Raw genomic sequence first — 57,671 nt, forward strand, 5'->3', positions numbered from 1 at the left:
AAAGAAAATCAAAGAAGAGCCACCGGATCAGCGCCACGCCCTTCGACAAAAGGAAGCCAAGCCGATTGTGGCCAAATTAAAAGAGTGGCTGGATAAAAGCCTGCAAACCGTGGCGCCGAAAACCAAGTTGGGTGTAGCACTGGTGTACCTAAATAACCAGTGGGATCGATTAATCGGCTATCTGGAGGATGGGCGCTACCCGATCGATAATAATGCAGCAGAGCGCGCAATCCGTCCATTCACGATTGGGCGTAAGAATTGGATGTTCAGCAAAAGTCAGGCGGGAGCGAAAGCCAGTGCCAATTTGTACAGTTTAATCGAAACAGCCAAGGCCAATGGGCTCAACCCTTACGAATATTTGCAGAACATTTTTAAAGAACTGCCCAATGTCAATGATGTTGAACAGGTGGAGGCTTTGTTGCCTTGGAATATCAAGGTGTAATTGGTTTGGCGTTTACAACTGTCCCACCAAAAGTAATATAAGCATAACGATCACCTGCACCGTCACCTTGATTTTTTATTTTCCTTAAGGCTGCGACTATTGGAGGAATACGAGGAGACTGTTCTTCCTGTACAGGCCCAGGAGCTACGACATCACCTGGAGACCCAATGTCATCAAGATTTATGATATTAGTTCCAGCAGATAAACCACTTTCTTCTACCACACCTCCTAATCTAAGCCAATTCAAACATGGGTTTCCTTTCCCATTTTTTTTCTTATTCCCCTCATCAATTTCTTTAGACCATGTACTCTGATCTTGTGCTATTAACTTCAGCGCAGCAGTCATCAGCCTGGAATGACCCTCTTCGTGCCCTCTTCTTCGGCGCCCAATAACATTCCACAATTCTCTGTTACTTGCTTTATAGTGAATCCAATGTCCCGACAAAGCCATACAAATGCCAAACTTACTCCACCAACAATAATTTTTCCAAACATACAGACTACCCTGCGAAAAATACCATTTAACTTGACCATTATGTTTCTCTGCAATTCTTGAAACCTTCATTTTCACACTCCATGCATAATAAAAAATTCATTATTCAAAAAAATCCAAAAACTCCAAAAGCATTCCCATAGATAATTACGTGTTGATATCGAGCATACTCACCTTTACACCCCTACCAAGCACCTAATTTCATTCACGCTGCTTCACATTTAAAAAATTTGGTAGAAAATTTTCTCTCAGTTGAACATAGTACAGCAGACACAACTATTTACATTGGACGCCCAACAAACTGAGCATCCAATACTATGACAACTACTACAATGCCGTTCCTTTTTCCAAACAGAACCCGACCTTCACATTCTTAGTATTTTTATTGGTTTTATCTGCGTGTGTAAGATCCGCTTCAACTTTAGCAAAGCTCAACGATATGCTTTCTGATGGAGCGCTACCATTGGCCGCGTCAATGGACCATGATGAAATCATACAACTATCTAACTTAAACTCTGCGTATTTTTCTACACCTTTTGCACCCGTTTGAACAATATGAATTTCTACAGGCACACCTACATCTCCCCCCAATGAATCTTTATAAAGCCCAGCCGACGCTGCGTCTATTCTCTTTGAGATCGACATTTCACTTAACATAGGGAGAGAGGCTTCACGGTTTGCCATTGCGCCTACATCCATCGATACAGCACGCCCATGTCCTTTGCTCATTCCATCCAGCTCAATCCAATTTTCATAACCCTTTGCGGTCACACTACCTTTCACTGCCAACTTGTTGTAGTTCATGTAAATAGCCATATTCGTTATTCCTTGTGCAAAATATAATTAATTGTCAATTTCTAGATTTCAGCCATTCTTAGTCTCGCTGGCCAATTTGAAATGCTCATCAAGCGTCTCTGTTTAAGTTATACTGACTACACAAACGAAAGGTTGCACTTTTTTACAAATTTTTCAAAAAATATTAAAAAATCTTTGATTAACCGGACAAAAATATGACAATGTCATCACGCCGATAAAGTTGGGGATGGTTATGAAAAAACAAATCCAAAAATCGTGCATATATTTGGAGGGATAAAGTATCAGTTTGGTTACCGAAAAATAAAGCACAAAGATTTAGCTAAAAATACAGAGGCGATATTTACAAAATATGCCTTAGTTAGTTTAGTAGTGGCTAAACGTAATTTAATTGCAGGATTTGTCCGAAATGACAAACCGCCATTAATATAGTAGTGGCAAAAAACTCAATTTTTTGGATATTTTATATTCAATAATTTTTAGAATATTGTTAAATATAATCGTAGGTTTATCAGAGCTTCTCAAAGACCTACGCTTTCCTTTTCTTAAAGAAAACAAGATCCAAACTTTTGACAGCGTCATTTAGAACTCCATCACCCGCATTAAACTTAAAAATTTCTCTCATAAACCCTTTAAGATTATCGAATGAGGTAAATTTAAACTCTCCATAATTCGGATCAAAAAACAGCCAATCATTAGTTAAGTGGTTGAAACAAAAAGCAACCTCATGCCCATTTCTTATATAATTATACCCAAGCATAATATAACCAACTTCTTGATGAACTTGATCCAAAATCTCAATTACTTTATCCACAGAAGGATTATTTTTTGTATCTGTATCGACTTTAAATTGAGAAAAATTATCATCTTTTATTAGCTTTCCTTGACTTTCCATCCATTTAATCATTCTGTTATCTTGATCTTCAAACCAGTTATTAAATTTTTGGCGCACTGCACGCAAATACCAATAATTTGAAAATATTTTTCTACCACCTTCCAAATCTTTTCCTTCAGTCCATCCCCCCAAAAGCTTTTTCGACAAATGAGATCCGCAACTCAACTCATGGATATACATCGCTGACAAGGCCATACATAATCCTTTTTTAGCCATAAAATGTGTCATACCTAATTGCTGACTGAATCCCCACCTATAACAACAGCCCCCATAATTCGACGCTTTTGTCTTAATACAATCTCTTATTAACTTTATACTTACCTTTCCAAAACTGCTCACATTACCCCCAGAAACTTATCAACTCAAAGAACTATTTAAATAAATTTAAACAACTTTCATACTCCCCATGACCCAATTCAAATATTCTGTATACTCCAGCTCTTTCTCCATTAACATCCAATGCAATAGCATTTGCCACACCTCCAATTCCATATTCAGCAAAAGCAATTCACATCTGAAATTATAAAAAGAATGAAAATTTCTTTTAGTTAAACGCCATGCAATAGGACAATCATTTACATTGGACGCCCAACAAACTGAGCATCCAATACTATGACAACTACTACAATGCCGTTCCTTTTTCTAAACAGAACCCGACCTTCACATTCTTAGTATTTTTATTGGTTTTATCTGCGTGTGTAAGATCCGCTTCAACTTTAGCAAAGCTCAACGATATACTTTCTGATGGAGCGCTACCATTGGCCGCGTCAATGGACCATGATGAAATCATACAACTATCTAACTTAAACTCTGCGTATTTTTCTACACCTTTTGCACCCGTTTGAACAATATGAATTTCTACAGGCACACCTACATCTCCCCCCAATGAATCTTTATAAAGCCCAGCCGACGCTGCGTCTATTTTCTTTGAGATCGACATTTCACTTAACATAGGCAGAGAGGCTTCACGGTTTGCCATTGCGCCTACATCCATTGATACAGCACGCCCATGCCCTTTGCTCATTCCATCCAGCTCAATCCAATTCTCATAACCCTTTGCGGTCACACTACCTTTCACTGCTAATTTGTTGTAGTTCATGTAAATAGCCATATTCGTTATTCCTTGTGCAAAATATAATTAATTGTCAATTTCTAGATTTCAGCCATTCTTAGTCTCGCTGGCCAATTTGAAATGCTCATCAAGCGTTTCTGTCTAAGTTATACTGATTACACAAACGAAAGGTTGCACTTTTTTTTACAAATCTTTCAAAAAATCTTAAATCAAAAAAACATCCTACTTTTATTAAAAAAGTGGAATTATTTTTTGAAGTTCTCAGTATATATTCTTAGCTTCTCTCCATGTCGGCTAATAAATACCCATACAACAAGAATCGCACGGTGAGACGCTTTGAGAAAACTGGGCGTCTGTAGTTCATGCACACATTACGCACTCTCGTAGACATATTTTACTGAACGCCATAGATGTACCTGTGAAACACCGGAATTTTTACTACCTAAAGGACACTTAAATGAACAGTCAAAACAATCGTGGTAGAACCTCATGGGTGATGCCGTCTGGCTTTGCAAAAAATTTAGGCCTTCTCGCCCTCAGCTCAGCAATACTAATTGGCTGCGGTGGTGGTGGCGGAGGAGGAGGTGGCAATAACGATGCACCACCACCCCCGCCACCCGCCGCGCCAGACCCAGAACCACCCGTGGTAACACAAGAATTACCCAGCCGCTCCAGCACCATTGCAATCACCTCGGATGACCAACGCTTAGTGGTTGTGAACCGCGAAAAAAACAGCGTGACGTTAATTCAAGTCAAAGATGAAAACGGGGAAGACACCGCATTAACGCTCGGTGAAGTCGCCGTTGGGCAAGACCCGCGCTTTGTCACCATCAGCCCAGATAATTCCACTGCTTTTGTGACCAATGCGGTTGATGGCACTGTGTCAATCATTGACATTAGTGGCGCAGTACCCCGTGTTTCGGGTGATCCAATTGCCGTCGGTACTGAGCCTCGTGGAATTGCTGTCACGCCTAATGGACGATATGTACTGGTCGCGAATCACACTGCCGGTACGGTTTCGATGATTTCCGTAGCGAGTTCGGAAGTGGTCAATACTATTACCGTGGGCGGAAACCCGATGGCTTTAGCCATTTCTAACGATGGCGACGAAGACGATCGTGATGAAAGTGTTTTTGTTACGCGCTTTTTCTCGGAGGTTATCGACCCTGAAAATCGTCCTGATGGTTTTAATGATGCCAAACAAGGGGTAGTGCCTTTCTTTACTGTAGAAAGTGGCTTATCCGATTCACCCGTAGTCAACCAACATACATTAGCACCACTCGATAACGCCGGTTTTGCCGCCGACCGTCGTCATTTTTGTCAAGAAACTCGAAATGCGTTACAAGACAATGGCACCGTTTTTTTTAACAGTGGTATCGATGGCGCTGGTGATGGTGCCGCGTTACTAAAAAGCGATGTTTTTTGCCCGGACAATACCAGCAGTGACATCAGTGATGATGGGCCTATTGCCAAAACACCTCAAGGTGCCTACACCAATAATTTATTTGCCGCGATGATTCGTGATAATACCTTGTATATCCCGAATGTCGGCGCCTCCCCTGAGCCCCCTGTTAAATTTAATGTTAACGTTCAAGCCCTGGTGAGTTCAGTAGATTTAACCACCGGTGAAGATTCCACTCTTAATTTAAACGACCAAATTAAAGCAGAAACGCAACCTGAAGAAGAAACAGCTTCTTTAGATCGTGTTTTTGGTAATGATGTCGTCGCGATTGATGCGAATTCTGCAGGTGATCAATTTTTAATTGTGAGCCGTGGTGGTAATTATGTGATGCGTGCCGGGCTAGACGAAAACGGTAACCTTGATATTAATGCCGACAGCGGTGTAATCCGTTTTAAAACCGGTAATATTCCAAGCGGTGTTGTCATGAGTAGTGATGGAACTCGCGCCTACACCAATAATGAAGTGGGTTTGTCCGTTACCGCAATCGACCTAGAAAATAACCAGGTTTTAGTAGAAGACATGCCCGCCAGTGCCCTGCCTGCAGAGGGTTCACAAGCGCACCGTAATTTATTGGGTAAACTTGTGTTTTATACCGCACTGGGTACACCCGATACCTTCGATACCACAGGTGATAACGCGTTTGACCTTAACATTCGTGACATCGACCCATTAGAATTCCGCAATAAGGCGTCTGATAATGGCTGGAGTAGTTGTGCTTCCTGCCACGAGGACGGCCACAGTGATAACGTTACCTGGATTTTCCCAACCGGGCCACGCCAAACGCTGCCACTGGAAGGAACTTTTGCGAAAAGTAACTCGGAAGACCAGCGTATTCTAAACTGGAACGGCGTACGCGGTAGCGTAACGGACTTTAATAACAACTCCAGAAATGTACAGGGCGGTACAGGTTTTGCCGGTGAAGTGAATGGCGAAAATAAAACTGCGCAAGTGTTTAACCATGGCCCTACCGAAGGTATTAGTGACGCATTAGATGCGATGACCGAATGGGTTGCTAATTCTGTACGTGCGCCAATTATGCCAGACATTGAAGACGCAGCCGTGCTTGCCCAAGGCCGTGAAACCTTTGAGAGCCATTGCGCCAGTTGTCATGGTGGCGAGAAGTGGACAAAAAGTACGGTAACCGCTTACCAAAACAACCCGACCTTCAACGGCAACCCATTGACTGCCAACTTTTTTGCCGCAGGCAGAGAACCAGCGCTTGACCCGAACCTCACCGTCGCGGGGCCACAAATTCGCTCTGTTAACATCGACAATGTGGTAACCAACTTCTTGGATGTTGTCGGCACTCGCGATAATGACAACGTCTTAGAAATTCGTGGCGCAGGCGGGCTAGGTGGTGGATTTATCACTATCAAAGGTGATCCGAATGAAGGCATCGAAGTGGCCAGACAATCGACTCAAGGCTTTAACTCATTGGGTGGTATTGGCTTCAACACGCCCTCACTGCTTGGGGCGGGCTTGAACTCTCCTTACCTGCATGATGGTAGTGCCGTAACCCTCGCGGATGTCTTTGCCGTGCACACGCTACCTGCACAAGAAGGCGCCACTATTGAAACCGCATTGAATGATGCAGAAATGCTCAATAACTTGGCTGAGTTTGTCTTCTCGATTGATGAACAGACACCGGTTATCGACATTCCGGCAAGCACTCAAAGCGTACCAAACTAATAAGACGGGAAACTCGTTAAAACAGCGCTCTAACAATGTGAAAATTTAAATGAACATTTTTTGGCGCTCTTTCAGTATTCAATATTACAGCGATGCAAATTTGTCAGCCCTAATTTGCCTTGCTGTATGGTAAGTACTGTTAGGTACCTGAACTCCAGGAGAGGTACCATTCCCTTTTGAGGGCGCTTATGCGCCCTTTTTTATTGCTAAATGTATCTCAACTTGAAACACATCCATTCTAAAAACACAGTCTAAACGAACTTATCCTACAGCCATTTCTTCAGAGTGATGCTGACGACGCGACCAAAAAGCATACTCTTGGAAACGTCGCTCTTCCGAATACAAACGCTCACGCATCACCAAATAGTCATGCCAAGTTTTTTCACACGCTGTGGCATATTGACGAATCGTTTCACTGTCTTCTTGATGAGAAGCAGAATGCACAGCCACCGTCGCGGCGAGCGGTGCTAAAGACAACGGCGCAACAATGCCTTGGGAAAGAAGCGGGTCATAACACCCAGCTGAATCACCCACCGCCAACCAACCACTGCCCACCACCTGACTTAAATATTGGCTTTGTGCGCACACTTTGCGTAAACGCATCTTTTCGTCTTCAGTATTGACCATCGCACCGTCCAGCCAATGAATATCTCCGAGTCTCGAACAGGTATGCGTCATGGTTCGAAGTGATTTCTTCCAAGCATCTGGGTCAGACAATAACAATTCTTTTGCGATATCAGCATCTGTCATGGCCGCCACCATATAGCCACCATTCATTAATGGTACACTGTACCACCACCCATAATGAGTCGCTTCAAACAAAGCGCTGAGCGAAGAGAGTGCTCCAGAGCAACCCGATGCATTGAGCCCATGGTTTACCATACTTTGGCGATCTTGCTCCACGAAGCCGTAAACCGACACCAAGTTATCCACAGAAGTGCGTGCAATACCTAATTGCGAAGTTACCACAGAGCGACGGCCAGAAGCGTCCACCAAAAACGCCGCTTGCCAATGGTAGCGGGATTCAGACAGCGGCGTGCTCACCTCGATTCGCCATTGACCGGAGTGCCTCTCAACACAATTTACAGAGGCCGGTTGAACGATCTCTATACCTCTATTTTCTACCTCTTGTTTGAGCCACATCGCAAATTGCTGGCGACTGATGTTCCACCCCTGATTGAATGGAGAAAGGCTGAAATCATAGTGATCTAATGCCTCTTTTCCCCACGACGCTGCCGTACCACAATTGGGCAAAAATTCGTTGTGGCGAAAACTATCCCATAAGCCCAACGCTTTTAAAGGCTCAACCACCTGCGGCGAGAGATTTTCACCAATAGAAGCAGGGGTTTGATCGTCTGATTTTTCAATCACCACCACACGCAGCGTTGGTGCCTGTTGGTTGATGGCAATGGCCGTTGCGCACCCAGCAACCCCTCCGCCAACAATCAGAACATCACATTCTTGATGGGCCGAGACGGATGACAAAGAAGACTGAGATGAATTCACACTGCTCATGACATTAGGCTCCTAAAGTTAAGGACTTACCGGATTAACAACACACAACGGCTAACCACGGCATTACACGAGGGTTACATTGACCACCTCAGCGACCCACAACCACCATCACACTCAAAGCGGACGATAAAGAACACAGTAATCAAGGTTTACATCAAAGTGAAAGCGTTTACAAACTACAATCAATCCATTAAAACGTAATAAAGATGACAACAATATTTCAATGAAAATAGACTTTTGGAATAAGGCGACAAAACAAGGCCAATCTCGCACTGATTTTTTCGTTACTCTATATACTCTAGAGTTTTTTTCACTGAATCAGTTTCCTTAAAATACTGCAAAATTGTCGTTCATTTACGTTACTGTAGAGGTAAAGAATACATAAAATCAAACAGCTATGGACTTATGCCCCAAAAGAATCCGCTTACTTACCCCTACTCTTTGCCACTGCCTTTTCAAAAACATCCATAACGTGATAATAATCAGAGTTAAAAACTTCGCCAAAAGCCTCATTGACATCATTTATGTTAAACTTTTGCGACAAAATACAATTACCTTAATAAACGGAGAGAAATCCATGAAATTCTTGGCGAAGATAACCTTTACACTTTTACTGTTATCAGGCTGTACAGCAGAAATTGGCAGCCCAGAATGGTGTGAGTCGATGGATGAAAAACCAAAAGGCGACTGGACAGTGAACGAAGCCAAAGACTATGCAAAGCACTGTATTTTTTAAAAAAAACCTTTCCGGCTGACTTTTAAAATCAATTTTAAAAGGCAACGTTAAGTAAGAATTTAATGATTAAATAATTACTCATCCCGTATTCGCTTTAAGTCTCTTACACTTTTCTCCAACTTCAACGGGCTAGGAAAGTGTTCAATGGTAGATTTAAAGGCAAGAAATACCGTTTTAGGCCCGAAAAGCGAACCCGGTGCGCCATCAGCCACAATATGTAACTGACCTGTTTCACCGGGGTTTAACTGAGCGTGGGAAGGCGTGATTTTAACGACGTCATAACTTTTATTATCATTATCGAACATTCTCACCTGAGCGGTTTCAATATCCCCTAGATTCATTGGGGAAATAGCAAGACTCGAAGCGGTAATGGAAACCTTCCAATGGGTTAACGAAGACAAACGGTTATTTTTCAAACCAGGGAGCTTCTTCATAAATTCTTGGACATAGACCTCATCCAGAAAAACGGTTGCATGATTGGCAGACATCGTTTTTTGATCATGTTTTGTATTAATAATTTGAATCGCCTCACCCGCTTGTAAGTCTTTTAACGTGGTAATCGGCTTCCACGTTCCATCCGGTCGAAGCAAGATTTTTTTATCCTCCTCCATCGTAACCACAAACGGTTTAGCAATATATTCCCAAGTGCCGTCACCGTGTAATAGCACTGAACGGTCAACGCTAACCTCTACCACACGAGACTCCCCATAAACTCTTTTTTGAGAGGTGCTGTCTTGAGAAACACTGTCTTGAGAAACACTGTCTTGAGAAACACTATCTTGAGAAAAACTATCTAGAGAGACCCCACTGAATACAGCCACCACAATAACCAGAATACAAAATTGTGCCAAACGACTCTTCTTGTAGAGTGCGTTTCTCATTCCAACCCCCTCTTTTTTGATTCCTTTACGCCACAATACTCACTCGTACACACTAAGAAAGCATTGTGAATACAAGGCTACCTACGAAAGTACCTAATGCATAACCAAATACACCCACTAACACACCAGGGGTAACCTGATCATGCCAACCTTTGGCCGCAGCCAATGCAGGTGCTGTGGTTGCCCCTAATATCGCCGCATTAGAAGCCGTAATCAGCTCCGGTAACGTTAACCGGAATAATCGACCGACACTCAACACCACCAATAAATGCACTGAGAGCAAAACCACCACCAATATAATTAACAACGGAGCTACTTTTACCATGGCAACCACATCAGCCCCAGCCGCAATAGCAGCAAAAAAGACGAAGGATAAACCAACCCCCATTTCAAAGCTGCCTGCCAAATAACGCATATGATTACTGCCCAATGTCGCAATGATCAATGCCAAAACACTGATTAAAATATAACGCCAATGGGTTAAATCAAACATCTGAACAAGCACATCAGAAACAACCACAATCGACAAAGACAGTGCAATTGAAATACAAAGGCTCATTGCCGAAACCGGATGCTCTGATGCTGTCTTTACCGGCTTAGGCACCGATAAATCAATATTGTCTCTTTGAAAAGCAAAGCGCCGCACCAACCATTGCCAACCTGGTAAAGTTGCTAATAAGCCTAAAAATATCGCACTGCATAAATTATCTGTGGCAGTAGCAGCCGAGAAAAACGATGCATCTTTAATCAAACCCGTCATCTCACCCAACGCTGCATAATTTACAGACCCCCCAATATAGGAAGACGTAAACAATCCAGCAATAGCCGCCTCTCTCTGATCTACGTTAATCGGTGCGGTCGTAGCCAAACTACTGAAATCAAATAAGATAATGGCAATCAATACCCCGAGCACAGTACCTATACTTGCAATAAGAAAGGCAAATGTTGTACGAGTAGTCTCAAATAAAATTCGTTTTAAGTCAGCCTTAAAAAGAAATAAAGGGATCAGCATCGGTACGATATATTTGAAAACAAAGTCATATGCCACCGCCTGATGGGGAATGATATTGAGGTTGGCTGTGGCAATGGTCAATAAGATTACGATCACCGCACCGGTCAGCTGCCTCCCGACTTTGGTTTTCTCTAAACTGAAACCAGCAGCAGAAATTAAAAACAAAACCGCCATAATGGCCAAATGGTTATCTGGTGTAATAAGTGACAAAATATTACCTTCTCATTCTTATGATGATTCATACCATCTGCCATATCAGTACACCCACTTGTGCTCACAAACACATACTTAGAAGAGTCATACGTACCAAAACAGGCTCGAGGCACCAAAGCGGTCCATAGTAACGCATTCCAAGTGATTCGTACTATTTCAAATGCCCTACCTGCTTCCACCACAAAAAAGAGCATTTTTTATACAGATGGTGCACTACCGCACGAGTTCATATTCACACTCATAAAAGCCCGTATTCTTAGATAAAAAAATCACATCACATTGGCACTTACTAAATCTTTAGAAAAAACAAGAAAATCTTTAAAACAACCAAAAGACGCCCATAAATTACTTTAAATAGAAGAAAAAATATTTTGCGCCAATCATCCAAATTAAAAATACAATTAACAGAGTTAACCACGTCGACTTATAACCGCAGAACCAACAATTACGTTGAAGGGCCTTTTGAAACTCTAGTATTAGTTAATGGCGATATCACTGCATTAAATTATTTATATTAAAGTGCCGGCAGTAGAAGTGCGTTCATGTGTATAAGCAATATTTAACGATCTAGTGCATCGTCCTAAATACACATAAATTCTTAAATACGCATAAATCCATTGATAAGATAAATCTATTGGTAAGTATACTTCACCCAATACCTTCTCCGGTATTGGGTGCTTTTATTTACAGATTAACAATCTTATTTGGGAAAGTTAAGCAAGTCGCATACGTGAGCGCCCATAGGCTTTGTGAAGCTCTTCTACCAGTAGAAACATACAGGCCACTCCAAACAATGCAAACCACTGCTGCAATGAAATAGGCTCCAAAGACAATACTTCTCTTAATCCGGGGGTATACATGGCCAAGATATGCAAGCCTTGCGCAATCGGTACCGCACAGGCAAGAAAGACATTGCTTTTAAGTGGTATTTTAAATAAAGATCTATGCTCAGATCGGCTACTTAAGGCGTGCAAGTTACCAAAAAATACCATTAAAAATAATGTTAAATTACGGGCAGAATCAATACCATAACCACTGTAATTCAAAAAGCTGAATACGCTGAATGCCAATATCCCCATTGCCCCTCCCGCAATAAGAATATGCTCAATAATATGACGCTCAAAAATAGGCTCACTTGGGCGCCTAGGGCGTTTATCCAATTCACCTCCCTCCCCAGGTTCAAATGCTAAAGCAACATCCTGCAAACCATTTGCCACCAAGTTTAGCCACAATAATTGTAAAGCCGTCAATGGCATTGGCAACCCTGCTGTAACCGTGAGAAAGAATAATAATAACGCTGAAAAACCTGTCGCAATTAATAATCCAATGACTTTTCGGATATTATTGTAAACAATTCGGCCCTGCTCTATGCCCTTCACAATAGAAGCAAAATTGTCATCGGTAATAATAAGTTGGGCAGTTTCTTTGGCAACATCGGTACCACGCTTACCCATCGCCACACCAACATGGCTTTGTCGCATGGCAGGTGCGTCATTCACACCATCACCGGTCACAGCAACAAAATGCCCTTGACGCATCAGAGTTTCTACAATTTGTTGTTTTTGTTGCGGTTCAATTCGTGCAAAAACACGACAAGGTCGAATCAACTCTGCAGCCAAATTATCAGCTTGTTGATTGGCAAGATGAATATCCGAACCCGTTACAACCGGATCTTCTTGTTGGCATAAACCTAATTCAAGAGCAATAGCCTTTGCGGTAACAGGATGATCACCTGTGACCATCGCCACTTCAATTCCTCCGGATCGACACTGAGATACCGCTGCTTTTGCTTCAGGCCGAACAGGATCAATCATGGCCACCATGCCCATAAATTCCATATCAACCAATTGATCATCTAACCCATCGGCATCACTTTGGCAATCAGGCTCATGTGTCAATTCACTCTTAATAACCGTGTCTTTGGCATTCGTTATTTTTCTTGCAACAGCCAGAATTCGATATCCATTCCGAGCAGAGGCTTCATATTGGGCTTCCAATAGTGCTCTATCTAACGGTACACATTCACCGAGTACATTCATGGTAGTACACATTGAAAGAATTTTTTCAGGACTACCTTTCACATGAAAACAATCACGTCCATCATCTTCGAAGCAATTCAAACTACCACTAAAGGCCCTTTCTGATTCATAAGGAATCAACCTTTTCTGCCGGTGAATATTACGCACTGTCTCAATCGACATACCGGCTTTGACCGCCAATACCAAAAAGGCCACATCCACAATATCACCCGATGCAGACCAATTGGAGCTGTGATAATCCAACTCACTTTCATTTGCCAGTATGGCACTGACACAGAGTTGCTCCAACCCGGTTTGTAGCGCTGCTGACGATTCATTCCACTGAATCTCTCCCGGAGCAATCCCCTCTCCTCCTATCTCAATCGGTATACCTTCCGTTTTTCCGGGCAGTAAAACTTTTTTCACCGTCAGTTCATTCACCGTCAACGTACCGGTTTTATCAGAACAAATAAATGTACACGACCCCAACGCTTCTACTGCGATCAGCTTTCGGATAATCACATTATTTTTTGCCATTCTGCGCATACCAATGGAAAGCGCAACCGTTAATGCCGCCGGCAATCCTTCTGGAATGGTTGAAACAGCCAAGCCAATGGCCATCATTGCCATGCCTTCTAAATCGTATCCGCCTCGTATCAACATCATGCCAACCAGCAGCAAAATGCCCATAAAAATAGCTGCAGCCGTTTGATAAGTAAAACGACGGATTCGAATCATTAATGGTGGCTCGCTGTCTTCTTCATGACTGACTTGATGAGAAATTTTTCCGAGCTCTGTTGCCAATGCTGTTGCGATCACTCGTCCTCTTCCACGACCACGAGTCACAATGGTGCCCGCAAAACATACTCCATTACGTTCTGCCAATGGCGTATTAGTGTCTTTATTTCCCTCCGCCAGTTTTGTAATTGCAACAGATTCACCGGTCAACATAGACTCATCAACCGAAAAATTGGCAACGGAAAACAACGCTATATCGGCAGGCACTTTATCGCCGGATTCCAATAAAACGATATCCCCCGGCACCAACGTTTCAACATCCACCCACAGGTCTTGACCATTACGCCTAACACGAGCCTTGCCTTTCACTAAATTTCGCAAGGCGGCAGCAGATTGCTGCGCAGAATATTCTTGAACTGTTCCAATAATTGCATTAATCGCCAATACAATAAGTATAAAGATACCGTTGGGAATTTGATTCAGCAGAAAAGACAGTAAGGACGCAATTAATAATATGTAAATAAACGGACTCAGAAACTGCCGTAAAAACAGTTGGAATAAACCAGGCAAAGGCGGAACAGGAAGCGTATTAGGTCCATAACGACGCATGAGAATATCAACATCTTGCTGGCTTAAACCTTGTTTGGGGTCGACCTTATTGATCAACGAATCACAACAAAATTCAGTGGTTGTTTCATCTTCGGCAACGATGTTATTTTCTAGATCATCTGATGACTCTGCCACCGCTCTTTTATCGATAAACTTTTTTGAAATTGCTGGAGATACATCAGCCGCATCATTAGACATAATATCGCCTCACACGATTATTCAACTTATCAATCACATTATAGAAATCATTAAAACCGCATGATTCTTTACTGTTTTTCTAATCCATAATTTCATATCCACCATCAATATAATGAACACTTCCTGTAATATTCTTAGCCGCATCGCTTACTAAAAATTGGGCAAACGCACCAACATCATTTAAATCTAGAGGTCTTTTCAGTGGGGATTTTTTTAAGTGCTCAGATAACAATTCGTCAAAATGCTCAATACCAGATGCTGCCCGTGTTAGTAGTGGTCCGGGTGACAAAGCATTCACTCTAATTTTCGACGCCCCCAACTCAGCCGCCAAATAACGAACACTGCACTCTAATGCTGCTTTGACTGGGCCCATCAAACTATAATGATCAACCACTTTTTCTGCACCATAATAACTTACGGTAATAATTGAGCCGCCTTGTGTCATGAGCGGCTCTGCCCGTTTTACGAGTCGAAATAAAGAATGGCAGGAAATATCCATCGCAGATAAAAAACCTTGGCGTGAACAGTCTACCACTCTGCCATGTAAATCCTGAGATGGTGCAAATGCAATTGAATGCAAGATGAAGTCGATGCGCCCCCACTCAACCTGTAAGGTGTCAAAGAGGGCATTCATTTGTTCATCATCATCTACATTTAAGGGTAAAAGAAAACGGGCATTAACAGCATCAGCTAGTGGCCGGACATGTACTTCTGCTTTATCATTCAAATACGTGATTGCTAACTCAGCGCCTGCCTGAGCAAAATATCGAGCACAACCCCATGCGATGGATTGCTCATTCGCAATACCCACCACGAGACCACGCTTTCCATTTAAATTAAACGCCGGGAGATTGTTCATTCACACCTCGAAAGAAATCATTTATTTCATGTGTTAAACCCTAAAAGTCAGACATGTAATCACGATTCTCAATGATAGTACTCAAAAAGCGTCCGCTTTCAAAAAAGAGAAACAATGATAGGCTAGCATCCATTCTTCATTCGTCGAAATTTTATAAATACCAATGGTACTTTTGGGGTGGTGTAATACTTGTGAATGCGTATTGTTGGCTGAAACATCTATAATAGCATTCAACCAATGAAAATATTGAAGAACGTTTTTCCGTATTTCGGCACTATTTTCCCCAACACCGCCAGTAAAGATAATTGCGTCAATTCCACTCATTATCATGATAAGACTGCCGGCATGTTTAGCCACAGAGTACGAAAATAAATCCAAAGCTCGTTGAGCAGACGGAGATTCTGAAGACACCAAGTCACGAATATCGGCGCTTTCGCCTGAAACTCCCAATAAGCCACTGTTTTTATACAATAATGAAGATACTGCATCCGCTGTCATGCCTTTTTGTTGCAGTAAATGCAACACCACACCAGGATCAATTGAGCCACAGCGTGTTCCCATCATTAAACCATCTAACGCGGTAAATCCCATGGATGAAGCAATACTTTTCCCTTTGTATAAGGCACACAAACTTGCTCCACTGCCGAGATGGGCAACCAACACTTTTTGCCGATGCTCTTTTGGGATAACCTTCGGTATAAGCCTCGATATATATTCATAAGACAGGCCATGAAAACCATAACGATGAATACCATCATTAAACAAAGGAGCAGGTAATGGAAACCATTTTTCTAACTCCGGCTGAGTTGAATGAAAACTGGTATCAAAACAAGCAACTTGAAGCGTGTTGGGGAAAGTTTTAAATAACATATTTATCGCGCACAACTCGGGCTTAATATGCATTGGCGCCAAGGGTATTAGCGATTGTAACGCTTCGATGACCTGCTTATTAATCTTGACTGGCTTTGTATACATTGAGCCACCATGCACCACACGGTGTACAATACCCATTATTACCACATCACAAAACTCAACCGATAATCTATCCAACAGGGTAATTAATGCATGATTAATTTTTTCCGTATCATCCGTTAAATGCGCTTCAAACAACATACGCCCTGTCGTTATTTCAATAAGAGGGTTTTCAAGAGTGTTAACGCATAAGCGATACAGCGAATACTTCACGCTTGATGAACCAACATTAATAGTGAGTATGGCTTCTATATTCACAGTAATGAAATTAGACCTGTTTTAGTGCTGCTAGAAATTCAGTAACAAGCAACACTCGCTGAACGGTATTGTTTAATGAGATAACGAAGAATGAAAGTGAGCATAAAGAGAGGCAACAGCACAAGACGCGAGGCGAGTTTGCCCAATTCCCGCAGCGCGGCTGGTTAAAATAATGGGCACTCGCGCTCCCAGCACCACTCCAGCCCCCTCAATATTAAAAAGAAAGCGCATTTGCTTATACAACATATTACCCGCTTCTATGTCTGGTACGACAATAATATCAGCATCACCTGCCACAGGAGACACAATTCCTTTTGCTTTCGCAGCTTCTTTAGAAATAGCATTATCGAATGCCAACGGTCCATCCAGTATCGCGCCTTTAATTTGACCTCTGTCCGCCATTTTACACAATGCGGTTGCATCCAACGTAGAAGGTATTGCTTCATTAACGGTTTCTACCGCAGAAACCAAAGCCACTTTCGGCTCATAATTCATTAACGAATAAAATAGCTCTATCGCATTTTGAACGATGTCTTTTTTTTGCGTTAAACTGGGTTGAATATTAATGGCAGCATCAGTAATAAAAAGAGGTTTTTCATAGCTAGGCACATCCATCAGAAAGGTATGGCTCACTTGTCGATCCGTTCGAATACCTCGTTCTTTATTCAGTACGGCATGCATCAATTCATCCGTATGAATATGCCCTTTCATTAACGCCTGCACATCCCCGTGTTTCGCCATGGAAACGGCAACATCGGCTGCCTCATGACTGTGCTCCGTTCCAACAATCACATAATCGTCTAACGATACATGAAGTACTTCTGCGGCATGCCGGATTTTATGCTCTGGACCAATCAATATTGGCTCGATAATACCTTGTTCTGCTGCATCCAGCGCACCGCCGAGTGAGGCTTCATCCACAGGGTGAACAATGGCAGTCTTCAGTGGTGTTTCAGCTTGAGCTCTTTTAATTAATCCAGAAAAAAAATCATTTTCAGTTGGCTTTAATTCCACTCTGGGAAGTAATACACGGGGCCTATGTACTTTTTCTGTCGGTGCAATTACACATGCTTCACCAGTGACAACTTCTAGTCCTTGTTGATTCGTACACACACAAGCCAGTTTAACACGATGATTATCAGCACCTAATTTTTCAATAACCGTCACTCGAACCGATATTTTATCACCCAATTTCACCGGACGTAGAAACTGCAACGATTGGTCTACGTATATGGTGCCTGGACCGGGTAACCGAGTGCCCAACGCGGTAGAAATAAGAGCACCACTCCACATGCCATGCCCGATAATGGCATGAAATGAGTCACTTTTTGCATACTCTTGATCCACATGTGCGGGGTTTACATCACCGGACATAACAGCAAACAATTGGACATCTTGTAACGTCAATTCGTGTTCAACACTGGCTGAATCACCGACTTCAATCTCGTCATAGGTCTTATTCGAAATATAGGTTTTATTCGAAATCCAGTTTTCGTTTGAAATTTCGTCTGACATAACCCCTCGCAATAAGCCTTAAACGGAATAATCTCTTAAACGGATGAACTTTTAACTGATGAACTTTAAACTTAATCAACCACTGGCTGATGAATAAATATTACTGTTCGCAGATGAAACGCAACATCAAGATAGACAAGCTAATGCTCTGAAACTAATGATGAAGATGGTAATTTAAAACTGTTACTAAACGCTGGAAACAGGTGCTTTATCTAAAACATCTAGTACTAAAACACCCAGCAGGTCTTAACACCCAGTAAGTCTTGATGATTATCATTATTACTGAATCATAGATCAATGAATTGATGTACCTCAATTGGGGGAGGTTCTGGCGCGTATTACTTTTTAATTAAAAATGCCTTACTGATCCATGACAGACAAACATAGACAAAGCCTACGCTAATTATAGAAAGGCAGCACATGAAAAGTCTTACCTAATGGATAATAAGCCGCTTATTTTAAGTAACTGCCCCTAAACGACTCAAGCCTGGCTGAAACACAGAAAGGAAAATAACAGAAAGCAAAATAGTAGGAGGTATTTGGTATCCAACATCTGGCTAGATCATTCGGGATAAGACTCGCTTACCACTGACCTCATGATGAACCACAGCAAGTAAATGTACCAAAATCAAAATCGCCAAAGATCGACAACTGTACTTATGTAATCCCGAAAATGCATCAGTGTAATGCCCCGGTAATGCATTCAGTGGAAGCTGATAAAGGTGAAATAAGGTAATCGGCTCGTCCATCATTAAAACGCCCGATAACAGCACCACTGCGGTCACAAGATATAAGACAACATGCGCAATATGCGCCACAAACCGCTCATGGGCAGATAATTGATAATTTTCTGATGGGCTATGTGACAAGCGATAAACAATCCGTAAGATAAAGACCGGAATTAATACTGTCGTAATCGAAACGTTAAAAGCCGCAATCGCGTGAACTATTTGCTCACTTTGAATAAAGGAAAGAGAAAGACCCGAAACGGTTGCCCAAAGAATGACAATCGCCGAAACCCAATGAAACAGTTTTGCCATAAAAGAATAACCATGAACCCGTAAGGCAGGCGCACGATGAATCGATCGCGACTTTGCGTCGTAAGAATAGGTATGCATGGAACTCTCTTTACATCTAGTGGCGTTTTTTTGAACGGCTATTTCAACAAACTATTTCAACAAACTATTGCAACAACCCGAAACAAACAACAGTAAAACACGAACGTCTTAGGCATATAGTCTTAAGTCATTCTGTGTAGATCTCGATTATTTGCTATTAGGCTCTATTTGTCACACGATCCAAAGGGTTAAGTTCAGATAACCTGTGGAAATGAGCGGCACTCTGTAAAATACGCAGGTATTGCGTCACAAACCACACCATGCCATAAACTACCGACGTGCCACAACCTTACACCAAACTTAGAATGTCCCGTTGATCTTATTGGAGTCCTTGTGGATAACATTAAGGATTTTTGTTTTCTACCGAACAACATCAATAATACAAAACGGCTACACCATTCGTTTTAACACACACCGCCCCTGCCTACGATGCCATATCACTGCCAAAACATGCACAATAATCAGCCCAGCCAATGCCCGACAGGCATGAGAATGAAAAACTTCGTACTGTTCTGCAAGATGAGAGTCAGTAATCACATTGGGTATTTGAAACACGTAAAAAACCTCAATGGGCGACTGCATCATCAATACCCCTGTCACCAGCACAATTGATGATAAAACATACAGACCTATATGACCTAGGTGGGCCATTTTCTTTTCACTTTTTGAAACGCCAGGGTGTTCAGCAGGGTATTCACCACATAATTGCAATTTAATTCTGTATACAATACGTGCAAAAAATACCGGAATCAGTACCGTTGTAATGGAAACATTAAATGCACCAATAGCATGTTTAATGGATTCATCACTGATGAGAGAAAGAGAGAACCCCGAAATAGAGGCCCATATAATCACAACCGCCGAGATCCAATGAAATATTTTTGCCGGTAAAGGATAAGACTGAGGTGAAACGGACTGAGATGAATCAGATGGTAACTGCTTTTCATCACTCTCAATAAAGATAATATCGTTGCTGGAAGAACCACCGAGCTCATAGCGCCCGGCATTAGCATCGGTAGTGGAATGAGGCGGAATGAGGGTATCTGTAAAATCGATAAACATATAAAGCTCCTTTTTATACTGAAAATATCCTTAAAAAGCACAGAAAATACGCACAGAAACGGCACCATAAATACTAAAACCAAACTGACTGTATATTTTCTATTGGCTTACTGGTGAGTATAAAAAGTCGTTTTTTATAGAGCAATTATAAAATATATATAAATCCTTAGATCTTATTGTAATGAACAAATTTTGGTGACAGATCGCCATCTTCCCGCACCATACAATACTGCCAGTCTCCATAGTGCCGAACCACGCATCAGCTTCTACCACTTATCAGCTTCTACCACCTGTCAGCTTCTACACCCTATACAACATAGTTGTCCAGTTTTCGGTTGCAGGTAATTCTTCTGCACGATAGCGTTGAAGGCAGTCGCGTTAAATACCATTCTTATGCGTATACGCACATATACTTCGCTTTCGAGAAAGGATTAACAATGCAAATAACTGATCCAAAACAATGCGATAAATACTATCAAGCGTTAGTAAACCGAGATGCCAGTTATCAAGGCAGCTTCTATGTTGGTGTCAAAACCACCTCTATTTTTTGTATCTCCACTTGTCGAGCACGCAAACCGAAACGTGAAAATGTCATTTTTTTTACAAGAATCAAAGATGCGATGGCAGCCGGGTTTCGCGCCTGTAAAGTGTGCCAGCCCACTCTTAATGGCCAAATTACGCCAGAACCCATTCGTACTGCGTTAGAAATGGTGAAGGCCAACCCTAAAACAAAAATTAAAGATCAAGACCTCAGAGAAGCAGGCATTACACCCGAAACGGTTCGGCGATGGTTTAATAAACATTACGGTATGACCTACCAATGCTTTCAGCGCATGTATAGAATCAACCATGCTTTAGAAGAATTAAATAACGGAGAATCCGCCACCCATAGCGCACTGGGAGCAGGTTACGATTCTCTCAGTGGATTTGGATATACTTTTAAAAAAATGATGGGCAACTCACCAACGCAATCTCATACCCATGTGCTGCACATGGACAGGCTCGAAACCCCTTTAGGGCCAATGTTTGCCTGCGCCAGCAAAGAGGGTCTGTGTTTACTGGAATTTGTCGAGAGGAAAATGCTGGAAACGGAATTGACCGATTTACAACGGCGTCTAAAGGCCCGCATTATTACCGGACACAACCCTTATATTGACCATATTAAAAAAGAATTAACAGAATACTTTGCAGGTAGCCGCACTCACTTTACCGTTCCCCTTCATACTCCCGGAACGGAGTTTCAACAAACCGTTTGGCAAGCACTGCAGGCCATTCCTTATGGACATACAGCCAGTTATCAACAACAAGCGATTTCCATCGGGAAGCCCAAAGCCGTAAGAGCCGTTGCTTCAGCCAATGGCATGAATCGTATCGCAATTGTGATTCCCTGCCACCGAGTCATTGGAAAAGATGGTAGCCTCACAGGATACGCCGGCGGTTTAGAACGTAAACGCTGGCTGCTCGATCATGAAGCTAACTATGACAAAAGGTGAACTATGCTGGATGCGTTAAAAAAGGTATTTAATACCTCGGCCATAACCCTAAAAGGCATTGCGACACGAGAGGAACATCTTGGCCCAATGCAAACCCACGAAGCTATTCACATCCGTGTTGAAACAGGCGTTGGCAATGATTTACGCGGCAAACCGGGTAAACGACAAGTCACCGTATTAAGCGAAGAAAGCTGGCAAGCGGCCTGTGATACGATTGAGCAAACGCCCAGCACTTTACCTTGGACAACCCGCCGTGCCAATTTACTGGTCAGCGGTATTACCTTTGGCCCAGAAGACGTAGGCAGCCGCCTTATTCTAGGTAAAGCTGTTTTAGAAATCACCCGCGAAACCGACCCTTGTCACTTTATGGAAAAAGCGCAACCGGGGTTAAAACATGCTCTCAAACCCGAATGGCGAGGCGGTGTCTGTTGTCGAGTACTTCAAGGTGGAGAAGTGAGCTTGGGCGATTCAATCAAAATTGAACGCTAGTCCGTCCTGATCGTCGAGTAATTCCAATAAAGCAATAAAAACCAAAATCGGCACTACTTTTAAGCAGTGCCGATTCTCAGTGGCTTATTTTTATCAAAGCCTTTATAGGTCGCTGGCCACTTTCGCTTTACGAATCAACTGTACAAACTCAGTACGATAACCATATTCATCAGGGCCTTTGTTGGCTTGCGCTAGGGCTAACGCATCATCATAGGTCCAACTCCCGGTGTATTGCCCACCTCGAAGTAATTCAGAGAACCCGGCAACAGCGGTGGCAAAATTATTTTCTCTCACAGTGTCACCCGAAGATTCAGTATTTTTACTTGGAATAGGCGCACTGATTAATTGAGAAGTGTCGGAGTCAGGCAGCTTATAGCGAATTTTTAAAAAGGCATACTCATTGGCATTGCCGCTTTCAGCCACGGCAGAGGCCGAATTATTCCCATAACGATTTTCATCAATTAAGGCGGAATTTGAGCCTTTCGGGGTAATCTCATAAATGGCCGTTACCGAATGACCAGCGCCAAGGTCCCCCGCATCAACTTTGTCATTATTAAAATCTTCACGATTCAGCTGGCGAGTTTCGTATCCAATCAGGCGATATTCTTCCACTGTCGACGGATTAAATTCGACTTGTAATTTTACATCTTTCGCAATAGGAAATAACGTGGAAGTGGATTGGTGCACTAACACTTTTTGCGCTTCACTGAGTGTATCAATATAAGCCGCCACACCATTGCCATTTTGCGCTAACGATTGCATCAGATTATCGTGATAGTTGCCTTGGCCAAAGCCTAAGACAGAAAGAAAAATACCCGCTTTACGCTTGCGCTCAACAAAACCTTTCAACTCTTCATGATTGGTGATGCCAATATTAAAATCACCGTCTGTAGCGAGAATAATTCGGTTGACCGCTTCCGCTTTATACTGGCTCTCTGCCAACTGATAAGCAAGCTGAATGCCCTCAGCCCCAGCGGTTGACCCACCCGCCTTTAATTGATTCATGGCATTAATAATTTTCTGCTTTTCCTTGACGAGCGTCGGCTCCAATACCGCACCAGCAGCTCCGGCATACACCGCAATGGCGACGGTATCGTCGGGGTGCAATTGGCTCAACAACAATTCCATGGACTGCTTTACCAAGGGCAATTTATCCGGCGCATTCATCGAGCCTGACACATCCAGTAAAAAAACTAAGTTCGTACGCGGCTTTGTTTGCGGAGCCAAATCATACCCTTTAATACCAATATGAATTAATTTGTTACCCGTACGCCAAGGGGAATCACTGACAGAAATGGTGGGCAAAAAAGGCTTATCTGCACGAGAAGGAACAGGGTATTGATAATCAAAATAATTCATCAACTCTTCTGTACGGACAGCATTTTTTTGCGGCAACACGCCCCGATTTAATTGTCGACGAATAAAACTGTAGGCAGCGGTATCCACATCAGCAGAAAATGTCGACACCGGTTCTTCCGATACTTTTTTAACGGGGCTCGTAACGATAGATTCAAATTCATCCTCACCCACCACTCCTGGAGAGGGCGCGGGTAAATCAATCGGCTTGGGCAATGGCCTAATGTTTGACACGGCATCAGACGCTACTGCCAACTTAGCGCGCGCATTCATTTTAGTTGCCGCCACGCTGCCACCATTGGGCGCAAACGACTGTACTGAAGGAGACAAAGCGCTCTCAACTTTGCTCACTGATGGACTGGTAGCAGATGGGCTGGTGCTGATATTTAGTTTACTGGGCGCACTGATCTCAGAAGCCCCATCCTGAAGCTCAGATATAGGTTTAGCTGTTGGCTCTTGACCTGTTGCCTCAGAGACAATCACTACTTCCTCAAGCTGTGGTGCGGGTTCATCAACAACCACTAAATCTTTCTCGATGTTTTCTTCTGTGCTCGCTATCTCCTTATCCACTTCACTAGGAGAAGTAGTGGTTTGCCCGGCGCCTTCTTGACCATTCGTGCCTTCTTGACCATTCGTGCCTTCTTGACCATTAAGGGAAGGCGGACTCACCCGAGACGGTAGTGTTTCCGACGACGGATCTTTTTCAGGCAAAATAACAAAAACAAACAACGAGGCGGCACACGCAACCACCACACCTTTCCACACGGCCGGCATTTTCATAAACGCTCCTTCTGAATCTGAGTGAATGTGTTTCTTTTCACTAAGACGGGAGACCGATTCAGATCCTTGGGCATGAATAGCCTTTTTTTCATCAGAAAGAGAAGAAGATTCTTTTACCCTGCCCTCATCCTGTGAGGAGCCCTGTTCAGAAGACGATTGAAGATGCTGGCCATGCTTGCGAGCAAACGCCTGTTGTGCGGCTTCCAAGGCACGTTGTTTTGCCTCCAAACTTGGTTCCGGGGTTTTACGATAAGCCGCTGCTATTTTTTCATCACTCATACCGACAATACCCCCATCGCTTTTACCCGTTTACGAACTTCATGAATACGCCATGATACGGTCGTCTCTTTTACCTCTAAAATTTGAGCGGCTTCAAAATGGGTAAAACCTTCACCAAAGACCAGCAATACGGTCTCTTTAAAGCCAGACCCCATGGAATCCATTAACGTTAAGAGTTGCATCAGTGTAACAACCGCCTCCCCATGACTTTCACCTCCAATTAATGAAGGTTCTTCAGCATGACCCTCACCTAAGTGGCAGTCTGACGAGTTGAGTCGATGCTTATCATGTTTGCGTTGCCAATCGATCGCACAATTGACCACAACTCGATACAGCCACGTCGTAAACGCAGAATCAAATCGAAATTGCTCAAGAGAGTCAGCAAGCTTAATACACACCTGTTGTGTAATATCTTCTGCTGTTGCCACCTCTCCACAAAAACGGAAAGCACAGGCATAAATACGATCATAATGCGCCACCAGTAAATCATTGAAGGCGGTTGCATCACCTTCTTGAGCGGCCCTGATCAAGGAGTCAACCACTGTATTATCCATATCATTTGATCTTTTTAGGTTTGACGAACCTACAGGTAAAATCCTTGGATAAGAGAGGAAATTAGGCGTTGAAAACCTCGCTTCACTCTCTTTATGTGTACCACACCAGGCAATAAACAACTTCGCAAGTAACATACCAGCATTAGTTTATCAGCGTTAAAACGCCTAGTTAATCATAACGAAGTTTATGAAAGGAGAAAAACAGCGGTTTTAAAAGAGAACCTATGAGCCCATATAGCAGACTTCATCTTCGGAGGTACTCAACAAAACAAAATAAGTATTTCACACTTGGGTGATAAAGGAATGGGATGTCCGACTCATTTGCTGGGCAAGTGTATCAATATGCTGAGAGAGTGATCGAGTCTCTTCTGCCGCAGATACAACGGATGCATTCACATTTTTAATTTGCTGAAGATCGTCTGTGAGTTTTTGAGATACGGTATTTTGATGACTGATGTTTTCAGCAATCTTGCCGCTCATGGTCGAGATTTCCTCAATTCCTTCGACTACGCCTGTCAGTAAATGCTGACTTTCTGTGGCACTTTGAATAACTTCATCACTCATTTGCTTACCGGCTAACATTTTATTTTCAACCAGCTCAGAAGAATGGCGAAGTGTCTCAATTACCGACTCAATTTCTGCCGTCGTGGTTTGTGTCCGTTGAGCCAATGAACGTACCTCATCAGCAACCACAGCAAAACCTCGCCCTTGCTCACCCGCTCGGGCCGCCTCAATAGCCGCATTTAATGCCAACAAATTGGTTTGCTCCGCGATGCTGTAAATGACATTCATCGTGTTTTCTACCGAGCGCGTTCCCTCTACTAACTTCATCACCACGTTTTGAATATCATCAATAGAACGCCCAAAGTTATCCAATGCCTGCACGGTGGATTTCATTTTTGAATCACTGACTTCCACTTTATGCTTTGCCTCACCAGCAGAGACGGCCATGTCCGATGTAAACTGGTTAATTTCGGACAAATCATTGTTATATTGAGCAATAACATTAGCGGAGTATTCAATATACTCACCTTGTTTTGTTAATTGATCTGACGCTTCGTGAGCATTTTTATTACTGCTTTCAACCACCTCAGTTAAATCTTTACTGGCACTTTGTGTAGTCGCAATAGACTCAGATAACATATCAAACAAGGAATTTAGAGATTTTACAAACTCACGATCATCAACGTTTTTTGCCTTAACTCCCAAACGTAATGATAGATCTTTATTTGTCGCAATTTCATATACGGTTGCTCGCAAGTGACAAGCCACAATATATTGTTCGTGCAAGCGGTAACATACAAAAACCAAAATGGCGGATTCCATTACCACAAACAGAGCGTGAACAAAGAAAGTTTCCCAGTCACAGGTAACCCCATAGGCGATAAACGAAATTCCCGCCACAGAGGCACCGCTTAACTGCAGCGGCACACTCACCAAATGATGGAGCGCAATAACTCCAGCACTGACCACAACAGGCCGCCAATCGCGCCATAAGACCATAGCCGCCAGAGAAGCAAAAATATGAAAGTGCATTTCCAGTCGTCCCATTTGCTGGAAAATAAACACCATGGACATCACCATAAAGGAAGCTGAAATGGCACATCGGCTGGCCAGAGATCCTGGCGCACCAAAATACACTAAAGCGCTGCCAATGACGGCTAATGTTGCCGGCACTGAACCCACCAAATGGGTTCCATATCCCCAAGGCACAATAAAATAAACAAACGGTAAATGCATTGCCAATACTGCGAGCATAATTTTATCGGTCGCAATGGTATCTCGCAGCTGAATCTCTTTCGTCTTTTCTGCTAGCACTGTTGACTTTGTCATTTTTCTTTCACTCTTTTACCACTTTTTATATAGGTTATGCACACTTCAATTTTTACGTACCTATTTACATACGCTCTTTACGTACGATTTTTTCCTAATAAAGATACATCTCGTACAACCGCCTCCACGCTCCCAGAAGGGTATACCAAAATATCTTGTCGAGCGGGATGAAACAGATAAATAGCCCCTGTGTGAGAAATATCGAGAGCGTCTACATTTGGACTTAGACCAGTCAGAGGTTGCCGAAAGGCATTCAACAATACCGGCAATTTTTCCACATGCACACCAAGGTAATGCTCACCAAGTGGACTTACAAAATCATGTAAACGTTCTGGTGTATCAAATTCAGGGTCTAAAGTAATAAAAACAAACTGCATCATTTTGTCATTATCGGCCAAACTCTGAATTTTTTGATAGCGCTGAACGGTTAAAGGACAAATATTACGACAACGTGTAAAAATAAAAGACACCACCGTAGGCTGTTGCCGAAGATCTTGCCAAGAAATGGGCTCTCGCTTATCAGAGATCATAGTCACTACAGGCAAAGGCCGCGAGAGAGAGAACCCCCAAAGTGATTCATCACTTATTAATGAGGCACTTACATAGGAAAAAAAATGAGGAATAGAAAGAATAATTACCGTCAGTACTAACAGTGATATACCTATTACTACGGCTAACGTCGACCTTACTTTCGATTTTTTTATCGATACCGGCATAATCGAAAAAGAACGTATCATTGGCTTTCTTTCACCTTAGTATGAGGCCGGACATGGAACAGTCACTATATGTCACCCTTTTTTCTTATCTCTGTAGTGACCGAGCGCCTTCATTCTTTTCACTACCACTTTCATTCATAAACCTTTCATTCATAAACCTTTTATCGTTTGTTGGTTTACCCTGTCCAAAGTGTAGCCAACATTTTCCACTCTCGTCGAAAAGAGTGCCAATCAAAAAAATACGAAGAAGCGACCCCCAAAAGTAGGCTCACCGAGTCTGCATACCACCTGTGAAATAACGCTTACTACGGTGTATTACTCCGACGTGAGTTAACAAAAACAATGGTTAACGGTGTCCGCTCGGGATAGAACTTCTTACCTTACCCTCACATAAGCAGTTACAACACAAAAGACAAGAATAAACCAATCGACTTACATGAGTTTTGGGTGCAACGATGAAACAGAAAAACAGACTGATACATAACACGGCAAATCAATCGGGTTTTCCAAATGGCAATGCACATCCCCACGCCACCTATTTAAAAACAATTAACACGAAGAAACACTGGTTTATAAATTGTGCTGTATTCACCACCATGGTAGCCAGTTCTTCCACTTTTGCACTGGATCTTTTGGTTGAAAAAAAGGTAGGTCAACAAACCACTCACGTCATCGAACACGTCAGCGGCAATAAGAACGGTACCTGTGCACACGGCGACCACAAACCAGCCACCGCCGCCTCATCAACCGCCCCTTCCATCGGTCATCAAGGGTCTCAAATCAATACACAAATCACCTCCACAGATGAAGAAGTCATCGATCAACTCGCCACAGCCCACCTTCCCTAATTAACACGCAGGCTCATCGATTTTTCCCTTGTCAATCGGTGACAACACGACTTTGCAGTGGAGACCTTTATGGAACTCAAAAAAATGATTGTGGCAATGTGCTTAACTTTGCCCATGATGACCCTCACCGCCTGCGGTGGTATTGGCGATGATAACGATAATGGTAACGGAGGCGACGTTGTTGATGACGGCAGTTCAGGCAGCAACCCCGGCGGCGGCTCTAATCCCGGTGGAGGAGGCGATAACTCCAACCCCGGCGACGACACTGACCCCGGTGATGGTTCTAATCCTGGCGACGGCTCTAACCCTGACGACGATACCGACCCCGGTGATGGTTCTAATCCTGGCGACGATAGCGACCCCGGCGACGGCTCTAACCCTGGCGACGATACCGACCCCGGCGACGGCTCTAACCCTGGCGACGGCTCTAACCCTGGCGACGATAGCGACCCCGGCGACGGCTCTAACCCTGGCGACGATACTGACCCCGGCGACGACACTGATCCTGGTAATGACACCGATCCAGAACCTCCTGTGGATAACGAGCCCGATGAACCTTCAGCAGATGGCTACTTTGCAGAATTTACCGACGCCAGTTGCGCCGACGGGCAATATCGTGAAGCTCTGCCAGACCTAAAAGTAGACCTCTCGCAAGTCATTAACGACATTGACGCGAAGGCAAACCCCACTGCCGAAGAAATTGAGGCTGCAATGATGACCGTGCTAGACGCCGGCTACCCATATGGCGCTTTCATTGTACGTGAGTCACCCGGATTTGATCGTAGCTATAACTGTGGGTACAACTGGTCGAACCGAGGATATGGGTGGGAAAACTCATTCGGCCTTGCCGTTCACGAATGTGGCCATGCATTAGACGCGTACTACAATGGCGGCAATACCTATTACTTATCAGAAGACTACGCCATTCCCGAAATGCGCAGAGACTATTTCTCACGGAACGAGCTCAGCGGCGATGAATACCACAACCAAATACCCGATGCTGCCGCCAACAGCACCTATTTCGACATTGGCTCCACCACCGGCAACCAAGGTATTCAAACCATGTACGATGAATGGGCACAATATGTTCATTCCGTTGCCCTAGATTATTTGCTCTATCAATACCCGCAAGGCCGACGTGATTTTTATTTGGAATACATGTTGAATTTTGCTTGGGCAGCACCTCGCTACCTTATTTGGGCAAAAGAAAATCACCCCGATGACTTTGAACATATGATGGCAGACCCCGATGTTTTACAGGCCACTCTCGTGTTATGGGGGCAAACCTGGACGTATTACGATGCATTTATCAACAACACCAGCTGGACGCCATCGCAAGACGAAGAGCGTTACGTAGAAGCTATTCGGGATCCTAAATTGCAAAACATCATGAATGAAGTACGAATTAATTATGGCTGTAACGGAATAGACCAACCTGAATAAGGCACTAAAAAATCAAAAAATAAATAAGCCTTAAAAAGAACGCTTCTTCTTGGCCCCTTTGGGGGCCTTTTTTAATTCACCCCTATAACAATCTAAAACCCCACATGCAATTTTTCACATCTGATGCAGTAATAAAATTATCGCAGCCAGATACAAAACATCAGCAATGACGAAGGTTTCGAATTTTGAGGAGATGATACTCCCCTGGAAAAAGCTTTGTGAAGCGATTGAGCCTTTTTATCCTAAACCTTCAAAGCTAGGCGGTCACTCAACCGTGGGCAATAGCATCTTAAAGATCAAAAGGAATGTCTGATTGGGATATGTGTCACCTCCTCTGATTAGAACCAGCTTCTGAAAGAAATGACACAGAAATTTGAACACTACCAATAAACCACCTCAAGCACTTCAAAATCATCCATAGAATGGATATACATCCTCAACTGATAATAAAACATGAGTCCCCCTCGGCTATAATAATGCACTTTAAAAAGTGAAACCGGGCCTTTTGCTTTAATGGTTTTTTTCAAAATGGTTTTTCTTGGCTCTTTTCCAAAACGCTTATAAACCTGCTTTTTCAGCTCCGGGGAAATCACCACCGATAGATTATTTTTACTTCGGTAATCATCTTCCGAGTTTAAAAACATAACGCCATCATCAAACCCAATGGATTCCACCTTGAAATACACTTCGCCTTCAAACGCCTTTGGATAGTTTTTTTTGGCTTGCTCTCTTACCGCTGCCGTATCCACATATTCAAAAGCACTTCTCTGAATTTCTTTATATTTAATAAACTTATTCTCTGTTGCAGCGCATCCACACAATACCAGAGCCAAAAACCAACAAATCACCTTCCAACTATTTTTCTTATCTTTTTTTTCATACTCCCCTTTCATATTTCTCTCCCATATTTTTCAGCACTCTCAATTAAGAAAATGGCGCAGTATAAACCAATGGAAAGCCACAAGGAAATTAATGCGCAACAACATTTTATGGCGTAAAAAAACGCCTTTCGCTTGAGGATGCAGGTTAATTATTCGTCAAATATTTGTTGCGATAGTATGCAACGCTTTTCTGAAAATCATATGAATAAAAACGTCTCGACTTCCCAACTGGGTAAGTTAAGAAAACGATGTTCTCACGATTCTTCGATTCATGATGTTCTGCGGTATAGATGATTTCTCACTGAAACGAGAATTGCCAACTGTAAAGGAAGGAACATGAAACGATTTCTCTTAGTACCCATTAGCGTTTTGTCTGCGGCCATCGGGCTAAATGCATATGGCCAATCTGAAGCGCTCAGTCTGTCTGAAAGCAGTCAACAAGTAAAAGTGGTTAGCTCTGCCGTACAAGCTAACGAAATGGCACAAAAAGCCGCACAGGCAAAAAAGACAAGAAATCAAAAATCAGCGTCTACTTTTTCAATTGAGAGTGTTGACGTTAGCAGCCCCACAGCGGTGTATATTATTCGCTTAAAAGATCCGGCGGTTGCTGCTTATAGTGGTGGCATCGCAGGCTTTAGCGCCACCAACCCAGAAATGACGGGCGAAAAGAAATTAGATTTATCTGCCGCACCCAGTGTGGCCTACTCAAACTTTTTAGAACAACAACAAGCCCGTGTAACCAAAGAGTTTGATGCCTCTATTGGACGCCGGTTATCACCCAAATTCTCTTATAAAAACGTTTTCAATGGGATGGCCATTGAATTAACGGCATCAGAAGCCAAGCAATTACAGTCACACCCTGATGTATTGAGTATCGAAGAAGAACGTTGGGAAGTTCCTCTAACTGATGCAGGCCCCGCCTGGATTGGCGCCGATTATATTTGGAACGGGGGAGTTGGCGATTACTTCTCCTACCCTTGGTGTTATAAATTTGAAGGCTCACAAGGCGAAGACATGGTCGTGGCCATTCTAGATTCGGGTATTAATTCCGATCACCCTTCGTTTGCCGATATTGGCGGTGACGGCTATGACCACACCAACCCACTGGGTTCTGGGAATTATTTACCCGGCAGCTACTGTGACACTGAAGACCCCACATTTTGTAACGATAAATTAATTGGTGCCTGGGGGTTCACAAAAGAGCTAGGCGACCCCACTTCACCGGAAGACTCAGACGGCCACGGCAGCCATACCGCCAGTACGGTTGCCGGTAACGTGGTCAATGACATCACCGTTTACGCGCCCACTACCTCTTTAATGCGCGAGTCAATCAGCGGCGTAGCCCCTCACGCCAATATCATTGCTTACGATGTGTGTGTCGACTCTTGTCCTGGCTCTGCCTTGCTAGCCGCTGTGGAGCAGGTGGTGATCGATGCCTCCAACTTGCCCAACGGTATTCAGGCACTGAACTATTCCATTTCAGGGGGAGAAGATCCTTATAATGATGCGGTGGAGCTCGGGTTTCTCAACGCGTCGAATGCTGGTATTTTTGTTTCAGCTTCCGCCGGCAACAGCGGCCCAACGGCCTCTACTGTCGCCCACCGCTCACCTTGGGTCGCCACAGTTGGAGCCTCCACACATAACCGTGCTGTATTGAATTCACTGGACGACATGACCAGTGATGGCGAGTCTTTACCAGCATTAATCGGCTCAGGCTTCACAACTAGCCTTGGCGCTACCCCTATCGTACACGCCAAAAATTTTCCCACCGACAATGGCAGCATCAATGATCTTGACCCCGGACAATGTTTAGAACCTTTCCCAGCAGGACACTTCGATGGTCAAATCGTAGTGTGTGATCGCGGGGAGATTGCCCGAACAGCCAAAGGCATCAATGTGGCGGCCGGAGGAGCGTCAGGTTTTGTCTTGGCCAATCTGGAAGCCAACGGCAATTCTGTATCAAACGATGCTCATGTGATTCCAGCGGTGCATTTGGGTGTGGATAACGCCAATATTCTGAAAGATTGGCTGGATAACAACACCAACACCATGGCCAGCATTAGTGGTGGCGAGGTGGATGTCGCCGATGCTTACGGTGATATCATGGCAGGCTTCAGCTCACGCGGACCAAATACAACCGACGATATTTTAAAACCTGACGTCACCGCGCCAGGTGTGAATATTATTGCTGCTGTCGCCTCCACCGAAGGTGCCATCGCCCCTGAATATGGGTTTTTAAGCGGAACCTCGATGTCCAGCCCACATAATGCGGGGGCGGCTGCGCTGATTTCTGCAATAAAACCCAAGTGGTCACCCCATGCCATTAAGTCGGCGATGATGATGACCAGCACCACGGACTTCACCTTCAAAGAAGATGGGATGACACCCACCGACCCATTTGATTTGGGCGCGGGCCGCATTGATTTAACCAAAGTGGCAAATAGCAGTTTAGTTTTGGAAGAAACCACCGAAAACTTTCTTGCTGCTAATCCAGCCATCGGCGGTGACCCTAAAACTCTCAACATTGCGAGCATGCAAAACAGTAATTGCGTGGGGTTTTGCACTTGGGAGAGGACGGTAACCAATACCAGTGAGAAGCGGTATGGCGTCTGGTCACTATATGCTGATATGGATGATTTAAGCTCGAATGTGAAACTTCGGGTTAAACCGCAATTCTTATCAATCCCCCCTGGCGAAAGCGCAAAGATTCAGATTTTTGCAGATACCACAACAGCCGATGACATTTGGCAGTTCGGCAAGTTGAGTTTAGATCCCTTTGGTCGGCACTCTGGTCCGCCTCTGCATATGCCCATCGCCATCAAGCCCAGCGTCAGCTCTAATGATACTGTATTGGTGAAAACGGTAGATCAAGCTCAAGCCAGCCCTGGCGATATTTTGAATTACACCGTCACTCTAACCAATAGCCAGTTTACCGATACCATTACCCTAACGGATATGATTCCCAAATTTCAAAACGCGATCCCAAGCTCATTAAATGTGGACGTCGTTAACGGCACCACTATTGATGATTTTGTGTATAAAAAAAGCAATAAAACCCTCTCTTGGAGCGGCATATTGCAAGCGGGTAGTTTAGCGATCAATGAATCGCCTGCGCCATTTGGGTATGTACCGATGTCTGACTTTACAACGCCATTTGGGTGCCCCAGTAACTGCGATGATGGCGGGTTTGTTCTCAACGTACCTACCTTTACTTACAACGGCGAAAGTTATTCGCAAGTGATTTGGTCTGTCAACGGTACACTGCAAGCCGGTTCTGTCGGGGGCGCGCCAACATCGGCTTTAAATAGCCCATTACCCAGCACATCACCGCCAAATAATCTACTCGCCCCCTTCTGGACCGATTTGGATATGGGCTCTGATGGAGATGGTGCGGAATGGTACGTCGCTGTATTAACGGCGGGCCCAAATGAGTACACCATTTACGAATGGAATAATATTCCGCTATTTGGTGATGATACTCGACGTTATACCTTTCAGGTTTGGGTACAAAACGGTGATTCCGGCAATATTTGGTTTGTTTACCAAAATATGGATGATGTAGACAATATTAATTATTCCGTCGGCATTGAAGACGAAACAGGACTAAACGGTGACAGCTATCACTTTAACGGCACTGGGAATACACCAACTCCCGGTATTGATTTGGAAGTCAGCACTCTCACCGGTGGTAGTGCCACATTCACTTACAAAACGCGTGTTGGAAAATGTAAAAAACCCATGGTGAATTTTGTTGAAATCACCAGCGAAGGTGAAACAGAAGAAGCCATCACCACAACCGCATGTAAACAATAATCTCAATTTAAGTAACCCGAGGTAACTCGGGTTACTTTTTTATCCTTTTTATTGTTCGGGTACAATCTTCCCTAAACTCAACCTCTAACTACATCAGACCCTAAATACATCACACCCTAAATACATCACACCCTAAATACATCACACCCTAAAAAATTATTGCACAACAAAATACTTCAACAATAACTGATTAATTTTCGGCTGCTGCCGCTCCATGAGTGTACGCTGTCCTTTACATTGTAACCACGATGCCATTTTCAACGCGTCTGTCTTAGGCAGTTCACTCATTCGCTGCTTTAAGTCCCAATCCTGCATTTGTATTTCATCTCTTCTGGCATGATTACGACACACCATTTCATTTAAATGATGTAACCCTCGGCCTAAAAACACCCAACCAAATTGCGAATTTTTTATGGGTCCCAAGATAACTTCACGTCCGCCAGTAGGAATGATTTCCCCTATTTTTATTTTCGCCAAGTTTTCTCGAAACCACCAACTGCTGCCCGCTGCGACAATAGAGCCACTTAACGCCCCCAACATAAGAGATGAACCACCCAAACCAACATCTAACAATGCTCCTGCTGCTGCACCTCCACCGGCACTGAGCCACAGTAATTGTTTTTTATCCAAGCCCCAGACCACCCAATCTTCTTGATTAAATAAATCGCTTTTTTCCAGTGTCAATGACTTACTCTCATACACCATGTGATGGTGACGGAGCTGTGTTTCTATTTTTTTTCGCACTGAGGATTCAATGGTTTTTACGGCAGCCTTTAATTTTACTTCCAATGCCTGACTCACGGCTTCAGGAATGGTCTCTCCCGGTATCCGAGTACTCACCTGGTGACATAGCGCATCAATACAAGCCGTCGTTAATAGAGAAACGGCTTGTTCGACTCGCTGTGCTCGATCCTGTTTTAACGCCTGTACAGCCGCGTTAATTGATGGCTGCCAATGCTTATCCAATAACGCGAATGAACCAATTAATTCTATGTGATCAGAAAAACCGGCTGTCATAGGGTCGAACACTCGCACCAAACTAAAAAATTGATCTAGCGCTTGTCGCCATTGCTCTACATAGGTATTGCCTGAAATAGGGTTAATCACCGCCATACGTGGTTGACCACTCCAGCGTAAAATTTCCATTTCATGCTCATATTCCGGACGGTAGGGCGTTGCTCCATCGACCACATATAAAATGGCAGCGCCTTCCACAATGGGCTTAAGCAATTCTAATTCATCGTGAAACCGTTCTGGGTTATGAGGCTGGCGAACAAATTGTGCTAACACTTGTTTTCGGTCACCGGCATGCACACTCATGGATTGCAGTTGCTGTAACAATGCTCTTGCTCTCTGAAAGCCGGGCGTATCAATTAATTCATAGCACTCGCGTCCGTCCAAACGCATGGGAAACGACTGGGCAACCTCGGTGGTGCCGGAAACAGAAGAAATTTGCACACTGTCATTTTGAGTCAGCGTCGCCACTAAACTGGATTTCCCTTTATTGGGGTGGCCCACTACGGCAAACTTGGGAACAGTATTCGTTTTTGGCTGATCGCCCATCATTGGGGTTTAGCTCCTCTACCCACTTCATTTCCGTTATTCCCGTTGCCCACCACATTCCCGTTATCCGTCGCATTCTCATGATTTACTGCACCCATATAGCGTATCCAAGGTGTTTTTCGCTTTAAAAAATACTGCCAAGAGGCTTCATCAATTCGCCCTTCTTTTGAGCGAACGAGGTATAACGCTTGTTGGGGCAGAGTCTGTATCTGCTCAGATAAGTCCAGCAGCTCCCCGGTTGGCGGCTCCCAACCAGGCACCACCCACGTTACCCTAGAAGGGCGGGTGTGAATTAATGTTCGAAGGGATTGCTCATCGCTGTCTACTGTTTCTTCCCCTAATTGAACGTAAGAAGAAAACGGCCAACCAGAACCCGAAATACCCCAGAAGACCCCCAAACCAGACACAGCTTGTTTCCACTCGTCTTTTCTATGAGCTGAGTTAGAAGAATGAATATTATTGACACCAGTATCTTGGGATCTCAATTCTTGCACACTGAATGTATTTTTTTTCAGCTCTTTAACACTCGGTATTTTCGCGGCGTCATTGACTTTTCCCGCCACCGAACTGCCTGGGTCAGCCAATGGCATTGCCAATCTAGAGTAAAGCGGGCCTAAGACGTCATCGAGCAAAATAGATTGATCACGTTGACGACGAAGACGAAATAAAGCCCACATCAATAACAACACTCTAGGTATGACACAATAAGTCAATAAACTCGCAAACAATACTGGCCACCATTGACCATACCACTCTATGGAAGACTCGGCAGGGCCTACCGAATACGGTGCCGAGAGCCGATAATATCGTGTGGCTTCAACTAACTCTTTTGTGGGTACGGCGTCTGGCCACCATAGAGCCCATGGCGCACTCCACCCTTTAAACCCCTCAAATACGATTTCTGTGGACAATTGCACAGTGGAAGACCACCCAAACGCAAAGTCTTGAACTAATAAGCTGATAAAAAAAGTCAGTAATGCACCCAACGAAAATGCCAAAGCGAACCATTGATTTAGCCAAAACCCATAGGCGGTCAATAAACAACGGGGTAGCATGGAGACTCGTTTAAGGTTGGCGGAACCTAATAACCCTCGCCACCAATATGGCAGGCGTTGAAATAGAAAAGGGGGTATAGTGGAAAAAAACCGGCGGCACAGCATTAAGCAAAACCACGCCCAAGGAAATATCACCAATACCAATAAAAACATCATGATATTCACAAGCCCATGACCACTGGCACCTAAAACACCCAAAAGTCCAGAACAGCCGACCGTAATTCCCAATACAATCGCTAAAGCAATCGGCTGAAACGGGAACGCTAAAGTTGTGTTTTGACCTGTGCGCCAGTGATACCAATATTCAATCACATCACTGGGCTTTCCATTCGCAAGTCCTGCGCTAATAATGGCACCTCTCTCCTCGGATTGACGATCAAACGATACCTCATCCAACGCGATTTCTCGTGCTTTTGCCAATGTCCAAATGGTATTTATCAAAACAGTTTCCAATGTGTAAAGAATCGATCTAATTCAAATCATTGCTTATATAGCGGCACCGTATCAAACATCCAGTGCTAACTTCATCGCTACACGGTGTTTGTCGTAACAGCTCACCATTTTGTTATCACTCGCCAATAGTATACTGGGGTGAAATGTGTAGAATGAATGCCTAGACTGTGAAGGAAAAATGCACAGAGAAATGTGCAGATCACCAACAATAAAAAATGAAAATAAAGAAATATCATTCTCATTTTTACCCCTCTCATTTAAAACCGGGTAAAGACGAGTAAATTTTGATAAATCCCGCATTGATCCACCGGACGACTGGTTGACTAACCGCATCGGATGACACATGGTAGTACCCGAGAACAAACTGCAGCGACAGCTGACCAGTCACATGGAAGCGTTAAAGTGAGTAAAATTAATTTTCCCAAATACACATGGCCGGTTGCCGTGTTTTCTATTGGATTAGTTGCAACTCTGTTAGTAGTAGCAATTGCACGAAACTATCAAATACACGCCAATAAAGAGTCTTTTCATCATGGTGCTCAACAACGCACATTAACACTCCAATCGTTGATCGACAGCGATATTCACATTCTGGGCTCTGCAGCCAACTTTTTCTATTCCACCCCATCAGAGTTGTGGGACAATTTTGATGTGTTTACACCGCGCATATTGGAATATTCTATGGCCATTGTGGCCGTAGAATGGCTAGAACGTATCCCTCCCAACAAGCTAGACACACGGGTTGAAGCACTGAAAAAACGCTTTCCTGGATTCCAGGCCCATACCGTTATAGATCGACAAAAGGTCATTGGCTTCCACGATAAGACGACAGAAAAGTTTCTGGTCGCTGACATCATGCCGCGCACCGCCAATAATATGAATTTACTCGGTTTTTACCCGGTACAAGAACGCTTTTCACGCAGTGTGGAATCCATGGAGCGTACCGGTGTGGCCGTAGTCTCTGACCGAGTTCGCTTACTACAAGATGGCACCCACTCCACCATCGATAAAACCGGAGTCTTGGTGTATCACCCCGTCTTCGACGCCAATAACCAAGATAAAACCGCTCAAAACAAACCCTTAATTGGCAGCGTTATTGGTGTATTGAGAATTACCGACTACATCAGCGAGGTGTTACGAAAATTCGAAGGCCATCGTCCATTAAACTTAAAAATTGTTGATACCGGATTTGAAGCGGAAGATGCCTCTCTCCTATACACCAATGAATATTACAGCGACAGCAAAGGGTTACATTCTCGGAATTTGTTGCATTTGCCCAACCGCGTCTGGGAGGTGCATTACCAAGCGGAAGACAAATTAAGCAGTGATCAAGTCCTCGCCTTATCGATCATAGCCGGTGCCGGCTTCTTGCTCTCAGTATTAATGGCCACTATTTTTTATGTCTTGGATAGTCATCGCCTAGTCATTTCACGGCGACTCGCTGATCGCACACAACAACTCGAACAATTAGTGCACCAAGACTGCTTAACCGGTGTCGCCAATCGACGTAAATTTGATGCCACAATTAGCCTTTGGGTTGCCGCCAAAAAGTCGTTTGGTCTGCTTGTGCTAGACGTAGATCGATTTAAAAGCATTAATGACACCTATGGCCATGCCATCGGCGATGAAGTCTTAAAAACCATCTCTTATCTCCTCACAGATCAGTGCCGAACCAAGGACATTGTTGCGCGCATTGGTGGAGATGAACTGGCGGTATTGTGTCACGTCAACAGCGATAGAGAGTTGTGTCAACTCGCTGAAGTCCTAAGACAGCAAGTGGAACGCAATCCCTTTGTTGTCAAAGAACATCGCTTTCGTGTACAACTTAGCATTGGCGGTGTGTTTTACCGCAACGGCATGACTGAAGAAGACATGCACATTCAGGCAGACCGAGAGCTATATAACGCTAAACGCAGTGGTCGAAACCAAGTTAGTATCGCCGCCTAATCGCGTTCCTAAACCTGCATTTCCTGCCCTTTTTTCATCAGCCGCTCATCTCAACATGGTAAAGTTGTCATGTTGAGATAACGCTTTGTCACCTTTAGCAGATGCTTGTCACCTTTTGAATTCATATAATATTTGTATGACTTACCTCATTATCACAGCACTCCCTGTGGATTAGACGAGATTTCTTGAGCCAAGAAGAGTCCTTGATCAGGCGTTGATCATGATAAGAGCCAAGACTGCAAGCAAAAAAGTCATCACCCTCGTCTGCGACCAACAACAAGGCATTAAGGTGGAGAAAAAGCACTATGAAACGAGCAACCAAGTTCAGTGTTGAGCCCAACTGGGCTATTTTACTTCAGGACATGAAAATTGATCCTGTTGAAGCACTTACCCATGCTGGTTTACCAGAAGATTTGATCCACCGGGAAAATGCATCCCTTTTACCTAAAGAGTTTTTCCGCCTATGGCGTGGATTCGAAGCCGCTGCAGACGGTCGCGAAGTTGCCTTGTTAATTGCACAGCACCTTACTGTTGAATCATTCAGCCCCCCTTTGTTTGCCAGCATTTGCAGTAGCAATTTGAATGAAGCGTTATTGCGTATTAAGGAATACAAGCCATTGATTGGTCCCATGGACCTTCACGTAGATATCACCAGCGACTTCACCCAACTATCCATAGAGTGCTATGGTTCTGATGAACCGATTCCTCATTCATTGAGCATGGCAGAACTCGTCTTTTTTACTCAACTCGCCCGTATCGCCACACGAGCAAACATCAACCCCGCATACATCTCCTTACCGGTTGTTCCGAGAAACCCTGAACCTTATCGAGAATATTTTGGGTGTGACATTGTTCAAGGGGACTCACTGTCCATTCGGTTTAGTGCAGAAGATGCCCAACGTACGTTTTTAACGAAAAATGCCGGCATGTGGAACTTCTTTGAAGAAAAGCTTAAAGTGAAATTGAAAGACTTGAATACCGTATCCACCACGTCTGATCGCGTTCGCGCTGTGTTAGTTGAGTCCTTGCCCAGAGGTGAATCATCTATCGAATTTGTTTCAGACAAATTGGCGATGAGCAAACGCACATTACAGCGCAAGCTGGCAAAAGAAGACGAAAGTTATCAAGGTTTATTGCAATCAATACGAACCGACCTTGCCGATCACTATTTAATGAAGTCCACTTTACCACTGGGTGAGATTTCGTTTCTGCTCGGATTTCAAGAGCCCAACTCGTTTGTTCGCGCCTACAGCAGCTGGACCGGCGTAACCCCTGGAAAATTTCGACAATTTCAGAAATCCAACGGCCATTCACAGGTAGCGGTCAATTAAAGTGTGAATACAATTGCACCACATCAAAGGGGGCAGCCCCTTTGATATACTCTTACGATCTATGTGTTTGAATGTGCTTTTTTGTTTACCGTCTTTTCATTTTTCTCTCACTGCTCTCCCATCTTTTTCTCCCCTTCACCCATACACTCTCTTTTTATTAAAATACTGATACCACCTACTGTTATTACCGGTATTGCTGTTAACCGGGTTTTAATGATTTACTAAAAGCATACAAGCAACAAAAATCACAATAACCATCATGCTCACAACATGCCTTCAGTGAGGCACAATTTAGGGTGACTCTCATGACGATACGCTTTTGTAATGCTGTTCCATGGCTTTCCGCTTTAATGCTCATCGGATTATCCCTTCATACTTATGCACAACCCATCACTCACATCTATTTTGGTGGGGGAATATTAAAATCCGAATATGAAATGGACCCGATTAATTATCAGGGTAACTTTTTCGATGCCACAGAGTCCGTCACCACAACTCCAGATGAAACCGAAGATACCGGCTGGATTCTCACCTACGGTTACCAATTCCACAAATACTTTGCGTTTGAAGCGTCTTACCAAAGCTTGGGAGAATTTACCCAAGAAGGTCGCCACTCAGTAGAAGGCTTATTGCTCAGTGATGGCACCAACGAAACATCCATCTCTTACACGGGGACGGCCGCTGTGAATATAGAGCCCAAAGGCTTGTCTGTGGCGGGTGTGGCCTTGTGGCCTGTGACCAAGCGTTTTTCTGTCCGCGCCAAAGCTGAAGCGCGCTATTTTACCTATGAATCCAAGCTTACCTTTGTAGATCCTATTCCCGGATTTAGCCTAGGCGATACAGTGGTTGAGCCATTCGAATCTGTCTCTCCCATCAACGAAAACATGAATGACTTTGGGTACGGTGTTGGCTTGGAATTAAACTATCGAATCACTTGGGACTGGAGCACTTCATTGGTGTGGCATCGGTATCTCGATGTAGACGGAGGACTTTTACTCGATGAGTTTGATGCTGACAGTCTAGGGCTACAAATACAGTATCACTATTAATATAGGTACCAATAATATAGGCACCAACAATACAGGTACCAACAATACAGGTACCAAGATTAATACGGGATCAAGATTGCATCGTCATTAAATGCAGTACTTGAATGCCCCTTATTAAACAGTGTTACCAAACATAGGTAGCCAATGTTGCTACTCAACACCATTATAGAAACGCCACAGTCATACTAAGAACAGTAATACTAAGAAAAGTAAGTACACCATGGAAAAATCCAACGACGACGCGACACAATTAGTACACCGCCCCACAGAGTCCTCCCCTGCGAGCAGCTCAATTGACAGCGATCCTGCAGGATCAATGGACGAAACCGAGTTGGGCGGTGAAGATGAAAAAACCATTCTCGCCCGTCGCCAGTCAGACCGATCACACCATGAGAACACCGATCATCTGATCACCCCCAACCCAGACCACACCGGCAGCGGCAACGCCACCTTGATGCGCGCTGCCAATGCTGGCCGGCGTCAAATTCGAGAAGGCACGGTAATCAATCATCGTTTTCTCCTGAAAACCCACCTTGGCAGTGGTGGTATGGGCGTAGTGTACCGCGCACTGGATAAACGCAAGCAAGAAGCACAAGACCGCAATCCCTATGTCGCCATCAAAATTTTAGGGGAAGAATTTAAGCGACACCCCAAAGCCTTTATTGCTCTCCAACGCGAAGCGGGCAAGTCGCAAACCCTCGCTCATCCCAATATCATCACGGTGTACGACTTTGATCGCGATCAAGACACCGTCTACATGACCATGGAAGTGCTTGAAGGCACAACACTGGATGACTTTATCCGCGATCACTCCACGGGCATTCCCATGGAAGAAGCCGAGCCCATCATCAAGGCCATTGCTAGCGGCCTCGCTTATGCGCACTCAAAAGGCATCGTGCATTCAGACTTAAAACCTTCCAACGTATTCTTAACAAAAGAGGGAACCGTCAAAATTCTAGACTTCGGTATTGCACGTGCCGCCAGCCAAGAAAACGCGTCCACCGGCGGGACAAGCTCGGCGAAAACGACGGAAACAAACTCCCCAGGAAAGAAAGACCGCACGGTTTTCGATGCCGGGGAGCTAGGCGGTTTAACACCCGCCTACGCCAGTATCGAAATGTTTGCCGGCAAAGACCCTCACCCGTCGGATGATATCTATGCACTGGGCATTATTGCCCATGAATTGCTTACCGGTGAGCACCCCTATCAACGCAAACGTGCCCCGCAGGCTCACTCGGCCCAAATGAAGCCCGAGCGTATCAAATCAATCAAAGGCCACCATTGGCGAGCCATTGCTGGCGCCCTTGCCCTCGAACGCGAAAATAGGATTGAGGATGCCGCAGCCTTTCTGGCTAAATTTGAAGGGGGTTCAAAAGTCGTTAAGGCGTTGGTCGGAGGGTTGGGCATTGCCATGGTATTGGTGATCGCTCTAGCCCTACAACAACCTGAAACTGGGCCAGAAATTCCGTTCAATGAACTACCATCTTCTACCCAAGCAGAGATCACCAATGCCCTGAGCGAAGCCCAAAGCGCACTTCGCTTCAATGACATCAACGGTGCACTGTTTTATTTGAACAAAGCTTACGAGTTACACCCAAGAAATCCAGATGCAGAAGCTCACCTACAAGAAGTGGTGAAAGACATCGTTCGCCAAAAACCAGACATCAATGATCGTGATGGTATACAACAGCAACTGGAGCGTATGAATACGCTATTGCAATACCCAGCATTAAACAATAACGAGACACTGATTAATGAGCAGGAGCGATTACAAAGCTTACTCTAATGCGTATTCAATGCGTTTTTATAATCAAACAGGTCGATCACTCACCGGGTGATCATCCATTACGAAAGAATTGCTCTAGCTGCTGGAGCAATTCAGGCCAAGCCTCTAGCCAGCAGCAACTGTGAGAAAACCCGTTCTTCACCCAGCGCTCCCCACCGTGAACTTCAAGGTATGCATCCGATATGGCTAAAGGCACAACGTCATCATTATCGCCAACAATATGAACCTGCTGAAATGACGGTTTCCCCCGCCCAGGAAACGGCAAATGAGTCGGGTTCAAAGACCCTTGCAGAGGCAAATACCCGAACGTTTCCGTCCATTGCTCTGGGTCTAAATTCCCGGCGATGGTCACCACACGATCAACAGCCTCATTTTTCGGCGCCAAAAGCAAAGCCAAAGTACCCCCGCCGCTATAGCCGAACAGAGTAATTTTGGCCGATGGGTCATCCAGTAAGAAAGGCGCTATATAAGCATCCAAGGCCTGCGCCATGCTCTCAACCACCTGTGGGGAATAGCGTTCGTTGGTCCATAATGCCGGCTCGCAAACGGGCTCATCTGATAGACCAAAATAACAGGGCCTACCCAAATACAATGTGGGCCGAGGGTCTTTAACCATTAACTCAAATGCCAAAGGTTGCATCGGCGTGGGGTCAGCCGATACAAAACGCCCATTAATCCATGGAATACCATCTCCCTCAATATAAACATGCAAGCGGGTTGATGATGCTTCCAGTGAATCCTCTTTCAATACCACCGGTTTCAAATTCGGTGCCACGGTAATCATTGGCAAATCACCGTATACGCTAACTGTCCTCTGCCAACCCAATACCTTCACACGGTCTTCCAACGCCGGCGAAAAAGAGGAGCAACCGAGGGTCATGGTAACGAAGAAGGTCATTCCCATCGTCCCCATGACACCACGCCACCGACCAATACGGGTTATTAAAACTTGAGAAAAAATAAACGACATAAAAATTAAATAAAGCGCAATAAAATTGGCTTCCCATTATTTCGAAAAAGAATCTATTTTGTGAGGCTATCCATGCATAAGGTGTGCGTTAGCCAGTAGAATTTAATGTGCTCCAATTAATATCAATGGCATGTGAACGATGAATGACACATAAAATTCAGTGCGTCAGTACTAATTTTATAATGACCACTTTATAGTGACGGCTTCATAGCAAGAACTTAATAAAACAGGTTAATACAACAGCTTAATTCAACAACGTAGTAGCGACGGTTTCATAACCGTGTGTATATAAACGTATACATCATAATGACATTCACGTTCCACTTAAAAAGAAAATAGAAAAACAACATGAAGAGGACTGTCATGTACACTCAGCATCACAATTACACCCGCAGGAAGCAGCCCAACCGAGGCCGCACACTGGCAAACATGGGGTTAATGATTGGCTTTTTGATTACCGCCCTTTTCCTGAATGGTTGCAATAATACCAAGCCCTCTGCAACACAAGCCGGGGAAGGTACACCTTCTCAAATTCAAGACTTGCATATTGTGGATTGTTTATTGCCGGGCCAACTTCGCCGATTAGGCACCATGACGTATTCCACCCCCAGAAGACCCATCCATACCACAGCAGCCGATTGCCGTATACGAGGCGGGGAATACGTAGAATACGACCGTGCCGATTACAAAACCGCTCTCAATGTCTGGATGGAAGCCGCCGAAGGTGGCGACCCAGAAGCCCAAGCTAATGTGGGGGAAATCTTTGAGCGGGGTTTGGGCGACAGCCCCAATTATGCCGCTGCAGCCATTTGGTATCAAAAAGCCGCCGAGCAGGGCAATGCGCGAGCACAATTTAATTTGGGCACACTTTACGAGCAAGGGTTGGGAGTAGAAAAAGACAGCCTTCAAGCGCTGAATTGGTATCGCAAAGCCTGGGGGTTAGAAGAGGACAGTGTTATTTATCAATCTGCGGCCGCTCAAGAACAAAAAGCGCTACGCGGTGCGCTTCAAAAACAATTGTCTGAGAAAAATACACAAATTACCCTGTTGTCTAAACAGCTATCGCAAATGAAAGCGCAATTATCCGCCCAAGCTGAAAACGCCGATGTAAACAACACATTGCGACAAGAAATCCAACAATTACAGAACTGGGTGGCAGAGCTGGAAACCGAAAAACAAAAAGCGCAAACTCGTTACGATAACATACCGGTATTCCGAGAGCCCGTCGCCATTGAAAGCCCCTCCTCCACAGCAAGCGTGTCCGGCGATTCCCCCCTAAAATTTGGAAAATACTACGCGTTAATTATCGGCAACCAAAACTACTCACAACTGGATAATTTGTACTCCCCTATCAGTGATGCTCAGGCCATTGCCGATGTATTGGAAGATAAATATGGCTTTTCCGTAAAAACCTTACTGGATGCCAGCAATGTTGAAGTCATGCAAGCGATCAATGACCTCAATGACGTGATTACCGACCAAGACAACTTACTGATTTTCTACGCTGGCCATGGCAGTCGTGTAAAAAGTGGCGAAATTGAAGATGGTTACTGGCTGCCAGTAAACGCCAACCCGCCCCCTAAAGACACCTATTGGGTTTCTAACGAATTTATTACTCGACATTTGGCCCGTTTAAATGCGAAACGTGTCTTGGTGGTTGCCGACTCCTGTTACGCTGGGCTTTTATCAAGCGCACCCGGTTACCTATTTATGGGCTCCGACCAGGAATATACGGATGAATACATTGAATACAAATTAAAGAAAAAGGCCCGGTTACTTCTCGCCTCTGGTGGCGATAAACCTGTCCTTGATAATGCCGGTAGTGGCCATTCTGTCTTCGCACGTGCATTACTCACCGCACTGGAAGACAACAATAAGATTCTTTCCGGCCCAGAACTTTACACCACCATAAAAAACCAAGTCGAAAAAGGCGCACGCAAAATCGGCTATGAACAATCACCAGAATTTAAAGCCATTAAAGGCGCGGGCCATGAGGTGGGGGATTTCTTCTTTGTACCGCAATCACACCAAAGAGTCAGTCTATTACGCTAATGGCCTTTGCCAGTCACTTTTTATGTGAGTAGCCCAATAAAAACGATGGTGATCGCCATCGTTTTTTCTTTTCTTCTCTGATGCTTATCCTGACTCTTTATTGACTTGACTCTTTATTGGCTGGTTGTGGCGGCGACACCTAAAGGACTAAACTCCACAGCCTTCATGCCTTCTTTTGAAACCCAGTTTTCATGGTGTACAAAAAAACGCTCTACTTCGTTGGCCGCTTTCATCTCTAACAAAGCATGACGTAGCCGCTCACCATGAAGATTATGATGAGAGGCCTTAGAAATATACAACCCCGCCTGAACCACGGATACTTCCCCTAAAACACGGAAATGACGAACGTCCATACCAAGAGAGCGCATACCGTAAAACACGGTTTGTTCAACACTGACGATCACATCGATTCGTTTCCCTATCAGCATGTATAACCCATGATCTATCGAATTTAATGGAATTTTCTGAAAGTCATCACGCTGATCAAATTCATCGCCATAATATGAAGCTCGAATAACGCCCACACGCTTACCCTTTAAATCATCAAGGGAGTGGATTTTTTCTGCATTTGGTAAGCCCACCATCACCGTGCGAACATCAGCCACTATCCCCAGCAAGCGAGCTCGTTCTGCTACAGAGTCACTCACAAATAAAATGGCCGCATCCGCATATCCGGTCGATACAGACTGAATAACTCGAGGATAAGGCGCAATCATCTGGTGACAGGGTATGGCTGCCCTATTACACAATTCACTCATAAAGTCCGTCAAAATACCTTTGTTGCGGCCACTCTTATCCAAGTAGCCCCATGGCGCTACAGCCGATGTATGGACTTGCAATTCCTGTTTATGAGAGGAAGAGAGAGAGGAAGAATCAGAGTGTGTCGATGCACTCACTACGGAAGCAGACCATAGGCCAGATAAAAAATAAAACAGCGCACCTACAAGAAGAGCATCGAACCGGTAAACCACCTAACGAACCTCCAGTGCAAAGAGTGACAGTAATAAAAGCCTTAGGAAGTGATGACTTCAGTCACCTCTCTTTTTAAAAGTAGACGATTTAAGCGACAGACAACAGTGCCATCGGCCAAGATGGCTTACCTGCTGACCGGTATCATGAAAACCAAAGTCATGGTGACCTAATTCATAACGCCTTAGTACGCCACCTAGGTCTGATCGATTGAAAACGCCCCTGAAGCAGAATGGCCTTGGGGATAGCCACACTAAGGTAATAACCACCGAGTTTTTGCTGAACGAGACACACACCAACTGAACAATAGTGCCAATGCACCACTGACCAGTACCCAAAAAGGAATCACCAACAACGGATGCGCATGGTGCCACTCATACGACCTCATGGGCCATAAAAAGATAGGATGCAGCAGATAAATACCCAAACTGTGAGCAGAGATAAAAGACAATACCTTGGTTGTTTTCCATTGAGCTTGTAAATGTTGACTCACATAACGAATACCATAAAAAATCATGGCAGCAACGGCAATAACATTGATGGTCTTATAGGAAAACCACCGGCCCACACTGTAGGCTTCTTTCCCTAAACTGCGTTGCACCACCATAAACACCGTCACCACAAGGGCAGCCATACCCATTGCCATCAACGTTAACAGCAGCGAGCGGTTTAAAGGAACTTTTTGATAAAGCACATACCCTAGCGCCAAATAACCACTATACAACCATAACTGGTGGCTCCAAATACCTTTCATACCATTTAAATAGAGGACAGATGAAATCAGCCAAGCCCCGATAATGGGATATAAACATTGATCACCATACCTCGCCATCAACCACTTCAATACGGGAACCACTAAATACAAAGGAATAAAATAGTAAAAGAAACCCAAATGATAATAGGTCGCGGAATGCCAGGCATTGTGCAAGACATCCCACGTTTTATTAATGGTATACCCCTCCAAACTCCAGCCCGATAAATACGAATAAAAAAGAGACCATACGACGAAAGGAATAAATACTTTGCCCACCCGCCGCTTGATATAATATTTCGTCTCAAAAGGGCGACGATCACTCAGTAGCAATGCGCCCGTAATCATAATAAAAACAGGAACGGCCCAGCGGCTGATACCATTAATGGTAATCGCCGAAAGCCACTGATCAAACGGTATCGTACCCAACTGATCACGGAAGGGGGCAAGCACATGAATTGCAATAACCGCAATCGCGGCCACTACCCGCAATACATCAAAAAATAATACATGTTTTGTCATTATTGATTCTTCTTATCGACACTTTTTATTGACATACTACTTATTGGCACACTACTTATTGACATGCTACTTATTGGCATACCATTTATTAACGAACAGGCTTTACTCACAAACACGCTTTCATAACAAGCCTCATTATTTCGAACTATAACAGCGAAGATAAATCCATAAGCGTGTTACAACGCTGATTCTTTAATAGTGGATATTCAATACCTCAACACCTCGCCTAACCTTGTACCCCACCGATGAGTAGTCCTCCCATAAAATGGACGGACATTAAATACTAAGCCTTTTTCGATAAAACCACACTTCATAGACTTCCTGGTCATTTTTTCATTCGTTGGCTATAAATGAATGATCCATCTATCAATTCACTGGGTTAGCTATGAACATCAATCGACTTGCATTGATCACTGTCATTACCAGTACCGCCTCAATGACGGCATATGGTAACAGCGTGGAACAACTCACAAACCAAGTTAAGCAACTGAATCAACGTCTGCTTGATCAAGAACAGAGACTCCGAATAAATGGATTTGCAACGGTGGGAGTCGTTCAGCAAGACTTAGAAGAAGGGTATCACCGAGGTATTACTGACGAACTCAACTGGAGGCGCTACAGCAAAGCCGCCTTACAATTTACATTCAATATTGATGAGAACACGTCGTTTGTTACTCAGCTCATCTCTCGTGGAGAAGAGGATTTTGATACCACAGCAGAATGGATGTATTTGAAGCACAACTTCGGCAATGGTTGGAGCACAAAAATTGGCCGGTTAAGAAAACCCAATTACATCTTGTCTGAATTTTTTGACGTCGGCTACGCAATGCCTTGGACACAACCCCCGGTAGAAGTGTATGGAGTATTAGAAGAGTCAGCGAATTATGAAGCGATAGATTTTACTTACGATTTCGAGATCGGAGATTGGAGTGCCTTTGCACAAGCACAATACGGTAGATCTGAAACTGATTCATCGGTTTCGCCCGATCTCTTCGCGTTCAACTTCAATATGAACTACGACTATCTCACTCTTCGTGCAGGCTACTCCCGAGCAGACACATTCTTTCAACCAGACAGTGACATCGGAACCCTATCGGTAGGAGTCAACGCCGCATACGAGGCCGCATACGCTTCAGCAGGCCTCACTTTCGATGGACAGGTTGGCTTAAATGAAGAAACCGCTCAACTGGCCCAGTTCTTTGGTGTCGCCGCCATGTATGACTCTGATACCTGGTTACTCATGGCCGAATTCAATAGCTTAGAGTTTGATGGCCTAGGGGTGGATGAAGACGGTTTCTATCTTGTTGGTGGCTATCGATTTGGCCAATTCATGCCTTTTATTAGTTACGCCCGAAGCGAATCCACCGATGACGATGATCGTGAAGCGCCCATTACGATGAACCCTGTTGTAGATGGTGCAGTTGTTGCGACTCAACTTAGCTTCAATAAAGAGCAAGATCGATTTTCTCTGGGCCTACGATACGACTTCAAGCCAGGCATTGCCTTTAAAATACAATACGACTCAGTGGATACCGGCGATACCATTGGTGAATTTGATACCTTCCCATCCGAAGACACAACCGACGTCATCAGTGCTACTGTTGACTTGGTCTTTTAAGGAGCCGACCGATGAAAAAACGCATTCAGATTGCGCTCGCCGTTATCTTATCGGTTAGCGTTCAACACGCCTTAGCTGGTATTGCGGTGGTAGTAGGTGCCAGTAGTCCGATTGAACCGATCTCAAAAGAAGAAGACATTGTCAAAGTCTTTCTCGGTAAGAAAAAAACGCTCAGCGGTTCGCAAATTCTGCCCGTGGACCAAACAGAAGGAAGCCCAACACGATCTGTCTTTTACAAAGATATTGTGAAAAAAACGGAAACGCAACTCACCGCTTATTGGGCTCGTTTAATTTTCACCGGAAAAGCACAAGCACCACAAAGTGTCGGTGGTGATAATGATGTAAAAAATGTTGTTGCAACAAACCCTAATTTAATTGGTTACATAGACGAAGGTGCCATTGACGATACCGTCAAAGTCATTTTTAAAAAATAATTTCTAAACACCTGTTTTAATAGCATCACAATAGCTCATCAGGGATGATGATCTTTACAACTTAACTTTTATCATTCTCCCGCATCCTACCTAAAAATTTATTTTTCAAAATCAACTTCACAAGAACACCCCATCTAACATTGCAAAAATAACCAAAAGACCACACCTTTCAACTGGCGCCAAAAACATCCACTCATTTAATTTGATTCTAAATAACGACTTTTATAAACTTGCAATTGATTAATCAACATAATCCTTCTATATTTTTCACTCCTTTACACACCTAAACAATAAATTCAAAAAAACACGAATTTATTGTAAAGGATACTCCCACATTCATAAGTCACAGCTTCGTTTCAAAAAACGATATTGTCTTATTACGCGATTTAAGCGTAAAACGTTTCTAACGAAACCTTTATAAAGTGACTCATTGACTGCGATTATCGATGTTAACTGGGCGTGCAATAAGGATCTTGAGTAACACCGGCTAATAAGTTCCATCCGGCATATGCACTCAAGAATAGCTACTTGTATGTAATAACAAATTAATTCGTGATATCAAAACTCACATCTAAAAATTTAAACTTCTAAAATAGATACATAACAAGGTAACCGCTATGAATCCTCGTACCACCGAGTTTTTATTTAAAAAAATCGATAAAAAAAATCCCATCGCCAACGCTGTTATGGCAACTACCTTTGCCCTTTCATTGGGCGCCGCCAGTACCACAATGGCACAAACTGCAGAAATGCCATTCCATATGGAAGCCTACTCTTGGAGTGCATCAGCGCCCTCTGCCACGGTTATCAGTACCTCTACTGAAAGCATTACTACCGACGTAATTAGTGCAAAAGGTGCACCATGGCTGCGCCTAAGTTTTGAAGGCACAAAATTACTTGAAGGCAGTTACATTGAATTAATTTCTCAAAAAGACGGGGCATCACAAAAGCTCACACAAAAAGACCTTCAAAACAGAGAGTATCGCAGTGCTTATTTCAACGGAGATAAAGTCGAAATTCGCGTTCATATACCCAGCGGCGATACCACCTCAAAGGTGAATGTGTCTGAATTGAAAGTGGGTGAAATGGTGTCCGACACCGACATGGGTACTGCCAGTATCTGCGGTGTTGATAATCGTGTAGCTTCTAGTGAAGGTCGTGTTGCCCGAATAGACCCAATCGGATGTACTGCATGGTTGATCGGAGGGGAAAGATTACTCACCGCCGGGCATTGTATTAGCTCAAGAACCGATATTATTTCTTTTAACGTCCCCGCCTCCTTATCCAATGGCACCGTGCAATTTCCTGGGCCAGAAGATCAATACGACATTATTAGCAGCAGTATCGTCGACGGCGGTAGGGTCAGCCTGGGTAACGACTGGGCCATTTTCAACGTGCGCGATAATGGGCGTGTAGATTTAGGTTCACGGGGCAGCTTCTCAATTAAACGAGATCGCTCACCCTCCACCATTCGCATTACCGGCTTCGGCACTGACGATGGCCGCACCAACCAAACCAACCAAACCCACGCCGGAGCTAACCGCAGTGCCAGCAGTGGTACCGTTTTGCGTTATACCGCTGATACCACAGGGGGTAATTCAGGCAGCCCAGTAATTGACGAAGCAACCGGCATGGCCATCGGGATTCACACCAACGGCGGTTGTACATCGTCTGGCGGAAGTAACGCGGGTACCGGATTCTTCAATAACGGCTTATGGTCTGCCATTGGCACCGTCAACCCGGATCCAGATCCCGATCCAGATCCTGTACCAGGCCAGTGCATTAATTTAGAAAGCGTTACCCCATTCAGTAATACCAACACCGGTTCGTACACTGCCGATGGATGCAGCATGACACTGACAGGTAACATTTGGCGAGCCACTACTCAAACCTTTACCGTCACCTCAGATTCCGTACTCACGTTTGACTTCTCGTCGAATGGCACGGGAGAAATTCATGGTATTGGTATGACGCAAGCCAATGGTGCGGCCTCCAACAGGACCTTTAAGTTGGACGGCTCTCAAAACTACGGCATTGATGACTTCACCTACACCGGTGGAACACAAACCTTTTCCATTCCCGTGGGCGATTATTTCACAGGCTCCGGTTTCCGTTTAATTTTAGTGAACGACAAAGACAGCGGCGCTGAAAATAACACCACCACCATCAGCAACGTTCGACTCAGTAATTAATATTGCAATCAAATATTAATTTATAGATAGATATTAATGTTTATGCATTAATAGAGTATGCCACTCAACCATAACGGCTGAGTGGCCTCATAATACCATTTAAGACCAAAATGAAATCTTGCTTCTTTTTCTAAAATCAAACTTTTTATTACGAGAAGTATACCGAGCATAGAAAAAGCTACTAAAAAAACTCGAAAACTTTTTAAAGTTTGGAAATTCATATTCACCGTAATTAGGATCAAATAAAATAAATGTATTATTGTTAGTCATGGCAATCGCCACTTCATGCCCATTAGGGCCAGGATCACCACACGGTCTACAAAATGATACCAAAGCATACTTTGCGTTGAAGAGCATTTTCCCGCGTTGTATTTCTTGAGTAATCCGATAAGCCATATTATCAATGGTCTTACCTTCTACAACCCCATCCGGTAGCATTGGGTTAGGAATAAACCCATTCAAATTTTCAATACACTGCTCACCCACTTTATTTAAGAAATGTTCTCCCATAAACACAACAAGGCCGTTCCCTCCTGACCTGCCCCACCTATTATGATCGTTGACTATCGTCTGAAATACTTCCCAATTAAGACTGGATGACGAGACAAAGCAACCACTCGTTATGGTATACAGCGCATCCCAAAGAGAGCTATTGTTGTGACGGTAAGCAATCCAATGCCCACTCAACCCACCACAAATCCCATCTTGTTGCTCCACCTCTTTTAGCATAGCTTTATTGCCTTGTGAAAAATACCGATTCGTTTTTCCACCATGATACATAGCCAAGAGACGGGTACACCTCATTAAATACCTAGCCATTACTCTCTTCCCACAAAGGTTTCATATGAATTCATTTTCTAAAAATTAATACTGAAGAGAAGGGCACAATCAGTCAGATAAAACCAAATCAATCAAAGCTTCATCGCTAAAGCAGCGCTTAGAAAAAGCTATGGAGTGTAATGTGACGTTTGTCAGTTTCGAGGATTTTTAGCGGCTAAAGGAAAGTGGTAGCAGGGTTAAAAAAACCTCTCCACAGAGAGGCAAGCGGTACGACACACGACAGAGTAGCGTTGTCCCAATACAATAAAACCTTCCTAATTTGGTACCCGGAAATGATTACACTGCAAACCCTTTCCTTTCATCAAAAAGAGACAGTAGAGTCCGCAAATTGGCTAACTGTGAACTATTTCCAAAAAATGTGACACTCTTCGTATGATTGTCGTCTGCTTAACCATGTTTTGTTTGATTTTTGATCTCTGAAAATTGCTATTTCACCGTAACCGCCTTAAATTACGTGCAGAAAGCTCACTGCCACCCCGATCATATAGTTAAGGACGATAATCAATGACACCTCAAATTATGGGGTTAAAACTGGCTCAAATGATTAAAACCTCCTTAGCCAACGCCCCCTCCGCTAAAACCAAGTGGCTTATCCACGGCACGGGAACCGCCATGTTCCAATACGCCTTACCCTACCTTGAAGGCCAAAACCTGAAAAATATGGAAGTGTTCTTTGCAGCGCCTAAAGACGCGGTTGGCCCCATGCTGCCACAAATGAAAAAACTGGGCATCAAGCTGCATGACGATGTGATGAAATTTAACAGCCATGACTGGAGTTCGTTGATCAACCGCTGCCAACTAGGCGGCTTCCATGAGAATTTGAAAGCCTATGGAGAGGAGCACAACGATAGACGTGCTGTATTAAGAGAGCAACAAGCTCGAGATGGCAATACGCTTTTCGGGTTTGTGCAGAAAACGTATAAGAGTGCCTTAAGCTTGGGCACCTTTGCGGTTGGCGGGTTTCATTTGGGCGGAGTTGTGGGTGCCGTTTCTGGAGTTTCTATTGCAGCGGTGCCTGGCTTTCTACAAAAAGCCAAATCCGTACGTAATATGGCGGGCATTATGACGAATGATGCGTCTCTCAACCCCAATATGCACCCCTTTAAAAGCCCAGACGAATTTAATGCGCACGTAAAAACACAGCACGGTGGCCATGGTAAAGCCTTTTTGGCTTTGGCCCGGCAATTGGTGACCGGTAACGGCGGGTGGGGTTAACGTTAGATGTTGTCAAAACTCTTTGAAAAGAAAATACATCAGCCCAATCTTCAAAATGCACCAGATAAGTCTGTCGACTTATCTGGCAGCATCCTCAAATTTAAAAATCCACCCAAAAACACCCCTGCTGACTATGAAGAGTTCGGTGGCCAATTTAACCTGTATGACCTAGCCCAATACGACTCAATGTACGGCCACCTTTTCCTAACGATATATTCCAGTAGCTGGATGTTTTACAAGGGGTTGCTGAAAAATTTTGATTCAGATCGCTGCGGGACTTTTTTTGCTAGAATGATGGTTTTTAGACCAGAGACCATTCCCTCATCAGATTTCTCATTTTTTTGTGAAAAAACATTGAGAAATTGGGTACACTTACGAGAATTAAAGATTTTACAGGAATCGAATGATCAATATATAGATGATGACGACTACCCCGAGGGTACTTTTGAACATTATTTATATCATATTCCTAAATCTTCAAGTAGCTATAAAATGGTGAATTATTCTGGCTCAAGCTGGTTAGAATTAACTCCTACCTTAGCGAAGGAACTTGATAAAGACATGCCAATACCTAGGAGTTACCTTTACTATATTGCTATTTCTGAGCACTGTGTTTTAAGGCTAAGCTTAGTTCATGAAACATCATGTAATTATATTCTTGAAAAGATCATCGAATTTAAAGAAGCGTTTATGAATTCGGTAACGCTATCACTATCTGAAGAATCGTTAAAACAAAAGCGCCGCTTTGAATAACACTAAAATAAACCCGTCTTCTTTAAAGAAGACGGGTGATATCCCTATTTTTTATTGCATCATCACCTTTAATACAACGATGTCACTCGGTGACAAATTTATCTCTTTATGAATAAAGTAACGCTCATCATTTATTAGGTTGGTATAAGCACCTTGCAATCCAGCCGGAGCCGGAAAAACCACACTTTCTTCAGAATGGGTATTCATCAACACAATACCCACTTCTTCCCCTTTGCGGTGAAGGCTCATCCACACATGATCATGAATATTCACGTTATGAACGGCGTCTGGTGAATGGAAAACGTCTTGTTGTTGACGCAATGTGATGGCTTGTTTAAGCGTATGGTGCAATGGATGAGTTGCGTCTATCACCGCTGCTGACGCTTGTTCCGTTAAATGTACTGCACCCGGCATTAGCAATGATAAAACAGACACCGCTTTTTGATATGGTAGCGGAGCTGAAAATAGGTGTAAGCCTAAATGTCGGCTTTGATCAATGTCTGTTTTTATCTCTCTATTATTTTCCTCTGTCATCAAATAGGTTAAAAGCGTTTTTTCTGTCTCACCGGAAATAAACTGATTTATTTCTGGTGAAATATTTTCGGCATGACTCATTTGATCGCTTTCAAAATTACCAACCGTGACAGCATCGTCGGCATATTGATCATCGAGTAGTGACACAAACCATTTTGATTCTATAGTGGCCAACTCTTTTTTAAGATCGGTTTTAAATTCTGCCTCAAACGCTTCTTTAGACGGCACTTTTTGTGTGAAGCGGAAACCATCCACCCCCAAGTCTAGCCATTCTTTGACGACTGCCGATGCGGTCTCATGAACACTTGGTGTTGTTTCTGTCACGGCAATATCCACAAGGGTTTTTAGGCTGTTCGATTTTGCAAAATCGATTAGGGCGCCTTTTCGCTTGTCATCTATTTCGGGTGATGTGAGCGTAATGGCGTTAATGCCCCATTGCGTCAGCTGTTGGAAAAACCCTTCATTTATCAACGCCGCCGATGAAATAGGATAAAAAATGGCGTTATTCCACCAGGGTGACTCTTCATGCTGATAAAGTAATTGAGCGGCACTGAATAATGACGACGATGGATTTTGTGATGC

The 57,671-nt window shown here is 43.9% G+C and carries 43 protein-coding genes (1 of these 43 running past the window's edge); 18 read left to right on the forward strand and 25 right to left on the reverse strand.

The genetic code is table 11. From position 1 onward, the window contains the following. The coding region (locus LU351_RS01285) for an IS66 family transposase (RefSeq protein ID WP_232592195.1) at nt 1-442 on the forward strand (442 nt) is incomplete at its 5' end. Here the strand turns inward: LU351_RS01285 and LU351_RS01290 are convergent. From LU351_RS01290 to LU351_RS01305, 4 genes are all read right to left on the reverse strand, one after another. After that, nucleotides 432-1,007, reverse strand: coding sequence for a hypothetical protein (locus LU351_RS01290; protein WP_232592196.1), 576 nt, complete (start codon nt 1,005-1,007; stop codon nt 432-434). The genes LU351_RS01285 and LU351_RS01290 overlap by 11 nt on opposite strands. Nucleotides 1,008-1,262: 255 nt before the next feature. Then, nucleotides 1,263-1,751 carry an Hcp family type VI secretion system effector gene (locus LU351_RS01295; protein ID WP_232592197.1) on the reverse strand — a complete coding sequence of 163 codons (489 nt, stop codon included), beginning with the start codon at nt 1,749-1,751 and terminating at the stop codon, nt 1,263-1,265. A gap of 526 nt (nt 1,752-2,277) precedes the next feature. After that, nucleotides 2,278-2,982, reverse strand: coding sequence for a YopT-type cysteine protease domain-containing protein (locus tag LU351_RS01300; RefSeq protein WP_232592198.1), 705 nt, complete (start codon nt 2,980-2,982; stop codon nt 2,278-2,280). A gap of 283 nt (nt 2,983-3,265) precedes the next feature. Further along, a complete protein-coding gene (locus LU351_RS01305; RefSeq protein ID WP_232592199.1) occupies nt 3,266-3,754 on the reverse strand; it encodes an Hcp family type VI secretion system effector in 489 nt (162 codons plus the stop codon). 418 nt (nt 3,755-4,172) lie between these two features. Between LU351_RS01305 and LU351_RS01310 the strand changes: the two genes are divergently transcribed. Further along, a complete protein-coding gene (locus LU351_RS01310) occupies nt 4,173-6,866 on the forward strand; it encodes a beta-propeller fold lactonase family protein (protein ID WP_232592200.1) in 2,694 nt (897 codons plus the stop codon). Nucleotides 6,867-7,127: 261 nt separating this feature from the next. Here LU351_RS01310 and LU351_RS01315 read toward each other — a convergent pair whose 3' ends face one another. Further along, complete coding sequence (locus LU351_RS01315; RefSeq protein ID WP_232592201.1) at nt 7,128-8,381, reverse strand: NAD(P)/FAD-dependent oxidoreductase; 1,254 nt, start codon at nt 8,379-8,381, stop codon at nt 7,128-7,130. A gap of 577 nt (nt 8,382-8,958) precedes the next feature. Here LU351_RS01315 and LU351_RS01320 point away from each other — a divergent pair. Then, nucleotides 8,959-9,117 (forward strand): DUF3012 domain-containing protein, encoded by a 159-nt coding sequence (locus LU351_RS01320; RefSeq protein WP_232592202.1) that lies wholly within the window; start codon nt 8,959-8,961, stop codon nt 9,115-9,117. 74 nt (nt 9,118-9,191) lie between these two features. Here the strand turns inward: LU351_RS01320 and LU351_RS21115 are convergent, their stop codons facing one another. The 8 genes from LU351_RS21115 to LU351_RS01360 form a co-directional block, all read right to left on the reverse strand. Beyond that, a complete protein-coding gene (locus tag LU351_RS21115) occupies nt 9,192-9,998 on the reverse strand; it encodes a hypothetical protein (protein WP_232592203.1) in 807 nt (268 codons plus the stop codon). 52 nt (nt 9,999-10,050) lie between these two features. Further along, a complete protein-coding gene (locus LU351_RS01330) occupies nt 10,051-11,220 on the reverse strand; it encodes a DUF819 family protein (RefSeq protein WP_232592204.1) in 1,170 nt (389 codons plus the stop codon). A 716-nt stretch (nt 11,221-11,936) separates the two neighbouring features. Then, nucleotides 11,937-14,786, reverse strand: a complete 2,850-nt coding sequence (locus LU351_RS01335) for a cation-translocating P-type ATPase (RefSeq protein ID WP_232592205.1) — start codon at nt 14,784-14,786, stop codon at nt 11,937-11,939. A gap of 79 nt (nt 14,787-14,865) precedes the next feature. Beyond that, on the reverse strand, nt 14,866-15,645 hold the full coding sequence (gene fabI, locus LU351_RS01340) for an enoyl-ACP reductase FabI (protein ID WP_232592206.1): 780 nt from the start codon (nt 15,643-15,645) through the stop codon (nt 14,866-14,868). 81 nt (nt 15,646-15,726) lie between these two features. Beyond that, complete coding sequence (locus LU351_RS01345) at nt 15,727-16,875, reverse strand: acetate/propionate family kinase (protein WP_284285010.1); 1,149 nt, start codon at nt 16,873-16,875, stop codon at nt 15,727-15,729. Nucleotides 16,876-16,947: 72 nt separating this feature from the next. After that, the gene (locus LU351_RS01350) at nt 16,948-18,390 is read right to left on the reverse strand and encodes a bifunctional enoyl-CoA hydratase/phosphate acetyltransferase (protein ID WP_232592208.1); all 1,443 of its coding nucleotides are present in this window, start codon (nt 18,388-18,390) and stop codon (nt 16,948-16,950) included. Between the two features lie 557 nt (nt 18,391-18,947). Then, nucleotides 18,948-19,508, reverse strand: a complete 561-nt coding sequence (locus tag LU351_RS01355) for a cytochrome b (RefSeq protein WP_232592209.1) — start codon at nt 19,506-19,508, stop codon at nt 18,948-18,950. Between the two features lie 390 nt (nt 19,509-19,898). Next, the gene (locus LU351_RS01360) at nt 19,899-20,570 is read right to left on the reverse strand and encodes a cytochrome b (protein ID WP_232592210.1); all 672 of its coding nucleotides are present in this window, start codon (nt 20,568-20,570) and stop codon (nt 19,899-19,901) included. A gap of 437 nt (nt 20,571-21,007) precedes the next feature. Here LU351_RS01360 and LU351_RS01365 point away from each other — a divergent pair, with 437 nt between their 5' ends. After that, entirely contained in the window at nt 21,008-22,063 is a 1,056-nt protein-coding gene (locus LU351_RS01365; protein ID WP_232592211.1) for a bifunctional transcriptional activator/DNA repair enzyme AdaA, read from the forward strand. 3 nt (nt 22,064-22,066) lie between these two features. Beyond that, entirely contained in the window at nt 22,067-22,552 is a 486-nt protein-coding gene (locus LU351_RS01370; RefSeq protein WP_232592212.1) for an MOSC domain-containing protein, read from the forward strand. Between the two features lie 102 nt (nt 22,553-22,654). On the opposite strand, the gene LU351_RS01375 is transcribed toward LU351_RS01370, so the two are convergent. The 4 genes from LU351_RS01375 to LU351_RS01390 all read right to left on the reverse strand — a co-directional run bounded on the left by LU351_RS01375 (nt 22,655) and on the right by LU351_RS01390 (nt 28,091). Next, entirely contained in the window at nt 22,655-24,967 is a 2,313-nt protein-coding gene (locus tag LU351_RS01375; RefSeq protein WP_232592213.1) for a vWA domain-containing protein, read from the reverse strand. Then, the gene (locus LU351_RS01380) at nt 24,964-25,521 is read right to left on the reverse strand and encodes an RNA polymerase sigma factor (protein ID WP_232592214.1); all 558 of its coding nucleotides are present in this window, start codon (nt 25,519-25,521) and stop codon (nt 24,964-24,966) included. Before LU351_RS01380 ends, LU351_RS01375 begins: the two co-directional genes overlap by 4 nt. A gap of 282 nt (nt 25,522-25,803) precedes the next feature. Next, nucleotides 25,804-27,354, reverse strand: a complete 1,551-nt coding sequence (locus LU351_RS01385) for a methyl-accepting chemotaxis protein (protein ID WP_232592215.1) — start codon at nt 27,352-27,354, stop codon at nt 25,804-25,806. Between the two features lie 77 nt (nt 27,355-27,431). Beyond that, a complete protein-coding gene (locus LU351_RS01390) occupies nt 27,432-28,091 on the reverse strand; it encodes an SCO family protein (protein WP_232592216.1) in 660 nt (219 codons plus the stop codon). Between the two features lie 434 nt (nt 28,092-28,525). On the opposite strand from LU351_RS01390, the gene LU351_RS01395 reads away from it, so the two are divergent. Together LU351_RS01395 and LU351_RS01400 are read left to right on the forward strand one after the other, a co-directional pair. After that, entirely contained in the window at nt 28,526-28,918 is a 393-nt protein-coding gene (locus LU351_RS01395) for a hypothetical protein (RefSeq protein WP_232592217.1), read from the forward strand. Nucleotides 28,919-28,987: 69 nt separating this feature from the next. Beyond that, entirely contained in the window at nt 28,988-30,361 is a 1,374-nt protein-coding gene (locus LU351_RS01400; protein WP_232592218.1) for an ICP22 family protein, read from the forward strand. A 380-nt stretch (nt 30,362-30,741) separates the two neighbouring features. Here the strand turns inward: LU351_RS01400 and LU351_RS01405 are convergent, their stop codons facing one another. Beyond that, the gene (locus tag LU351_RS01405) at nt 30,742-31,254 is read right to left on the reverse strand and encodes a hypothetical protein (RefSeq protein ID WP_232592219.1); all 513 of its coding nucleotides are present in this window, start codon (nt 31,252-31,254) and stop codon (nt 30,742-30,744) included. Between the two features lie 324 nt (nt 31,255-31,578). On the opposite strand from LU351_RS01405, the gene LU351_RS01410 reads away from it, so the two are divergent. Then, nucleotides 31,579-35,055: a S8 family serine peptidase gene (locus LU351_RS01410; RefSeq protein WP_232592220.1), complete on the forward strand. Its 3,477-nt coding sequence runs from the start codon at nt 31,579-31,581 to the stop codon at nt 35,053-35,055. A 156-nt stretch (nt 35,056-35,211) separates the two neighbouring features. On the opposite strand, the gene LU351_RS01415 is transcribed toward LU351_RS01410, so the two are convergent. Both LU351_RS01415 and LU351_RS01420 read right to left on the reverse strand, forming a co-directional pair. Continuing rightward, entirely contained in the window at nt 35,212-36,621 is a 1,410-nt protein-coding gene (locus tag LU351_RS01415; RefSeq protein ID WP_232592221.1) for a GTPase/DUF3482 domain-containing protein, read from the reverse strand. Next, nucleotides 36,618-38,114 carry a DUF2868 domain-containing protein gene (locus LU351_RS01420; protein ID WP_232592222.1) on the reverse strand — a complete coding sequence of 499 codons (1,497 nt, stop codon included), beginning with the start codon at nt 38,112-38,114 and terminating at the stop codon, nt 36,618-36,620. Before LU351_RS01420 ends, LU351_RS01415 begins: the two co-directional genes overlap by 4 nt. Before the next feature lie 414 nt (nt 38,115-38,528). On the opposite strand from LU351_RS01420, the gene LU351_RS01425 reads away from it, so the two are divergent. The 4 genes from LU351_RS01425 to LU351_RS01440 all read left to right on the forward strand — a co-directional run bounded on the left by LU351_RS01425 (nt 38,529) and on the right by LU351_RS01440 (nt 44,239). Further along, the gene (locus LU351_RS01425; protein ID WP_232592223.1) at nt 38,529-40,073 is read left to right on the forward strand and encodes a sensor domain-containing diguanylate cyclase; all 1,545 of its coding nucleotides are present in this window, start codon (nt 38,529-38,531) and stop codon (nt 40,071-40,073) included. Nucleotides 40,074-40,378: 305 nt separating this feature from the next. Further along, nucleotides 40,379-41,404, forward strand: a complete 1,026-nt coding sequence (locus LU351_RS01430) for an AraC family transcriptional regulator (protein WP_232592224.1) — start codon at nt 40,379-40,381, stop codon at nt 41,402-41,404. A gap of 305 nt (nt 41,405-41,709) precedes the next feature. Then, a complete protein-coding gene (locus LU351_RS01435; protein WP_232592225.1) occupies nt 41,710-42,453 on the forward strand; it encodes an outer membrane beta-barrel protein in 744 nt (247 codons plus the stop codon). Between the two features lie 220 nt (nt 42,454-42,673). Next, nucleotides 42,674-44,239 carry a serine/threonine-protein kinase gene (locus tag LU351_RS01440; protein WP_232592226.1) on the forward strand — a complete coding sequence of 522 codons (1,566 nt, stop codon included), beginning with the start codon at nt 42,674-42,676 and terminating at the stop codon, nt 44,237-44,239. 52 nt (nt 44,240-44,291) lie between these two features. Here LU351_RS01440 and LU351_RS01445 read toward each other — a convergent pair whose 3' ends face one another. Further along, nucleotides 44,292-45,137 carry an alpha/beta fold hydrolase gene (locus tag LU351_RS01445; RefSeq protein WP_232592227.1) on the reverse strand — a complete coding sequence of 282 codons (846 nt, stop codon included), beginning with the start codon at nt 45,135-45,137 and terminating at the stop codon, nt 44,292-44,294. 435 nt (nt 45,138-45,572) lie between these two features. Here LU351_RS01445 and LU351_RS01450 point away from each other — a divergent pair, with 435 nt between their 5' ends. Beyond that, a complete protein-coding gene (locus LU351_RS01450; protein WP_232592228.1) occupies nt 45,573-47,261 on the forward strand; it encodes a caspase family protein in 1,689 nt (562 codons plus the stop codon). A gap of 113 nt (nt 47,262-47,374) precedes the next feature. Here the strand turns inward: LU351_RS01450 and LU351_RS01455 are convergent, their stop codons facing one another. Both LU351_RS01455 and LU351_RS01460 read right to left on the reverse strand, forming a co-directional pair. Further along, nucleotides 47,375-48,232, reverse strand: a complete 858-nt coding sequence (locus LU351_RS01455; protein WP_232592229.1) for a substrate-binding periplasmic protein — start codon at nt 48,230-48,232, stop codon at nt 47,375-47,377. Nucleotides 48,233-48,483: 251 nt separating this feature from the next. Further along, entirely contained in the window at nt 48,484-49,503 is a 1,020-nt protein-coding gene (locus LU351_RS01460; RefSeq protein WP_232592230.1) for an acyltransferase, read from the reverse strand. A 385-nt stretch (nt 49,504-49,888) separates the two neighbouring features. On the opposite strand from LU351_RS01460, the gene LU351_RS01465 reads away from it, so the two are divergent. The 3 genes from LU351_RS01465 (at nt 49,889) to LU351_RS01475 (ending at nt 53,747) form a co-directional block, all read left to right on the forward strand. After that, nucleotides 49,889-51,121, forward strand: coding sequence for a hypothetical protein (locus LU351_RS01465; RefSeq protein WP_232592231.1), 1,233 nt, complete (start codon nt 49,889-49,891; stop codon nt 51,119-51,121). A gap of 11 nt (nt 51,122-51,132) precedes the next feature. Further along, nucleotides 51,133-51,555 (forward strand): type 2 periplasmic-binding domain-containing protein, encoded by a 423-nt coding sequence (locus LU351_RS01470; protein WP_232592232.1) that lies wholly within the window; start codon nt 51,133-51,135, stop codon nt 51,553-51,555. 617 nt (nt 51,556-52,172) lie between these two features. Further along, nucleotides 52,173-53,747 (forward strand): trypsin-like serine peptidase, encoded by a 1,575-nt coding sequence (locus LU351_RS01475; RefSeq protein ID WP_232592233.1) that lies wholly within the window; start codon nt 52,173-52,175, stop codon nt 53,745-53,747. 99 nt (nt 53,748-53,846) lie between these two features. Here LU351_RS01475 and LU351_RS01480 read toward each other — a convergent pair whose 3' ends face one another. Then, complete coding sequence (locus tag LU351_RS01480) at nt 53,847-54,527, reverse strand: YopT-type cysteine protease domain-containing protein (protein ID WP_232592393.1); 681 nt, start codon at nt 54,525-54,527, stop codon at nt 53,847-53,849. A gap of 564 nt (nt 54,528-55,091) precedes the next feature. Between LU351_RS01480 and LU351_RS01485 the strand changes: the two genes are divergently transcribed. Continuing rightward, complete coding sequence (locus LU351_RS01485; RefSeq protein WP_232592234.1) at nt 55,092-55,802, forward strand: hypothetical protein; 711 nt, start codon at nt 55,092-55,094, stop codon at nt 55,800-55,802. 6 nt (nt 55,803-55,808) lie between these two features. After that, a complete protein-coding gene (locus LU351_RS01490; RefSeq protein ID WP_232592235.1) occupies nt 55,809-56,555 on the forward strand; it encodes a hypothetical protein in 747 nt (248 codons plus the stop codon). Nucleotides 56,556-56,606: 51 nt separating this feature from the next. Here the strand turns inward: LU351_RS01490 and LU351_RS01495 are convergent, their stop codons facing one another. Next, nucleotides 56,607-57,671, reverse strand: partial view of a hypothetical protein gene (locus LU351_RS01495; protein ID WP_232592236.1) — the 3' portion only. 582 nt of this gene lie beyond the right edge of the window; the window shows 1,065 of its 1,647 coding nt (coding positions 583-1,647); its start codon lies beyond the right edge, outside the window; the stop codon is at nt 56,607-56,609.

This window comes from Marinibactrum halimedae, assembly GCF_021234875.1.
Classification (GTDB): domain Bacteria; phylum Pseudomonadota; class Gammaproteobacteria; order Pseudomonadales; family Cellvibrionaceae; genus Marinibactrum; species Marinibactrum halimedae.

Coding starts and splice junctions, on each gene's coding strand:
- LU351_RS01335 (WP_232592205.1), bottom strand. CDS start 14,786: ATGTCTAATGATGCGGCTGATGTATCTCCAGCAATTTCAAAAAAGTTT.
- LU351_RS01320 (WP_232592202.1), top strand. CDS start 8,959: ATGAAATTCTTGGCGAAGATAACCTTTACACTTTTACTGTTATCAGGC.
- LU351_RS01475 (WP_232592233.1), top strand. CDS start 52,173: ATGAATCCTCGTACCACCGAGTTTTTATTTAAAAAAATCGATAAAAAA.
- LU351_RS01360 (WP_232592210.1), bottom strand. CDS start 20,570: ATGTTTATCGATTTTACAGATACCCTCATTCCGCCTCATTCCACTACC.
- LU351_RS01370 (WP_232592212.1), top strand. CDS start 22,067: ATGCTGGATGCGTTAAAAAAGGTATTTAATACCTCGGCCATAACCCTA.
- LU351_RS01375 (WP_232592213.1), bottom strand. CDS start 24,967: ATGAGTGATGAAAAAATAGCAGCGGCTTATCGTAAAACCCCGGAACCA.
- LU351_RS01450 (WP_232592228.1), top strand. CDS start 45,573: ATGTACACTCAGCATCACAATTACACCCGCAGGAAGCAGCCCAACCGA.
- LU351_RS01435 (WP_232592225.1), top strand. CDS start 41,710: ATGACGATACGCTTTTGTAATGCTGTTCCATGGCTTTCCGCTTTAATG.
- LU351_RS01290 (WP_232592196.1), bottom strand. CDS start 1,007: ATGAAGGTTTCAAGAATTGCAGAGAAACATAATGGTCAAGTTAAATGG.
- LU351_RS01350 (WP_232592208.1), bottom strand. CDS start 18,390: ATGTCAGACGAAATTTCAAACGAAAACTGGATTTCGAATAAAACCTAT.
- LU351_RS01295 (WP_232592197.1), bottom strand. CDS start 1,751: ATGGCTATTTACATGAACTACAACAAGTTGGCAGTGAAAGGTAGTGTG.
- LU351_RS01315 (WP_232592201.1), bottom strand. CDS start 8,381: ATGAGCAGTGTGAATTCATCTCAGTCTTCTTTGTCATCCGTCTCGGCC.
- LU351_RS01410 (WP_232592220.1), top strand. CDS start 31,579: ATGAAACGATTTCTCTTAGTACCCATTAGCGTTTTGTCTGCGGCCATC.
- LU351_RS01405 (WP_232592219.1), bottom strand. CDS start 31,254: ATGAAAGGGGAGTATGAAAAAAAAGATAAGAAAAATAGTTGGAAGGTG.
- LU351_RS01490 (WP_232592235.1), top strand. CDS start 55,809: ATGTTGTCAAAACTCTTTGAAAAGAAAATACATCAGCCCAATCTTCAA.
- LU351_RS01400 (WP_232592218.1), top strand. CDS start 28,988: ATGGAACTCAAAAAAATGATTGTGGCAATGTGCTTAACTTTGCCCATG.
- LU351_RS01460 (WP_232592230.1), bottom strand. CDS start 49,503: ATGACAAAACATGTATTATTTTTTGATGTATTGCGGGTAGTGGCCGCG.
- LU351_RS01390 (WP_232592216.1), bottom strand. CDS start 28,091: ATGATACGTTCTTTTTCGATTATGCCGGTATCGATAAAAAAATCGAAA.
- LU351_RS01355 (WP_232592209.1), bottom strand. CDS start 19,508: ATGCATACCTATTCTTACGACGCAAAGTCGCGATCGATTCATCGTGCG.
- LU351_RS01380 (WP_232592214.1), bottom strand. CDS start 25,521: ATGGATAATACAGTGGTTGACTCCTTGATCAGGGCCGCTCAAGAAGGT.
- LU351_RS01305 (WP_232592199.1), bottom strand. CDS start 3,754: ATGGCTATTTACATGAACTACAACAAATTAGCAGTGAAAGGTAGTGTG.
- LU351_RS01480 (WP_232592393.1), bottom strand. CDS start 54,527: ATGTATCATGGTGGAAAAACGAATCGGTATTTTTCACAAGGCAATAAA.
- LU351_RS21115 (WP_232592203.1), bottom strand. CDS start 9,998: ATGAGAAACGCACTCTACAAGAAGAGTCGTTTGGCACAATTTTGTATT.
- LU351_RS01385 (WP_232592215.1), bottom strand. CDS start 27,354: ATGACAAAGTCAACAGTGCTAGCAGAAAAGACGAAAGAGATTCAGCTG.
- LU351_RS01395 (WP_232592217.1), top strand. CDS start 28,526: ATGAAACAGAAAAACAGACTGATACATAACACGGCAAATCAATCGGGT.
- LU351_RS01415 (WP_232592221.1), bottom strand. CDS start 36,621: ATGATGGGCGATCAGCCAAAAACGAATACTGTTCCCAAGTTTGCCGTA.
- LU351_RS01445 (WP_232592227.1), bottom strand. CDS start 45,137: ATGACCTTCTTCGTTACCATGACCCTCGGTTGCTCCTCTTTTTCGCCG.
- fabI (WP_232592206.1), bottom strand. CDS start 15,645: ATGAACAATCTCCCGGCGTTTAATTTAAATGGAAAGCGTGGTCTCGTG.
- LU351_RS01470 (WP_232592232.1), top strand. CDS start 51,133: ATGAAAAAACGCATTCAGATTGCGCTCGCCGTTATCTTATCGGTTAGC.
- LU351_RS01310 (WP_232592200.1), top strand. CDS start 4,173: ATGAACAGTCAAAACAATCGTGGTAGAACCTCATGGGTGATGCCGTCT.
- LU351_RS01485 (WP_232592234.1), top strand. CDS start 55,092: ATGACACCTCAAATTATGGGGTTAAAACTGGCTCAAATGATTAAAACC.
- LU351_RS01440 (WP_232592226.1), top strand. CDS start 42,674: ATGGAAAAATCCAACGACGACGCGACACAATTAGTACACCGCCCCACA.
- LU351_RS01365 (WP_232592211.1), top strand. CDS start 21,008: ATGCAAATAACTGATCCAAAACAATGCGATAAATACTATCAAGCGTTA.
- LU351_RS01430 (WP_232592224.1), top strand. CDS start 40,379: ATGAAACGAGCAACCAAGTTCAGTGTTGAGCCCAACTGGGCTATTTTA.
- LU351_RS01465 (WP_232592231.1), top strand. CDS start 49,889: ATGAACATCAATCGACTTGCATTGATCACTGTCATTACCAGTACCGCC.